This is a genomic window from Pseudomonas sp. B37(2017) (assembly GCF_002112885.1).
GTDB lineage: Bacteria > Pseudomonadota > Gammaproteobacteria > Pseudomonadales > Pseudomonadaceae > Aquipseudomonas > Aquipseudomonas paraglycinae.
Genome location: NZ_NEIX01000010.1, coordinates 173015 through 227658 on the forward strand (window position 1 = coordinate 173015; position 54644 = coordinate 227658).

At 60.1% G+C, this 54644-nt stretch carries 57 protein-coding genes and 1 tRNA gene (2 of these 58 running past the window's edge); 27 read left to right on the top strand and 31 right to left on the bottom strand.

What is annotated here, in order from left to right:
• Positions 1-730, bottom strand: partial view of a Tex family protein gene (locus tag CAF90_RS23005; RefSeq protein ID WP_085608615.1) — the 5' end (the start) only. It extends 1595 nt beyond the left edge of the window; the window shows 730 of its 2325 coding nt (coding positions 1-730); its start codon is at positions 728-730; the stop codon falls past the left edge of the window.
• A 360-nt stretch (positions 731-1090) separates the two neighbouring features.
• Between CAF90_RS23005 and ompR the strand changes: the two genes are divergently transcribed.
• Together ompR and CAF90_RS23015 are read left to right on the top strand one after the other, a co-directional pair.
• Positions 1091-1831 (top strand): two-component system response regulator OmpR, encoded by a 741-nt coding sequence (gene ompR, locus CAF90_RS23010; protein WP_007952694.1) that lies wholly within the window; start codon positions 1091-1093, stop codon positions 1829-1831.
• A 114-nt stretch (positions 1832-1945) separates the two neighbouring features.
• The gene (locus tag CAF90_RS23015) at positions 1946-3259 is read left to right on the top strand and encodes an ATP-binding protein (protein WP_007952691.1); all 1314 of its coding nucleotides are present in this window, start codon (positions 1946-1948) and stop codon (positions 3257-3259) included.
• Positions 3260-3294: 35 nt separating this feature from the next.
• On the opposite strand, the gene rimK is transcribed toward CAF90_RS23015, so the two are convergent.
• Genes rimK through CAF90_RS23030 form a run of 3 tightly spaced genes read right to left on the bottom strand, consistent with a single transcriptional unit; the run spans position 3295 to position 5472 of the window.
• A complete protein-coding gene (gene rimK, locus CAF90_RS23020) occupies positions 3295-4200 on the bottom strand; it encodes a 30S ribosomal protein S6--L-glutamate ligase (RefSeq protein WP_007952690.1) in 906 nt (301 codons plus the stop codon).
• A complete protein-coding gene (locus CAF90_RS23025; protein ID WP_170844915.1) occupies positions 4197-4643 on the bottom strand; it encodes an ATP-dependent zinc protease in 447 nt (148 codons plus the stop codon). Before CAF90_RS23025 ends, rimK begins: the two co-directional genes overlap by 4 nt.
• A 49-nt stretch (positions 4644-4692) precedes the next feature.
• Positions 4693-5472: an EAL domain-containing protein gene (locus CAF90_RS23030; RefSeq protein ID WP_007952688.1), complete on the bottom strand. Its 780-nt coding sequence runs from the start codon at positions 5470-5472 to the stop codon at positions 4693-4695.
• A gap of 116 nt (positions 5473-5588) precedes the next feature.
• Here CAF90_RS23030 and CAF90_RS23035 point away from each other — a divergent pair, with 116 nt between their 5' ends.
• Positions 5589-5996, top strand: a complete 408-nt coding sequence (locus CAF90_RS23035; protein ID WP_007952687.1) for an RNA-binding S4 domain-containing protein — start codon at positions 5589-5591, stop codon at positions 5994-5996.
• Between the two features lie 67 nt (positions 5997-6063).
• Here the strand turns inward: CAF90_RS23035 and CAF90_RS23040 are convergent, their stop codons facing one another.
• Positions 6064-6864, bottom strand: coding sequence for a phosphatase PAP2 family protein (locus tag CAF90_RS23040; protein ID WP_007952685.1), 801 nt, complete (start codon positions 6862-6864; stop codon positions 6064-6066).
• A 104-nt stretch (positions 6865-6968) separates the two neighbouring features.
• On the opposite strand from CAF90_RS23040, the gene hslO reads away from it, so the two are divergent.
• Together hslO and CAF90_RS23050 are read left to right on the top strand one after the other, a co-directional pair.
• Positions 6969-7871: an Hsp33 family molecular chaperone HslO gene (gene hslO, locus CAF90_RS23045; protein ID WP_085608616.1), complete on the top strand. Its 903-nt coding sequence runs from the start codon at positions 6969-6971 to the stop codon at positions 7869-7871.
• A gap of 181 nt (positions 7872-8052) precedes the next feature.
• Positions 8053-9594 carry a phosphoenolpyruvate carboxykinase gene (locus CAF90_RS23050; RefSeq protein ID WP_007952682.1) on the top strand — a complete coding sequence of 514 codons (1542 nt, stop codon included), beginning with the start codon at positions 8053-8055 and terminating at the stop codon, positions 9592-9594.
• A gap of 173 nt (positions 9595-9767) precedes the next feature.
• Here the strand turns inward: CAF90_RS23050 and CAF90_RS23055 are convergent, their stop codons facing one another.
• The 5 genes from CAF90_RS23055 to CAF90_RS23075 all read right to left on the bottom strand — a co-directional run bounded on the left by CAF90_RS23055 (position 9768) and on the right by CAF90_RS23075 (position 12799).
• Positions 9768-10040, bottom strand: a complete 273-nt coding sequence (locus CAF90_RS23055; protein ID WP_085608617.1) for a type II toxin-antitoxin system RelE/ParE family toxin — start codon at positions 10038-10040, stop codon at positions 9768-9770.
• A complete protein-coding gene (locus CAF90_RS23060) occupies positions 10040-10483 on the bottom strand; it encodes a hypothetical protein (RefSeq protein ID WP_039764743.1) in 444 nt (147 codons plus the stop codon). The genes CAF90_RS23055 and CAF90_RS23060 overlap by 1 nt, the downstream gene beginning before the upstream one ends.
• Before the next feature lie 157 nt (positions 10484-10640).
• Positions 10641-10940, bottom strand: coding sequence for a hypothetical protein (locus CAF90_RS23065; RefSeq protein ID WP_007952679.1), 300 nt, complete (start codon positions 10938-10940; stop codon positions 10641-10643).
• Between the two features lie 347 nt (positions 10941-11287).
• Entirely contained in the window at positions 11288-12415 is a 1128-nt protein-coding gene (locus CAF90_RS23070; RefSeq protein WP_085608618.1) for a hypothetical protein, read from the bottom strand.
• Between the two features lie 102 nt (positions 12416-12517).
• On the bottom strand, positions 12518-12799 hold the full coding sequence (locus CAF90_RS23075; protein ID WP_085608619.1) for a hypothetical protein: 282 nt from the start codon (positions 12797-12799) through the stop codon (positions 12518-12520).
• A 304-nt stretch (positions 12800-13103) separates the two neighbouring features.
• Between CAF90_RS23075 and CAF90_RS23080 the strand changes: the two genes are divergently transcribed.
• The 4 genes from CAF90_RS23080 to CAF90_RS23095 all read left to right on the top strand — a co-directional run bounded on the left by CAF90_RS23080 (position 13104) and on the right by CAF90_RS23095 (position 17485).
• A complete protein-coding gene (locus CAF90_RS23080) occupies positions 13104-13607 on the top strand; it encodes a polysaccharide deacetylase (protein ID WP_085608620.1) in 504 nt (167 codons plus the stop codon).
• A 153-nt stretch (positions 13608-13760) separates the two neighbouring features.
• Entirely contained in the window at positions 13761-15689 is a 1929-nt protein-coding gene (locus CAF90_RS23085) for an ATP-dependent DNA helicase RecQ (protein WP_085608621.1), read from the top strand.
• A gap of 109 nt (positions 15690-15798) precedes the next feature.
• Entirely contained in the window at positions 15799-17022 is a 1224-nt protein-coding gene (locus tag CAF90_RS23090; protein ID WP_085608622.1) for a 3-hydroxyacyl-CoA dehydrogenase, read from the top strand.
• Positions 17023-17053: 31 nt separating this feature from the next.
• Entirely contained in the window at positions 17054-17485 is a 432-nt protein-coding gene (locus CAF90_RS23095) for a thioesterase family protein (RefSeq protein WP_085608623.1), read from the top strand.
• A 55-nt stretch (positions 17486-17540) separates the two neighbouring features.
• Here the strand turns inward: CAF90_RS23095 and CAF90_RS23100 are convergent, their stop codons facing one another.
• The 4 genes from CAF90_RS23100 to CAF90_RS23115 all read right to left on the bottom strand — a co-directional run bounded on the left by CAF90_RS23100 (position 17541) and on the right by CAF90_RS23115 (position 22473).
• Positions 17541-18020, bottom strand: coding sequence for a YMGG-like glycine zipper-containing protein (locus CAF90_RS23100; RefSeq protein WP_085608624.1), 480 nt, complete (start codon positions 18018-18020; stop codon positions 17541-17543).
• A 288-nt stretch (positions 18021-18308) separates the two neighbouring features.
• Positions 18309-20657, bottom strand: coding sequence for an FdhF/YdeP family oxidoreductase (locus CAF90_RS23105; protein ID WP_085608625.1), 2349 nt, complete (start codon positions 20655-20657; stop codon positions 18309-18311).
• Positions 20654-21493, bottom strand: a complete 840-nt coding sequence (fdhD, locus tag CAF90_RS23110) for a formate dehydrogenase accessory sulfurtransferase FdhD (protein ID WP_085608626.1) — start codon at positions 21491-21493, stop codon at positions 20654-20656. Before fdhD ends, CAF90_RS23105 begins: the two co-directional genes overlap by 4 nt.
• A 92-nt stretch (positions 21494-21585) precedes the next feature.
• Entirely contained in the window at positions 21586-22473 is an 888-nt protein-coding gene (locus CAF90_RS23115) for a LysR family transcriptional regulator (protein ID WP_064382760.1), read from the bottom strand.
• 137 nt (positions 22474-22610) lie between these two features.
• Here CAF90_RS23115 and lysM point away from each other — a divergent pair, with 137 nt between their 5' ends.
• On the top strand, positions 22611-23051 hold the full coding sequence (gene lysM, locus CAF90_RS23120; protein ID WP_039764611.1) for a peptidoglycan-binding protein LysM: 441 nt from the start codon (positions 22611-22613) through the stop codon (positions 23049-23051).
• A gap of 93 nt (positions 23052-23144) precedes the next feature.
• Here the strand turns inward: lysM and yrfG are convergent, their stop codons facing one another.
• Positions 23145-23807: a GMP/IMP nucleotidase gene (gene yrfG, locus CAF90_RS23125; protein ID WP_085608627.1), complete on the bottom strand. Its 663-nt coding sequence runs from the start codon at positions 23805-23807 to the stop codon at positions 23145-23147.
• Between the two features lie 88 nt (positions 23808-23895).
• Here yrfG and nudE point away from each other — a divergent pair, with 88 nt between their 5' ends.
• Both nudE and cysQ read left to right on the top strand, forming a co-directional pair.
• Positions 23896-24462: an ADP compounds hydrolase NudE gene (gene nudE / locus CAF90_RS23130; RefSeq protein ID WP_007952641.1), complete on the top strand. Its 567-nt coding sequence runs from the start codon at positions 23896-23898 to the stop codon at positions 24460-24462.
• A gap of 5 nt (positions 24463-24467) precedes the next feature.
• A complete protein-coding gene (gene cysQ / locus CAF90_RS23135; protein ID WP_085608628.1) occupies positions 24468-25301 on the top strand; it encodes a 3'(2'),5'-bisphosphate nucleotidase CysQ in 834 nt (277 codons plus the stop codon).
• Positions 25302-25314: 13 nt separating this feature from the next.
• On the opposite strand, the gene CAF90_RS23140 is transcribed toward cysQ, so the two are convergent.
• The 4 genes from CAF90_RS23140 to rfbC all read right to left on the bottom strand — a co-directional run bounded on the left by CAF90_RS23140 (position 25315) and on the right by rfbC (position 29656).
• Positions 25315-25770, bottom strand: a complete 456-nt coding sequence (locus tag CAF90_RS23140) for a thioesterase domain-containing protein (protein WP_085608629.1) — start codon at positions 25768-25770, stop codon at positions 25315-25317.
• 40 nt (positions 25771-25810) lie between these two features.
• Positions 25811-27199 (bottom strand): sigma-54 dependent transcriptional regulator, encoded by a 1389-nt coding sequence (locus CAF90_RS23145; protein ID WP_085608630.1) that lies wholly within the window; start codon positions 27197-27199, stop codon positions 25811-25813.
• Positions 27196-29004, bottom strand: coding sequence for an ATP-binding protein (locus CAF90_RS23150; protein WP_085608660.1), 1809 nt, complete (start codon positions 29002-29004; stop codon positions 27196-27198). The genes CAF90_RS23145 and CAF90_RS23150 overlap by 4 nt, the downstream gene beginning before the upstream one ends.
• 106 nt (positions 29005-29110) lie before the next feature.
• Entirely contained in the window at positions 29111-29656 is a 546-nt protein-coding gene (rfbC, locus tag CAF90_RS23155; RefSeq protein ID WP_007952636.1) for a dTDP-4-dehydrorhamnose 3,5-epimerase, read from the bottom strand.
• Positions 29657-29835: 179 nt separating this feature from the next.
• On the opposite strand from rfbC, the gene CAF90_RS23160 reads away from it, so the two are divergent.
• From CAF90_RS23160 to CAF90_RS23170, 3 genes are all read left to right on the top strand, one after another.
• The gene (locus CAF90_RS23160; RefSeq protein ID WP_085608631.1) at positions 29836-32748 is read left to right on the top strand and encodes an aminotransferase; all 2913 of its coding nucleotides are present in this window, start codon (positions 29836-29838) and stop codon (positions 32746-32748) included.
• A 178-nt stretch (positions 32749-32926) separates the two neighbouring features.
• Complete coding sequence (gene aguA, locus CAF90_RS23165; protein ID WP_085608632.1) at positions 32927-34033, top strand: agmatine deiminase; 1107 nt, start codon at positions 32927-32929, stop codon at positions 34031-34033.
• A 245-nt stretch (positions 34034-34278) separates the two neighbouring features.
• Entirely contained in the window at positions 34279-34491 is a 213-nt protein-coding gene (locus CAF90_RS23170; protein WP_007952633.1) for a hypothetical protein, read from the top strand.
• 65 nt (positions 34492-34556) lie between these two features.
• Here the strand turns inward: CAF90_RS23170 and CAF90_RS23175 are convergent, their stop codons facing one another.
• Positions 34557-36644, bottom strand: a complete 2088-nt coding sequence (locus CAF90_RS23175; protein ID WP_085608633.1) for a TonB-dependent siderophore receptor — start codon at positions 36642-36644, stop codon at positions 34557-34559.
• 255 nt (positions 36645-36899) lie between these two features.
• Between CAF90_RS23175 and CAF90_RS23180 the strand changes: the two genes are divergently transcribed.
• The 6 genes from CAF90_RS23180 to CAF90_RS23205 all read left to right on the top strand — a co-directional run bounded on the left by CAF90_RS23180 (position 36900) and on the right by CAF90_RS23205 (position 41600).
• Positions 36900-37568 (top strand): DsbA family protein, encoded by a 669-nt coding sequence (locus CAF90_RS23180; RefSeq protein ID WP_007952625.1) that lies wholly within the window; start codon positions 36900-36902, stop codon positions 37566-37568.
• Between the two features lie 299 nt (positions 37569-37867).
• A complete protein-coding gene (locus tag CAF90_RS23185) occupies positions 37868-39154 on the top strand; it encodes an OprD family porin (RefSeq protein ID WP_085608634.1) in 1287 nt (428 codons plus the stop codon).
• 233 nt (positions 39155-39387) lie between these two features.
• Entirely contained in the window at positions 39388-40134 is a 747-nt protein-coding gene (locus CAF90_RS23190; protein ID WP_085608635.1) for a 2OG-Fe dioxygenase family protein, read from the top strand.
• A gap of 79 nt (positions 40135-40213) precedes the next feature.
• The gene (locus tag CAF90_RS23195) at positions 40214-40591 is read left to right on the top strand and encodes a GNAT family N-acetyltransferase (protein ID WP_007952618.1); all 378 of its coding nucleotides are present in this window, start codon (positions 40214-40216) and stop codon (positions 40589-40591) included.
• Positions 40588-41304, top strand: coding sequence for an AzlC family ABC transporter permease (locus CAF90_RS23200; RefSeq protein WP_085608636.1), 717 nt, complete (start codon positions 40588-40590; stop codon positions 41302-41304). Before CAF90_RS23195 ends, CAF90_RS23200 begins: the two co-directional genes overlap by 4 nt.
• Complete coding sequence (locus CAF90_RS23205) at positions 41283-41600, top strand: AzlD domain-containing protein (RefSeq protein ID WP_007952614.1); 318 nt, start codon at positions 41283-41285, stop codon at positions 41598-41600. The genes CAF90_RS23200 and CAF90_RS23205 overlap by 22 nt, the downstream gene beginning before the upstream one ends.
• Here the strand turns inward: CAF90_RS23205 and CAF90_RS23210 are convergent.
• The gene (locus tag CAF90_RS23210; protein ID WP_085608637.1) at positions 41517-42443 is read right to left on the bottom strand and encodes a LysR family transcriptional regulator; all 927 of its coding nucleotides are present in this window, start codon (positions 42441-42443) and stop codon (positions 41517-41519) included. The two genes, CAF90_RS23205 and CAF90_RS23210, sit on opposite strands and share 84 nt — an antisense overlap.
• A gap of 447 nt (positions 42444-42890) precedes the next feature.
• On the opposite strand from CAF90_RS23210, the gene CAF90_RS29600 reads away from it, so the two are divergent.
• The 5 genes from CAF90_RS29600 to CAF90_RS23235 all read left to right on the top strand — a co-directional run bounded on the left by CAF90_RS29600 (position 42891) and on the right by CAF90_RS23235 (position 45810).
• Positions 42891-43424, top strand: coding sequence for a PBECR2 nuclease fold domain-containing protein (locus tag CAF90_RS29600; protein WP_170929419.1), 534 nt, complete (start codon positions 42891-42893; stop codon positions 43422-43424).
• 348 nt (positions 43425-43772) lie between these two features.
• Positions 43773-43991 (top strand): 4-oxalocrotonate tautomerase family protein, encoded by a 219-nt coding sequence (locus CAF90_RS23220; protein WP_007952610.1) that lies wholly within the window; start codon positions 43773-43775, stop codon positions 43989-43991.
• Positions 43988-44632: a DsbA family oxidoreductase gene (locus tag CAF90_RS23225; protein ID WP_085608638.1), complete on the top strand. Its 645-nt coding sequence runs from the start codon at positions 43988-43990 to the stop codon at positions 44630-44632. Before CAF90_RS23220 ends, CAF90_RS23225 begins: the two co-directional genes overlap by 4 nt.
• A 33-nt stretch (positions 44633-44665) precedes the next feature.
• Positions 44666-45376 carry an SDR family NAD(P)-dependent oxidoreductase gene (locus CAF90_RS23230; protein WP_085608639.1) on the top strand — a complete coding sequence of 237 codons (711 nt, stop codon included), beginning with the start codon at positions 44666-44668 and terminating at the stop codon, positions 45374-45376.
• 203 nt (positions 45377-45579) lie between these two features.
• Positions 45580-45810, top strand: a complete 231-nt coding sequence (locus CAF90_RS23235) for a hypothetical protein (RefSeq protein ID WP_085608640.1) — start codon at positions 45580-45582, stop codon at positions 45808-45810.
• A 74-nt stretch (positions 45811-45884) separates the two neighbouring features.
• On the opposite strand, the gene CAF90_RS23240 is transcribed toward CAF90_RS23235, so the two are convergent.
• The 7 genes from CAF90_RS23240 to CAF90_RS23270 all read right to left on the bottom strand — a co-directional run bounded on the left by CAF90_RS23240 (position 45885) and on the right by CAF90_RS23270 (position 51409).
• Positions 45885-45960, bottom strand: a tRNA-Thr gene (locus tag CAF90_RS23240).
• Between the two features lie 76 nt (positions 45961-46036).
• Entirely contained in the window at positions 46037-46852 is an 816-nt protein-coding gene (locus tag CAF90_RS23245; RefSeq protein ID WP_085608641.1) for an FkbM family methyltransferase, read from the bottom strand.
• A gap of 344 nt (positions 46853-47196) precedes the next feature.
• Positions 47197-48432: a methyltransferase gene (locus CAF90_RS23250; protein ID WP_085608642.1), complete on the bottom strand. Its 1236-nt coding sequence runs from the start codon at positions 48430-48432 to the stop codon at positions 47197-47199.
• Positions 48413-49102 carry an ABC transporter permease gene (locus CAF90_RS23255; protein WP_007952568.1) on the bottom strand — a complete coding sequence of 230 codons (690 nt, stop codon included), beginning with the start codon at positions 49100-49102 and terminating at the stop codon, positions 48413-48415. The genes CAF90_RS23250 and CAF90_RS23255 overlap by 20 nt, the downstream gene beginning before the upstream one ends.
• Positions 49099-49794, bottom strand: a complete 696-nt coding sequence (locus CAF90_RS23260; RefSeq protein ID WP_085608643.1) for an ABC transporter permease — start codon at positions 49792-49794, stop codon at positions 49099-49101. The genes CAF90_RS23255 and CAF90_RS23260 overlap by 4 nt, the downstream gene beginning before the upstream one ends.
• Before the next feature lie 78 nt (positions 49795-49872).
• Entirely contained in the window at positions 49873-50622 is a 750-nt protein-coding gene (locus CAF90_RS23265; protein ID WP_039764659.1) for an ABC transporter substrate-binding protein, read from the bottom strand.
• 13 nt (positions 50623-50635) lie between these two features.
• Positions 50636-51409 (bottom strand): ABC transporter ATP-binding protein, encoded by a 774-nt coding sequence (locus tag CAF90_RS23270; protein WP_007897462.1) that lies wholly within the window; start codon positions 51407-51409, stop codon positions 50636-50638.
• A 552-nt stretch (positions 51410-51961) separates the two neighbouring features.
• Between CAF90_RS23270 and gabP the strand changes: the two genes are divergently transcribed.
• Positions 51962-53353: a GABA permease gene (gabP, locus tag CAF90_RS23275; RefSeq protein WP_085608644.1), complete on the top strand. Its 1392-nt coding sequence runs from the start codon at positions 51962-51964 to the stop codon at positions 53351-53353.
• 70 nt (positions 53354-53423) lie between these two features.
• On the opposite strand, the gene CAF90_RS23280 is transcribed toward gabP, so the two are convergent.
• The 3 genes in view from CAF90_RS23280 to CAF90_RS23290 are tightly spaced (at most 20 nt apart) and all read right to left on the bottom strand, a layout consistent with a single transcriptional unit that may run on beyond the window.
• Positions 53424-53876: a hypothetical protein gene (locus CAF90_RS23280; protein WP_085608645.1), complete on the bottom strand. Its 453-nt coding sequence runs from the start codon at positions 53874-53876 to the stop codon at positions 53424-53426.
• A 6-nt stretch (positions 53877-53882) separates the two neighbouring features.
• On the bottom strand, positions 53883-54296 hold the full coding sequence (locus tag CAF90_RS23285; RefSeq protein ID WP_007952560.1) for a hypothetical protein: 414 nt from the start codon (positions 54294-54296) through the stop codon (positions 53883-53885).
• Between the two features lie 20 nt (positions 54297-54316).
• Positions 54317-54644, bottom strand: partial view of an alpha/beta fold hydrolase gene (locus tag CAF90_RS23290; RefSeq protein WP_085608646.1) — the 3' portion only. Its footprint extends 644 nt past the window's final position; only the last 328 of its 972 coding nucleotides appear in the window; its start codon lies beyond the right edge, outside the window — the gene reads right to left on this strand; it ends in the stop codon at positions 54317-54319.

The following is a 54644-nucleotide window of genomic DNA, read 5'->3' on the forward strand; positions in this document are numbered from 1 at the left end:
GCAGTTCGTCGCCGACTTTCAGTGCAGAGCTGAGAATGCCTTCGTTGCGGCCACGGAAAATCGCCAGCGCGCGGTGCGACGGCATGCTTTTCAGCGGTTCGTCGTGTTCGAAGTAATCGCGGAATTTCGCGCCTTCTTCTTCCTTGCCGGCGATCACGCGGGCACTGAGGGTGGCTTCCTGTTTCAGGTAGGTGCGCAGTTTTTCCAGCAGGTTGGCGTCTTCGGCGAAGCGCTCCATGAGGATGTACTTGGCGCCTTCCAGCGCTGCCTTGGCGTCGGCCACGCCTTTTTCGGCGTCGACGAAGCGCGCGGCTTCGGCTTCCGGGGCCAGCGACGGGTCGTTGAACAGACCGTCGGCCAGTTCGCCGAGGCCGGCTTCCAGGGCGATCTGGCCCTTAGTGCGGCGCTTCTGCTTGTACGGCAGGTACAAGTCTTCGAGGCGGGTCTTGGTGTCGGCGAGTTTGATTTCGCGCTCCAGCTCAGGGGTGAGTTTGCCCTGCTCCTGGATGCTGGAAAGAATGCTGATGCGCCGTTCGTCGAGTTCTCGCAGGTAGCGCAGACGCTCTTCCAGATGACGCAATTGGGTGTCATCGAGGCTGCCGGTCACTTCTTTCCGGTAACGGGCGATGAAGGGAACGGTAGAGCCTTCATCGAGTAGCGCGACGGCCGCTTCGACCTGTTGTGGGCGTACGCCGAGTTCCTCGGCGATGCGGCTGTTGATGCTGTCCATAAAACCACCTGACAAATTGTGAAAGCAGGCTCGCAGGCGCGTAAATGAAGGCCCGGAGTCTGGTGGGGCGGCTTGATGCTGGCCGCTGCCTGGGTCAAAAGGCATCCCATTGACCCGTGAAATCGAACAATTACTGCGGCGCCCATGAAAATAAAGGACGGCCACCTGCGGTAACGATTCAGACGTTGCCTGACACAAAAGGCCGCGCATTATAACCAGCGTTCTGTCATTCGGGGGGGACGCAGTCTGTAGGCACAAGCCCCGGTTTTCTGGCAGTGAAGGAAAAATCTGCTAACAATGCACACGGTGCGTATAACGGCAGCTACGCCATAATGCGCGCCGAGCTAAAAGGAGCATCCAATGAGCAGCACTGCACAAACTGCTGAAGGCGAAAAAATTCTCATCGTTGACGACGATCCGGGGCTGAGCAGCCTGCTGGAACGCTTTTTCGTCAGCAAGGGCTACCGTGCCCGCGCCGTACCGAATACCGAGCAGATGGATCGTCTGCTGTCGCGTGAAGTGTTCAACCTGGTCGTCCTCGACCTGATGCTGCCGGGCGAAGACGGCCTGACCGCTTGCCGCCGCCTGCGTGGCGCGAACAATCAGATTCCGATCATCATGCTCACCGCCAAGGGCGACGAGCTGAGCCGTATCAAGGGCCTGGAACTGGGCGCCGACGATTACCTGGCCAAGCCATTCAACCCGGACGAGCTGATGGCTCGCGTCAAAGCCGTGCTGCGCCGTCAGGCCGCGCCGGTGCCGGGCGCGCCGGGCAGTGAAGAAGAAAACGTCACGTTCGGCGACTACGTGCTGTCCCTGGCCACCCGCGAACTCAAACGCGGCGACGAAGTGCACATGCTCACCACCGGTGAGTTTGCGGTGCTCAAGGCCCTGGTGATGAACGCCCGTCAGCCGCTGACCCGCGACAAGCTGATGAACCTGGCCCGTGGCCGCGAGTGGGATGCCCTGGAGCGTTCCATCGACGTGCAGATTTCCCGTCTGCGCCGGATGATCGAACCTGATCCGTCCAAGCCGCGCTACATCCAGACTGTCTGGGGTGTCGGCTACGTGTTCGTGCCGGATGGCAACTCCACCAAGTGATGGGTGATTTGTAGGAGCGGGTCTGCGGGAAACGGTCGGAAACGCCGTCCGCGCAGACTCGCAATCCGCAATATGCGAGCATTGCTCGCTCCTGCAAGTGTGTAGCGGTTATCCATGAAAACCCCCGTCTGGTTCCCCCAAAGTTTCTTCTCCCGCACCCTTTGGCTGGTGCTCATCGTCGTATTGTTTTCCAAGGCATTGACCCTGGTTTATCTGTTGATGAACGAGGACGTGCTGGTGGATCGCCAATACAGCCACGGCGTCGCCCTGACGCTGCGCGCCTACTGGGCCGCCGACGAAGAGAACCGCGCGAAAATCGCCGATGCCGCCACGCTGATCCGGGTGGTCGGCGCCGGTGTGCCGGAAGGCGAACAGCACTGGCCGTACAGTGAAATCTACCAGCGGCAGATGCAGGCGGAACTGGGTGCCGACACCGAAGTGCGCTTGCGCATGCATTCGCCGCCGGCCTTGTGGGTTCGTGCCCCGAGCCTCGGTGATGGCTGGTTGAAAGTGCCGTTGTACCCGCACCCGTTGCGTGGCCAGAAAATCTGGAACGTGCTCGGCTGGTTCCTGGCGATCGGCCTGCTGTCCACGGCGTCTGCGTGGATTTTCGTCAGCCAGCTTAACCAGCCACTGAAACGTCTGGTTTATGCCGCCCGGCAACTCGGCCAGGGCCGCAGCGTGCGCCTGCCGATCAGCGACACCCCCAGCGAAATGGCCGAGGTTTATCGTGCCTTCAACCAGATGGCCGAAGACGTCGAGCAGGCCGGTCGCGAGCGTGAGCTGATGCTCGCCGGGGTATCCCATGACTTGCGGACGCCGCTGACCCGTTTGCGGCTGTCACTGGAGTTGATGGGCGACCGCACCGACCTGACCGACGACATGGTGCGCGACATCGAAGACATGGACGCGATCCTCGACCAGTTCCTCGCCTTCATTCGCGATGGTCGGGACGAGTCGGTTGAGGAGGTGGACCTCAGCGATCTGGTGCGTGAAGTGGCGGCGCCCTATAACCAGACCGAAGAGAAAGTGCGCCTGCGCCTGGAACCGATCCAGCCGTTCCCGCTGCGTCGGGTGTCGATGAAGCGTCTGCTGAACAACCTGATTGGCAACGCGCTGAATCATGCCGGCGGCAGCGTGGACGTCGCAGCCTATGTGTCCGGTGACACCAGCGCGCCGTACGTGGTGCTGAGCGTGATGGACCGTGGGGCGGGGATCGACCCTTCCGAGCTTGAGGCGATCTTCAACCCGTTCACCCGTGGCGATCGGGCGCGGGGCGGGAAGGGCACCGGACTGGGACTGGCGATTGTGAAGCGGATTGCTTCGATGCACGGCGGCAATGTCGAACTGCGCAACCGCTCCGGTGGCGGGCTGGAAGCACGGGTCCGGTTGCCGCTGGGATTGATGCTGCCGCGAGACGCGGTTTAAGTTTCAGGCGGCCTTGCGGCCGCCTGATTCAAGGTTCAACCCTTGCCTTTTGTGCGGGTCATGTTCGGCCCGCCATTCTTCTCGAGATGCTCGATGATGATCCCCGCCACGTTCTTGCCCGTGGTGGTTTCGATGCCTTCCAGACCCGGTGACGAGTTCACTTCCATCACCAGCGGCCCGTGGTTGGAGCGCAGGATATCCACACCCGCCACCGACAGCCCCATGACCTTGGCCGCACGCAGCGCGGTCATGCGTTCTTCCGGGGTGATCTTGATCAGGCTGGCACTGCCGCCCCGGTGCAGGTTGGAGCGGAACTCGCCGGGCTTGGCCTGACGCTTCATCGCCGCGATCACCTTGTCGCCGACCACGAAGCAGCGGATGTCGGCGCCGCCGGCCTCCTTGATGTATTCCTGCACCATGATGTTCTGCTTCAGGCCCATGAAGGCCTCGATCACCGACTCCGCCGCCGTCGCGGTTTCGCACAGCACCACGCCGATGCCCTGTGTGCCTTCCAGCACCTTGATCACCAGCGGCGCGCCGTTGACCATGTCGATCAAGTCGGGAATATCGTCCGGCGAGTGGGCGAAGCCGGTCACCGGCAAACCGATGCCCCGGCGTGACAGTAACTGCAACGAACGCAGCTTGTCCCGCGAGCGGGCGATGGCTACCGATTCGTTGAGCGGAAACACGCCCATCATTTCAAACTGGCGCAACACTGCGCAGCCATAAAACGTCACCGACGCGCCGATCCGCGGGATCACTGCATCGAAACCCTCCAGCGGTTTGCCGCGGTAGTGGATCTGCGGCTTGTGGCTGGCAATGTTCATATAGGCGCGCAAGGTGTCGATCACCACCATTTCATGCCCGCGTTCGGTTCCGGCTTCGACCAGACGGCGGGTGGAATACAGACGCGGGTTCCGCGACAGCACAGCGATCTTCATGCAACACCTGTGGAGGAGGTAGATACCGGGAACACCGGCTTGTCTTGTACATATTTGATGCCCGGATTGACCACCAGCTGGCCGTCGATCAGGGCTTTGGAACCGAGCAACAGGCGATAGCGCATGGACTTGCGGCAGGCGAGGGTGAACTCGATCGGCCAAACCCGGTCACCCAGGGCCAGGGTGGTGCTGATCACGTAGCGCACCTGGGCCTGACCGTTCGAACTCTTGATGGTCTTGCGGGCGACCAGTGGCGCTTCGCATCGCCGATGGCGTAACTGCACGACGGTGCCCAGGTGCGCGGTGAAGCGCACCCACTTCTCGCCGTCACGTTCGAACGGCTCGATGTCGGTGGCATGCAGGCTGGAGGTGCTGGCGCCGGTGTCGATTTTTGCCCGAAGGCCAGCGACTCCCAGATCCGGAAGCGCCACCCACTCGCGCAGACCGATAACGGTCAAATGGTCAAATGTCTTCAATGGAAAAAACCAACGATTAACGCGTCCACGCTTCAGGGGACACCTGGGCTAACGCTTTGAATGCGGGTCTGGCGAACCAGTAACCCTGCATCAGAAATATTCCGCAGTCCGCCAGGAAATCCCGCTCCCCCGCACTCTCTATGCCTTCGGCGATGACTGTAACGTCCAACTCCGCACAGATTGTGACAATCCCCCGAACGATAGCCTGACGAACACGGTCACGGTCGATATCGCGGATCAGCGCCATATCGAGCTTGATCAAGTCCGGTTGGAAATCGGCCAGCAGATTGAGCCCCGAATAGCCGGCACCGAAATCGTCGATGGCCGTCTTGAAGCCGAATTCGCGGTATTCACGCAGAATATTGGTCAAATGGCGATAGTTATCTACGTGCTCGCTTTCCAGTGTTTCGAAAATCAGCCGGTCGATCGGGAAATTGTGTTTTCTGGCAGCCTCCAGGGTGCTGCGAATGCATAACTCTGGACGATAGACGGCGTTGGGCATGAAGTTGATCGACAAGTGTGTCTGCATATTAAGCTCGGCTGCGCCTTCGATGGCCCGAGTCCGGCAGAGCTGGTCGAAACGGTAGCGGTTATCTTCTGTAACCTGATCCAACACCGTTAAAGCGCCTTCACCGGCCGCCCCACGAACCAGTGCCTCATAGGCGTACACCGATTCGTCACGCAGATCCACGATGGGCTGATAAGCGAACGAAAAATCGAAGCCCAGCGGCTCGCTTTGCTGGCAGCCCAGGCACCCGGATTTGGGCGAGGTCAATGAAGACGGAAATTTGGTCACTCGATCACTCCATGCCGTTGAACCGGCGAAGATCACAGTTTATCTGGAGGGCCGGATTCTTGCGCCCGACAGAATCGGTAGTACAGTTCCGACTACTGGCTGAACGAGGAATTCATATGGCGCAAAAACAGGAAGAGGACGACAAGGTCCGTCTCGACAAGTGGCTGTGGGCCGCGCGTTTTTTCAAGACTCGCGCTTTGGCCAAGGCTGCCATCGAGAGCGGCAAGGTGCATTGTCGGGGAGAGCGCTGCAAGCCTGGCAAAGAGCCACGCATTGGCGATGAGTTCGAGATTCGCACCGGCTTCGATGAGAAGACCGTTGTGGTTCAGGCCCTGTCGATCGTGCGTCGCGGTGCACCTGAGGCGCAGACGCTGTATGCCGAGACCGAGGCGAGTATTGCCAAACGTGAAGCGGCTGCGGCGATGCGCAAGGCGGGCGCCTTGGGCGTGACCACCGACGGCAAACCGAGCAAGAAGCAGCGCCGGGATCTGTTTAAATTTCGTGGGAACAGTAGCGGCGAATAAAAAAACGCAGCCTGCCGGCCTGGGTTCAAGACCCGCCGGCGGCTGCGTTTTTTTCAGTCACCGTTGATTACTGCGCGGACACCACACTCATCCGCGAAACCATCGGCAGTTTGCCCAGCAGCCGGAAAACCGGCGCCGTGACCTTCAGCCAGAAATTCGCCGCGTGATAAGCAAACGGCGTGTAGTAACCCCAGCCCAGTGCCCACACCGCCAACAGCATGCCGCCGATGTAATCGTCCTGGCCCCAATGTGCACCAGCGACCAGGCGCGGCAACATGAACAGCAGTGCCAGGCCCCAGATCACCAGGAACTGGCCGACCGTGCGACTGAACACGCCCATGAACAGTGCCCAGATCAGCAGCACCGAAGCGTGGTCACCGGGGAAGCTCTGACTCGAGCGGTCCTTCAGTTCCCAGGTCTTCTCCAGGTGCGGGAAGTAATCGCTGATGTGCACTGCGCCTTCGAGCACCATCGACGGGCTGCTGTGCTGCCAGCCCATGTGATCGGCGAACTTGGAAAACAGCGCGCGGATCACCACCATCAGCAGCAGGATCGAAAAAAATCCGAAAAAGGCGCGACGCACGTCAATCGCCCTGAACACCCAGTCGCCCTTGATCAGCAGCGTCAGCAGAATCAGGCCGACGACGATGTCGAACGGTCGCAGACTTGCAATTGCCCAGATGTGGAGCCATATGGGGTTGCTGGCCAGCGGTGCATTGAGTGTGCGGAACAGCCACTCGTCGAAAATCACACACAGCATCTGACCCGTAGGCCATAACCAGAAAGCCAGTAGTGCCAATGGCACGATGTTGCACAGAACCAGCCGGCCGAGGTTCCACCTTGATTGGAACAAACCCGGATTGTTCATAAAATGCCTCCCGTGGCTGAACATCGGCATCAAAAAGGATGCCAGAAGCGCGGGATTTTCATTCTTTGTAACCATTTTGTCATCACATTCAGATACCCAGACCTATGACCGATTTCCTCGATACCGATTACACCCAACGCTTCATCTTCGATGACAGCGACACGCGCGGCGAACTGGTGTCGCTGGAGCGCAGCTATGCCGAAGTGCTCGCCAAGCACCCGTACCCGGAACCGGTTGCGCAATTGCTGGGCGAACTGATGGCGGCCGCGTCGTTGCTGGTGGGCACCCTGAAATTCGATGGCTTGTTGATTCTTCAGGCCCGCTCCGAAGGCCCGATCCCGCTGCTGATGATCGAATGCTCCAGCGAGCGAGAAATCCGTGGCCTGGCGCGCTATCACGCCGAGCAGATTCCGGCCGATGCGACCCTCGGCGACCTGATGCCGAACGGTGTCCTGGCCTTGACTGTCGACCCGATCGCCGGCCAGCGTTATCAGGGCATCGTCGACCTCGACGGCGAAACCCTGTCCGACTGCTTCACCAACTATTTCGTCATGTCCCAGCAGGTCGGCACTCGCTTCAAGCTGTGCGCCGATGGCCGTCGTGCCCGTGGTCTGTTGCTGCAGCAACTGCCGGCCGATCGCCTGAAAGACGAAGAAGAACGCGCCGCCAGCTGGCAGCACATCACCGCGCTGGGCAACACCCTGACCGCTGATGAACTGTTGAGCCTGGACAACGAAACGGTTCTGCATCGCCTCTACCATGAAGAGCAGGTTCGTCTGTTCGATGTGCAGAAACTGCGCTTCCACTGCAGCTGCTCCCGCGAGCGTTCGGGCAATGCCCTGGTCAGCCTGGGTCTGGAAGATGCGCAGGCACTCGTGGCCGAGCAAGGTGGAAAAGTCGAGATCGATTGCCAGTTCTGCAACCAGCGCTACCTGTTCGATGCGGCAGATATCGCTCAATTGTTCGCTGGCGCGGGCGTCGAGACGCCGTCAGATACCCGGCACTAAAACGGTTCAGCGCAGGTAAATTCACTGCTCAACGACGGAATAACGCCGTTACGACGGGAGGGCCCTACTCTTTTTGGGCTTTTCTGGCATAATCCGGCCCACTTTTTTCGCGGTAGTAGTGCACGACTTTCTACTACAAAACGTTTGGAGCACACTCGGCCACTGGCCGACGGGGAACCTCATGACGCAAGCCAATAACGCCGTGTACACCGATCTGAGTGTTGATGATCTGGTAAAAGAAGCCCTGAACCGCGGTGAAGGCGAGCTTGCCGATACCGGCGCTCTGGTTGTTCGCACCGGTCACCGCACCGGCCGTTCGCCAGTCGACCGTTTCATCGTTGAAGAGCCTTCCACCCAGGCTGCAATCGCCTGGGGCCCGATCAACCGCAAGTTCCCGGCCGACAAGTTCGACGCGCTGTGGGCTCGTGTTGAAGCATTCAACAACGCGCAAGAGCATTTCGTTTCCCACGTGCATGTAGGCGCGGCCGAAGATCACTACCTGGCCGTGAAGATGACCACCCAGACTGCCTGGCAGAACCTGTTCGGTCGTTGCCTGTTCATCAACCCGGCTCAGTACAACCCGGCCGGTCGCGAAGAGTGGCAAGTGCTGAACGTCGCCAACTTCGAGTGCGTGCCTGAGCGTGACGGCACCAACTCCGACGGTTGCGTGATCATCAACTTCGCCCAGAAGAAAGTGCTGATCGCCGGCATGCGTTACGCCGGTGAAATGAAGAAAGCCATGTTCTCCGTGCAGAACTTCCTGCTGCCGGCCGCTGACGTACTGCCAATGCACTGCGCTGCCAACATCGGCGAAGAAGGCGACGTAACCCTGTTCTTCGGTCTGTCGGGCACCGGCAAGACCACCCTGTCCGCCGACGAAAGCCGTTACCTGATCGGTGACGACGAACACGGCTGGGGCGAAGGCGTTGTCTTCAACATCGAAGGCGGCTGCTACGCCAAGTGCATCGACTTGTCCGAGAAGAACGAGCCGGTCATCTGGAAAGCCATCAAGCACGGCGCGGTGCTGGAAAACGTCGTGATCGACGACGCCAAGCACGCCGACTACGCCGATGTCAGCCTGACCCAGAACAGCCGCGCGGCCTACCCGCTGGAGCACGTTGCCAAGCGTTCCGAGAAGAACCTGGGCGGCGAGCCAAACGCTGTGATCTTCCTGACCTGCGACCTGACCGGCGTCCTGCCGCCAGTGTCGATCCTCAACGAAGAACAAGCGGCCTACCACTTCCTGTCCGGCTACACCGCTCTGGTGGGCTCGACTGAAATGGGTTCGGGCAGCGGCATCAAGTCGACCTTCTCCACCTGCTTCGGCGCACCGTTCTTCCCGCGTCCGGCCGGCGAATACGCTGAGCTGCTGATCAAACGCATCCGCGGCTTCGGCTCCAAGGTCTACCTGGTCAACACCGGCTGGACCGGCGGCGGCTACGGCGTCGGCAAACGCTTCAACATCCCGACCACCCGCGCGGTGATCGCAGCGATCCAGAGCGGCGCGCTGATCGGTGCAGCCACCGAGCACCTGGACACCATCAACCTGGACGTGCCACTGGCCGTACCGGGCGTCGAAACCAACCTGCTCAACCCACGCAACACCTGGGCTGACAAGGCTGCGTACGACGAAGCTGCCAAAGCACTGGCCGGTCTGTTCATCGAGAACTTCAAGAAGTTCGAAGTGAGCGACGCGATCAAGGCTGCCGGGCCTAAGTTGTAAGACTTAGTTCTGGTAAATGAAAAAGCCGCCTCTTGAGGGCGGCTTTTTTGTGGGTGACGGGTTGGATTTCATTGTCAGATCAACTGCCATTATTCCCGCACAATCCGCGTTAAACAGCCAGAATAATGCTACTTAAGGAGCCGCGAATCCCCTGAGCATTTTCTCTCCAGCCATCATGGCCATTGCCGTCTGGTATGCAGCACTCGTAGTACTTCCACAACGTCAACTTTGATTGCGTAGATGATGACGTAGTTTGGAGTGACGACGATTTCGCGGGTACCTTCCGCGATACCTTTTCGGTACAGGGCTGGGTGCTGGCGAGCGCTTTCTCCTTTCAGTTCGAAGGCCTCATCGAGTTCAATCGCTGCAACGGGATTTTCCTGGCTGATACGCTCCATGATGTTGTCTCGGTCATCCAGCGCTTCTTGGCGCCAGACCAACCTCATCAACGTGCTCGCTGACGCAGGGCATCCCGTTTGGCGGCAAATATCCTGCGAGCGTCTTCATCGCTGACGCTGGGTCTTGGGTCATCAATGCTGATTTGTACCTGTTGCTTGACCCATTCTTCATACGCAGCTGCTTCATGAGCTTGTTTCATCGCTTCGGCGCGATCAGGGCGAGCATAGGTTTTTATCTGTAGGGGGTCGTAACTGGAGGCGTCCACATCGAAGTGATTGATGCCCACTCCTTGCAGGTAGGTCACCAGTGTTTCAAGCCGCTTGAACAGACGTACCTGGCCACTGCGTTGTGCGGTCAGTGAGTATTCTTTGCTTCCTTGCTGAATCTGAATCGACCAGCCACCGGGTTTGGCGACGATATGTGCGCTACTGATCGAACCGTTCTCAAACAGCCGCGTGAGAGTGCTGTGATCAATGGTTTCAGTGGTCATGAAGGCAAGCCCTTGGTTGAACAATGGCTCCCATCGTACGCAATCAATAATAGTTTGCAAAATTCTGATCCTTAAGTTTCGCGCCGGAGATGTCAGCGTCAGTGTTCGAGATAGGGGCAGGCAGTTCTAGCTGTGAACACGCCTGCCGAGGAATTCGTCAGGCCGGCGCTTTCCAGTTGAGCATTCGTTGCTGGGCGACCTGGAGCAGGTCATAGCCGTCTTTGGTGAGAAGGTAGAGCGCGTGGGTGATGTGCGGGATGTCTTCTACGTCGGCGTGTTTGAAGCAGAGGCAGTAGAGGGTTTGCAGCAGGTCGCTTGAGGCGCGCAGGCGCTGGACGGCGCATTCGAGGATGTCTTGCGGGTTGGCTTCGGTGTCGATGACGAGGGGCTTGGTATCGGTGAGGTTGGAGTCGAGTGGGCGGTAGCGATCGGAGTGGAGCTCGTTCCATGATTTCATTTTTTAGATCCTCAATTGCTTCGAATGAAGCCACCACATCGTGACCAAGCGACTGGAGGCGACTGTGTTCGGGTTGGTCAACCGGTGAGGATCATGCACATACCCGGCACGCTCGAAAGCGTCCCAAACACAGCCACCATAACGCTGCTGGCAATTGAGTGCCGGCAGCATACAGCGGACGCGAATGCATGATCCATTCGGGTGACCAAGCCCGAGTCGCTGAATTGGCAGCGACAGTCACAACTATAGGTTTCAGCCCACTGGCGCCGATAGAAGACAAGGCGCCGCTGCGTGTAGGAACGGGATGCAGATTCGGGCAGTCCGTTCCTACAGATCAATCACGGTTTTCAACGAATCGCCCGATACCCCTCAACATCCAGCACACTCGTGGTCAGCCCGGTCGCCGGGCTGTAGATCGTGCCTTTCACCGTCGAAAACGGAACGCCTTTGCTGCCCAACGAAACGTAGCGCTCGCCTTGATCCAGCTCGGTGAACCAGGTGTAGGAACACTTTTCCATGGCCTTGTACTTCGCTGCCGAGTTGACGATGGTGGCGGCATGGTTGCGCAGGTCGGCGTCGGTGAGGTTGAGGTTTTTGTCGAGTACGGTGCCCCAGCGTTTCAGGCAGACCTCGGCAAAGTGGCGGACGATGAGGCCGGGTTCGGCCAGCACTTTTGGACCACTGTTGCCGTCGGCGGAGGCGTTGCCGACCAGGGTGGCGTGACGGCCGGGCATGGGGAAGATGCTGGTCTTGGTGCCGGTCGCGGTTTGCGGGATGACGCAACTGAAGCCCTTGGAGCGCTCATCCCGTGCATAGAAACCCACATATTCTTTTACGTTGGCGTTGAGCTTTACCCGTTGTTCCTGAAAGTTGCCAATACCTGGTACCGGGTCGATGGCAAAGATATTCACTGGGATGTTTTTCAGTGCACTGTCGTTGAACATGGCATTGGCCAGCATATGGCAACTGATGCCGCCGCGGCTCCAGCCCACCAGATTGACTTTTGTTGGAATAACACCGTCCTTGCGAAAGGTTTTAATAATCTGTTCCTGTAACTTCTGTTGCGTGACGCTGCGATCGCCATAGTTATATTTACGCCACAGCCAGGAACCTTCGACTTTTACATCTTCAATCGGGATGCCAGCGGCTTTGAGGCGGTTGTATTCCGCTTCGGTCAGTTGCTCGCGCTGCCAGTCGCACTTGCCTTTGATGATGTTCATCGCGTGCAGGACGTTTTCCTCCCAGCCCTTGCCGAACAAGGTCCCGCTGAGGCCGTAGTCCTTGGATTGGGTGAACAGTTCATCGGCTTGCAGGTTGCTGGTGCCGGGGCCATCGACCACGATCCATTCGGCGAACTCGCGACCGACGTGATGAGAGGCAAGTGTGGAAACCAATTCACCGTCCCAATAGTTTTCGTGGGCGTTATCAAACTTTGTCGAACCTGTACCGCAAAAGAAAATAGTCAGCGTAGTCATGTTGTTGCTCTTGATTGATGTAAGAGCAAACAGGCTAGTTCCAATCTTTGTTGTAATGGAAGTGATGGGTTGTTGCGAACTTTGTAAGTTGGTCAGCTGGCTTTAACTATTTATTTGCTGTCTGGCAACTTCCAGCAAGTCACAGCCGTCCTGCGTCAACAAATAAAGCGCATTGACGATGTTGGGGATATCTTTCACATCGGCCTGTTTGAAACACAAACAGTAAAGAGTTTCCAGCAGATCACTGGCGGCACGCAGGCGTTGATCGGCGGCATTGAGCAGGTCACCCGGTGCAGCTGCGGTGTCGATGACCATTACCGGGTTGTCGCCGTTGCAGGTCTTGAGAGGGCGAAAACGAGTATTCAGCGGTGTGAACATGTTCATGGTTGAGGCGTGTCCTTTACGAAGTCGCTTCGGCGGGCCGACACAGTGTTTTCAGTCGCGCCGGCCACTATAGAAGGGCGCCGTCGAGTGGGACAAGACAGCCACAATGGACAGAATTCGTAGGGGTTTTTCCGGGGTACGGGCATTTGCCCTACGCGTTTTTGCGGCTTTTTCACAGCCAAACCCTGATGGGCGAAATTTCCTACGTGTTTGTCGGGCGATTCCCGTTAAACATCTGTATGGTGCGCGCCAGAATCCGTGGGGTGTTTCCAAACGTCCGACACAGACTTAAAGGGAATTAGGTATGCAGTGGCTACGAATGGCCTCGATCGTTTTGCTATGGGCGGGTGGTTGTCGTTTGGCGTTGGCCTCCGAGGCGGGCAATGGACTGGTGCTCACCCAAGTGGAGCGCACCGAATGGCCGGACGCACTCACGACCCAGGCCAGCATCGACACGGCGTCCCGCGCCGAAGTGCTGATGTTCGGCAAGGCACTGCTGGCCAGCGAAGGCCTGGATGAGTCCGGGCTGAAACAACGTCTGGGCGTGCCGCATGTGCAGCTCAAGTCGATCCGCCAAGTGCGTGACGGCCTATGGGATCGTTTGCTCACCACCTATCGCAACGCCAGCCAGAACTGCGACGAGCAAGCGTTCTGTCCTCGGGTGCGCAGTGTCGCCGACCTGCGTCAGTTGGCGGCGGCATTCACCGGTGATATCAGCCCGGCCCATGCACTGTGGGCCAGCAAAAGCCAGGGCGTGCATGAGCAGCTGTTGAACGAGCAATTGCGAGTGGCGGTGTTGCAGCCGTAGTCCCGCTGTCACGGCCCCGCCGTCACGACGTTGGCCAAAGGCTGGAGGTCGTCGGGTATCATCCCGTATCGATTTGACCCCCGACCTTTTCTCGACTCGCTGCGATCGCCCGCTAGGCTGTTGGCATCACAGCGGTCAACGGAGTGACAGCGAATGCACAACACCCTGGAACAGGTTTTCGGTTATCCACAGTTTCGACCCGGCCAGGAGACCGCAATCAGCGCCGTTCTCGCCGGGCGCTCGGCCGCCGCGATATTTCCCACCGGCTCCGGCAAGTCCCTTTGTTACCAGGTACCGGCACTCCTGCTGCCACACCTGACGCTGGTGGTCTCGCCGCTGCTGGCGTTGATGCAGGATCAGCTCGAGTTTTTGCGACGACACGGGATTTCGGCAGGCAGCATCGATTCGGCGCAGAGCCGCGAAGACGCCAACGATGTGATGGCTCGCGCCCGTTCGGGCGAACTGAAGATCCTGATGATTTCCGTGGAGCGCTTGAAGAACGAGCGCTTTCGCAACTTTTTGCAGCAGGTGCCGATCTCGCTGCTGGTGGTGGACGAGGCGCACTGCATCTCCGAATGGGGCCACAACTTCCGCCCCGACTACCTCAAGCTGCCGGACTACCAGCGCCAGTTCAACATCCCGCAGACCCTGCTGCTTACCGCCACGGCAACGCCGAAGGTCATCGCCGACATGCAGGCGAAATTCGCCATCGCGGCAGAAGATGTGGTGACCACCGGTTTCTATCGACCCAACCTCAATCTGCTGGTCGAGCCGGTGCGTGGGCAGGACAAGCGCCGACGGCTGGTGGAGTGGATGAGCGAGCGCGCGGGCCAGCCGAGTATTGTCTACGTCACCCTGCAGAAAACCGCCGAGCAGATTGCCGAACATCTTGAGCGCAATGGCATTCAGGCCGAGGCTTATCACGCCGGTTTACCCCATGAGCAACGGGACGCGATCCAGAAGCGCTTCATGGGCGGGCAGTCCAATTGCATCGTCGCCACCATCGCCTTCGGCATGGGCATCGACAAGAGCGACATCCGCAACGTGGTGCATTTCGACCTGCCCAAATCCATCGAAAACTACAGCCAGGAAATCGGCCGCGCCGGGCGTGACGGGCAGCCGTCCGACTGCCTGGTGCTGGCCAACCGCGACAGCCTCAATGTGCTGGAAAACTTCGTGTATGGCGACACGCCGGAACAGGACGGTATTCGTCACGTGCTCGACGAATTGCAGGCCGCCGCACCCGAAGGCCAATGGGAATTTCTGCTCGGGCCGCTGGCGGACCAGAGCAACATCCGTTCGTTGCCTTTGAAGACGTTACTGGTGCAACTGGAGCTGCGAGGACTGATTGCCCCGCGCTACGCGTACTACGCCGAATACCGTTTCAAATACCTGCTGGAGCCCGAGGCGTTGCTTGAGCGTTTCGAAGGTGAACGGAGGGATTTCGTCGCCGCGATCATCCAGACCTCAAGCCGCGCACGCACCTGGGCTACGGTGAATTTCGAGGCGATGTACGAGCAGTATTCCGCCGAGCGCAATCGGGTGGTGAAGGCGCTGGATTACTTTCAGGAAAAGGGCTGGGTCGAGCTTGAGAGCAAGCAAATGACCGAGGTCTACAACGTCCTGCGCGGCGATTTCGACAGCCAGACCCTGAGCGCTGAACTGCATGAGTATTTCACCCGCCATGAGCAAACCGAAGTGGCGCGGATTCACGCCATGCTCGAGCTGTTCACCACCGAGCGATGCCTCGGATATCGGCTGGCCGAATATTTTGGCGATCACAATGCGCCGCAGCAGTGCGGACATTGCTCGGTGTGTCACGGGCACGTCGCCCGGTTGCCGGCGCCTCCGGAACTGCCGGCGCTTGTGGATAAAAATTTTGCGGCGTTGTGCGGCGATTTTATCCACAGGCATCAGCAGCACGCTGGCAGTGCTCCGTCGGCGGAGCGATTGACCCGATTCCTGTGCGGAATCAGCGTGCCGTTGTTTACCAAGCTCAAGGCCCGGGCCATTTCCGGGTTTGCGGCGCTGGAGGAATATCCTTACGCCGAGGTTCGGGCCTGGGCTCAGACACATCTTTGAGGTCTCGAATCCATCTGCTGAATGTCGATCATCACGGCAATGAACTTCAAAAATGCCCGGTGGCTGACTATGGTGATGGCTGTCTTCGGATCGCCAACAAGAGAACAACATGAGCCAGACATCCTTCGCTATTCAGCAGGCCGCCGTGATCGGCGCCGGCACCATGGGCCGCGGCATCGTCATGTGCCTGGCCAACGCCGGCGTGTCAGTGCAGTGGGTCGATAACAATCCACAAATGCTCGAACAGGCGCTGGCCACGGTGGCCGATATCTACGCGCACAACGTGCGACAGGGACGGATCGACCAGGCCGAGGCCGATGCGCGGATTGCCCGTATCAGTGCGGCGCCAGACTATGTGGCGATTCGCAACGTCGACCTGGTGATCGAAGCGGTGTACGAAAACCTCGAACTCAAGCAGAAGATCTTCCGCGAGCTCGATGGCGTGCTGAAGCCCGAGGCGCTGCTGGCGAGCAATACCTCGGCGCTGGACATCGACGCCATTGCCGCCGCGACACGACGCCCGACTCAAGTGCTGGGCCTGCATTTCTTCAGCCCGGCGCACATCATGAAATTGCTGGAAATCGTCCGTGGCGCGCAGACCTCACCGGCAGTGCTTGAAGCGGCGCTTGAGCTGGGCAAACGCATGGGCAAGGTCAGTGTGGTGTCGGGCAACTGCCACGGTTTTATCGGCAACCGCATGCTGCATCCGTATGTGCTTGAAGCACGCAAGATGTTGCTCGAAGGGGCGTACCCGCACCAGGTCGATGCGGCATTGCAGAGCTTCGGTTTCGCCATGGGGCCGTTTCGCATGTACGACGTGGTCGGCATCGATCTCGAGTGGCGTGCCCGCGAGCTGGCCGGCAAGGGGCAGGACGCGCCCGAGGTTCAGGTGGATAACCGCTTGTGCGAACAGGGTCGCTTCGGTCAGAAGTCCGGTAATGGCTATTACCATTACGAGCCGGGCAGCCGTCAGGCCGAGCATGATCCCGAGGTCGATGCGCTGGTGTTGAGCGTCAGCGAAGGGTTGGGATTTCATCGGCGGGATATCGGCTCGGAGGAGATCCTTGAGCGGTGCTTGCTGGCGTTGGTCAATGAAGGCGCGAAGATCCTGCAGGAAGGGATTGCCGAGTCGGCGCATGACATCGATCAGGTCTACCTGAATGGCTATGGCTTCCCGGCGGAGCGGGGCGGACCGATGGCCTGGGCGGATGATCAGGGGCTGGCCGACATTCACAAGCGATTGCTGGCGCTGGAAACCCGGCAGGGCGACCACTGGCGGCCGGCGCCATTGATCGGCGAGCTGGCGGCGCGAGGCAAGGGTTTTTACCTTTAGACTGGGCAGATCACTCCAGGAATCGACACTGATGTCCAACCCGATGCCGCAACGCAGCGATTACCCGCACTTCCAGCCGATCACCACGCGCTGGCATGACAACGACGCCTACGGCCACGTCAACAACGTCACCTATTACAGCTTCTTCGACACGGCGGTGAACACGTACCTGATCCAGGTCGGAGGGCTGGATATCCATGACGGCGAGGTGGTGGGGTTTGTGGTGAGTTCGTCCTGCGACTATTTCGCGTCGATCGCTTTTCCGGATCGAATCGAGATTGGTCTGCGGGTCGGCAAGCTGGGCAACAGTTCGGTGCAATACGAACTGGCGGTGTTCAAGGAGGGAGAACAGGAAGCCTGTGCCGCCGGACGTTTCGTGCATGTATTCGTCGACCGGGCATCCAATCAGCCGGTGTCGATTCCGGCCCCATTGCGCGATGCGCTGGAACGCCTGACGGTGTGACAGGCAAAAAAAATCGCAGCCCGGGGGAGCTGCGATTTTTCTTCAAGCCTTCGCCTCAGCGGTGGCGATAGTACTTGTGATGCTTGCGATGGCCGTAGGCATGACCGCGACCACGGTGGTCGTCACGGTAGTAGCGACGGTCACGACCACGGTCGTAATGACGATCGTCGTCATCGCTCTTGTTGCCCATGTAGTTGCCCAGCGCGCCACCCGCGCCGCCGCCGGCTGCTGCGCCGATCAGGCTGCCGGTGGTGCCGCCCATGCTGCGGCCGACCACGTTGCCGCCGGCTGCGCCCAGCGCACCGCCGATGGCTGCTTCGCCACGGCTGCGCTTGTCGGCGCCGACCGCACTACCACCCGCGCCGCCCAAGGCTGCGCCAATGGTTGAACCTGTACTGCCGCCTAGCGATTGACCGACGACCGAGCCAAGAACCCCGCCCAATGCGCCGCCCACACCTGCTTCGGTGGTGCCTCCGGCAGAAGCGAAGCCACTGACCAGGCCAAGGGACAACAAGAGAATCGAGGAGAACTTCATAGAGGAGCCTCAAAGGGATGACGGCGCGATCCTGAGGCTCTGGAATGGGCGTGACAATCGAAATCCGACGAATAACACGACTTGTATACAATTCTGCAAGTTACTGATTTTTGGACGGAACTTAACGGTTTTTCGCCGGTCTTTAGCTACTTCGGACAGGCCGCTTTGATCACAAAGCGGCCTTTTTTGTGGGCGTTTGAAAAGTGTCTGCGCGTTCTATCGAGTCTGATTTTCGGACGCAGAGCGTCCTTGGCTGCGCTCCCACGCAGAACGTGGGAGCGATCAGGATCAGGCCGACTTGGCCATGATCAGCCCCGTTTCACTCGCCGCTTCCAGCCGGATAGCAATAAACTTCGACGTCGGCGTATGGCTGCCATCGCCGGTGCTTTCCAGCGGCACCAACGGGTTCACCTCAGGGTAATAAGCCGCCGCCTGCCCCGCCGGAATATCGAACGCCAGCAGCGTGAAGCCCTTCACCCGACGCTCGCGGCCGTCGTCCCACAGCGACACGATGTCAGCCTTTTGCCCCGGCTTGAAGCCCAGACGAATGATGTCCGCCTCGTTGGCGAACAGCACATCACGTTGCCCCTTCACGCCGCGATAACGATCGTCGAGACCATAAATCGTGGTGTTGTACTGATCGTGGGAACGCATCGATTGCAGGATCAGGTCCGGCAGTTGGCCGGTAGCGCGAGTGCGCTCGTGGATCAGGTCCTTGGGCAGCATGTTCGGCTTGAAGTTGGCCCGGCCGGAAGTGGTATTCCATTTGCGCGCGCCGGCGCTGTTGCCGAGGTAGAAACCGCCCGGGTTCTTGACCTTCTCGTTGAAATCCTTGAAGCCCGGAATGGTGTCGGCGATCAGCTCGCGGATGCGCCGGTAGTCGGCCACCAGCCAGTTCCAGTCCACCGGTTTGCTGCCCAGGGTCGCGGCGGCGATGCCGGCAATGATCGACGGCTCCGAGCGCATCTGGTTCGACAGTGGCTGCAACTGACCGTTGGACGCGTGCACCATGCTGAACGAGTCTTCCACGGTGACGGCTTGCGGGCCTTCGGTCTGGATGTCGATGTCGGTACGGCCCAGGCACGGCAGGATCAACGCATCCTTGCCGTGAGCCAGGTGGCTGCGGTTGAGCTTGGTGCTGATCTGCACGGTCAGGTCGCAGTTGCTCAGGGCCTGGAAGGTACGCGGGCTGTCCGGTGTGGCTTGGGCGAAGTTGCCGCCCAGCCCGATGAACACCTTGGCGCGACCTTCTGCCATCGCGTGAATCGCTTCGACCACGTTGTGCCCGTTGTGACGCGGCACCTTGAACTGGAAGCGACGCTCCAGGGAATCGAGGAACGCCACCGGCGGACGCTCGTTGATGCCCATGGTGCGGTCGCCCTGCACGTTACTGTGGCCACGCACCGGGCACAGACCGGCGCCGGGTTTGCCGATGTTGCCGCGCAGCAGCATCAGGTTGGCGATTTCCTGGATGGTCGGCACCGAGTGACGGTGCTGGGTGATGCCCATCGCCCAGCACATGATCACGTTCTTGCCTTTGGCGTACATGCGCGCCGCTTGCTCGATTTCCACCAGGGTCAGGCCGGACTGCGCGACGATCTGCTCCCACGGCGTGTCATCGACGACGCCGAGGTATTCCAGCACGTTGACGCTGTGTTCATTGAGGAAGTCGTGATCGAACACCGCCGGCGCGCCAGCCTTCTGCGCATCGCGTTCCCATTGCAGCAGGAACTTGGCCATGCCGCGCAGCACCGCCATGTCGCCGCCCAGTGCCGGGCGGAAATACGCGGTGTTGGTCGGCTTGTCGCCGTTGGTGAGCATTTCGATCGGGTGCTGTGGATGCTGGAAGCGTTCCAGGCCGCGTTCTTTCAGGGGATTGATGCACACCACCTGAGCGCCGCGTTTCACCGCTTCACGCAGGGGTTCGAGCATGCGCGGGTGGTTGGTGCCGGGGTTCTGGCCCCAGACGAAAATCGCATCGGCATGTTCGAAGTCGTCGAAGGTCACGGTGCCTTTGCCGACGCCGACACTCTGCGCCAGGGCCACGCCGCTGGCCTCGTGGCACATGTTCGAGCAGTCGGGGAAGTTGTTGGTGCCGAAGGCGCGCACGAACAGTTGATACAGGTACGCCGCTTCGTTGCTGGCGCGGCCCGAGGTGTAGAACTCGGCCTGATCCGGGCTCGACAGCGCTTGCAGGTGTTTGCCGATCAGCGCGTAGGCATCGTCCCAGCTGATCGGCTTGTAGCGATCGGTTTCGGCGTCATACACGACCGGCTCGGTCAGACGGCCCTGATACTCGAGCCAGTAATCGCTCTGTTCCAGCAACGCGGTGACGCTGTGCTTGGCGAAAAATTTGCCATCGACTCGACGCTTGGTCGCTTCCCAGTTCACCGCCTTGGCGCCGTTCTCGCAGAACTTGACCATGCCGCTTTCCGGCGAGTCGCCCCAGGCGCAGCCCGGGCAGTCGAAGCCGCCGTTCTGGTTGGTCTTGAGCATCATGCGCAGGTTTTTCAGCGCGTTGTCGCTGGTCAACCAGGCCTGGGCCACGCTGATCAGGGCGCCCCAGCCACCGGCCGGGCCCTTGTAAGGCTTGTAGCGCGGAACGGGTTTCTGGTCGGCTTGATGATGTTGGCTCACGGGTGTTTCTCCATTTCTGGGCTATACACCCGCGGCGCGTTCTTCTGCGGCAGGTGGATGAGATTGAGGTTGTGGCGTCGGGCCCATTGCACGGCGAGGCCGGTGGGCGCGGACAGGCTGACCAGGGTCTGAATCCCGGCCCGCAGGACTTTCTGGATCAATTCGAGGCTGCAACGGCTGGTGACAATCGCCAGGCCGCCGGCTGTGGATATCTTTTGTCGGATCAGGCCGCCGATCAGCTTGTCGAGGGCGTTGTGCCGGCCGATGTCTTCACGGCCCAGCAGCAATTCACCACTGGCGTTCATGAACACCGCGGCATGCACCGCGCCGCAGTGCTGGCCCAGCGGCTGGAACGCGCCGATGCGCTGACGCAAACCTTCGAGCCATTCGATGGGCGGTAAAGGTGCGCCGGGCAAAACCTTCAAATCAGGCAGCGCCTGCTCCACCGCTTCCACGCCGCACAACCCGCAACCGCTGGTGCCGGCCAGTTGCCGACGCTGTTGCTTGAGGTTCCAGAAGGCGCGGTTGGCGATGGTCACTTGTGCGTATTGCGCCGAGCCCGAGCCGGTCAATTGCAGGTCGTAGATGTCCGATGCGTCTTCGATGATGCCGCTGCCGAGGCTGAAACCGACGATGAAGTCTTCAAGGTCGGTCGGCGTCACCAGCATCACGGCCTGACTGATGCCGTTGTAGGCAATCGCCAACGCGACTTCTTCGGCCAGCGCGGTGCTGGCCGATTCCGCGAGGGGGAGATCGCTGTAGCTGTAGGTCTGACTGGCGGCTGGCGCGGGCGTTTCGAGAGCAGGCGCCGCGCAGGCCGGGCGCTTGGCGTTCATGGCATCACCGACGGATTGATCAACGTTAAGACTAGGCGCGGCAAGTTGTCGCGTCTAATCGCTAGTGTCGATCCTTCGATAGATGCCGTCGATCAAGCGTCCGTGGGTGATTTCTGATAAAGCGCGAAACACGCCTCGGCCAGCGCCGATCGTGGTGCCCCGCGACGCATGATCAGCCCCAGTCGGGCAAGGGTCTGGGCGTTTTCGATGGGTTGCAGGCGCAGGTTATCCGTGAGGTTTTCCAGACCGCCGTCCAGCGGCATCACCGCGCAGCACAGCCCGCCGTGCACAGCTTGCAACAATTGGTGGACGGCGTCGGTTTGCAGCAAAGGTTGCGGCGTCAGGCCACGACTGTGGAAGTTATGGTCGATGGACTGGCGAAAGTGCATGCCGCTGGTGAGCATGCCCAGGGGCAGTTCGATCAGTGATTCCCAGCTCAGCGGTGCTTCGCCAAAGCTGAAGAACCGCTGGTCGTAGAGCAGGCCCATCTGCGTCTCACTGAAGGCCAGGGATTCAAACCGCTCGCCGTCGAGGCGATCCAGATAAGACACGCCAATGTCGATGCGATTGTTCGCCAGTTGCTCCAGAACCTGTTCCGAGCTCAGCGAGGACAGTTCGAAGCGCAGGTTCGGGTGTTGCGCGTGCAGGCGCTGCATCAAAGGCAGCGCATCGAAACTCGACAACGGCACCACGCCCAGCCGCAGGGTGCCGATCAGATTGCCGCGACAGGCCGCCGCTTCCGCCTGCAAGCCGTCATAAGCCGCCAGCACCGTGCGCGCCCAGGCCAGTACCCGTTCGCCCGGCGCGGTGAACCCTTCGAAGCGCTGGCCACGGTTGACCAGCGGCAGGTCGAGTTCTTCTTCGAGGCTGCGCAGGCGCATCGACAAGGTCGGCTGGGTGATGTGGCAGCGGGCGGCGGCCTGGCCGAAGTGGCGGGTTTCGTCGAGGGCGATGAGGAATTTCAGCTGCTTGATGTCCATCTTCGCTCCGGGGCGCTGGCAAGGGTGGGCGATTCTACCGCTTGCGCGAGGGCAGGGTCATTGGTCGGGCCGGAACCGGGTTTGTCCGGGGTGGTCTAGGCTTGGGCGTCTGGAACTTAAATCAAGGAGTGTGCGCTATGAGTCTTTTGAGCTTTGTGAAAGAGGCCGGTGAGAAGTTGCTAGATCTGTTGACCCCTGGCAACGCCAATGCCAGCGAGCAATTGAAGGAGCACATCAGCAAGGTCGGGTTGGGTAACCCGAATGTCCAGGCGACCGTGGACGGTGACAAGGTGACGGTCACCGGTGAAGTGGCGAGCCAGGAAGAGAAAGAGAAGATTCTTCTGGCAGTGGGCAACATTGCCGGTGTCGGCAGCGTCGATGACCAGATCACCGTGACCGGGCCGGTTGTGGCGGCGGCGCGTTTTGTGGTCGTGAAGAAGGGCGACACCCTCAGCGCGATTTCCCTGGCGGTGTACGGCAACGCCAACCAGTACAACAAAATTTTCGAGGCCAACAAGCCGCTGCTGTCACACCCGGACAAGATTTATCCGGGGCAGACGCTGCGTATTCCTGAATAACCGCAGATATCGCTATCGCGAGCAGGCTCGCTCCCACATTTGAATGCATTTCAGTTGTGGTAGCGAGCCTGCTCGCGATGAGGACGATGCGGTCTACAGGCCCGCAATCAAATCCCGATAATCCTCGACCGCCGCAAACTCCCCGGTGTCCTTCGGCCCTTTGCGGCTGTCCGGCTCCTTCACGGCCAACAGATGCGCCACGCCGAAATTCCGCGCACTGCGCAGGATCGGCAAGGTGTCGTCGATGAACAGGCTGCGTGCCGGGTCAAAACCGATGTCGGCCTGCAAGGCGTCCCAGAATTGCGGGTTCTCCTTGGGGAAACCGTAATCGTGGGAGCTGATCATCCGTTCGAAGTACGGTGCCAGTTCGATTCGTTCCAGTTTCAGCGACAGTGAATCGCGGTGCGCGTTGGTGATCATCACCACGCGTTTGCCGGCTCGTTTGATCGCTTCCAGAAAGGTGTCGGCGTCCGGGCGCAGGGCGATCAGGTGGGCGGTTTCCAGTTTCAGCTCACGCACCGACAGCTTCAGTTCCGCGCTCCAGAAGTCCAGGCAGTACCACTGCAATTGACCGGCATGGCGCTCGAACAGTGGCTGCAATTCCATTTCCGCCATGGCCCGGCTCACGCCATGCAGTTCGGCGTAGCGCTGCGGCAGGTGTTCCAGCCAGAAGTGGTTGTCGAAGTGCAGATCCAGCAACGTGCCGTCCATATCGAGCAGAACGGTATCGATGTCGGACCACGGTAATGAAGGCATGGCAACGTCTCGAACGGTAGAAAGATATCCGACGCAAACAATCGGAAAAGCCGCGTTATAGTAGCGCGTTCACGCCAAGGAGCTTTGCATGCGCCAGAAACCCACCGTACTTGCCCGCGAGATCGTCGCCACCAGCCGGCTGTTCTGCGTCGAAGAGCTGAAGCTGCGTTTCTCCAACGGCGTGGAACGCACCTACGAGCGGCTGGTCGGCAAGGGCGCCGGCTATGGCGCGGTCATGATCGTGGCGATGCTCGATGCCGAGCACGCGGTGCTGGTCGAGGAATACTGCGGTGGCACCGACGAATATGAACTGTCGTTGCCCAAAGGCCTGATCGAACCCGGCGAAGATGTGCTGGCTGCCGCCGAACGCGAGCTCAAGGAAGAAGCCGGTTATGGCGCGCGACAACTGGAGCATCTGACCGAGCTGTCGTTGTCCCCCGGTTACATGAGCCAGAAGATACAGGTGGTGCTGGCCACCGATTTGTACGAAGAACGCCTCGAAGGCGATGAGCCCGAGCCGATGCGTGTGGACAAGGTCAACCTGCGGGAGCTGTCGACGCTGGCGCAAAATCCGAATTTCAGTGAGGGACGCGCCCTGGCGGCGTTGTACCTGACCCGCGACCTGCTGACCCAGCGCGGATTTTTCCAGTCATGAGTGAGATGCCGATGAGTTTTCCCCATCCGTTGATGGCGCCGGTGGTCGAGCTGGCATTACGGGCCGGTGAGGCGATCCTGCCGTTCTGGCGTGCCGATGTGGCCGTCACCGCCAAGTCCGATGATTCGCCGGTGACGGCGGCGGACATGGCCGCGCATCACGTGATCGTGGCCGGCCTGACAGCGCTGGATCCGAGCATTCCGGTGCTGTCCGAAGAGGACGCCAATATCCCGCAAAGCGTGCGCGCGGGCTGGCAGCGCTGGTGGCTGGTGGATCCGCTGGATGGCACCAAGGAGTTCATCAGCGGCAGCGAAGAATTCACCGTCAACATCGCGCTGATCGAGAATGGCCGGGTGGTGTTCGGTGTGGTGTCGATGCCGACCAACGGGCGGTTCTACGTCGGCGGCGCGAGACTCGGTGCCTGGCGCGGCGATACGGGCGGTACGCCGGTGGCGATTCAGGTTCGTGATGTGCCCGGTCCTGGCGAAGCCTTCACCGTGGTTGCCAGCCGCCGTCATTCGAGCCCGGAGCAGGAGCGCTTGTTGACCGGATTGAGTGCCAGCCTTGGCGAGTTGCAGCTGGCCAACATCGGCAGTTCGCTGAAGTTCTGTCTGCTGGCCGAAGGTGCTGCCGATTGCTACCCGCGTCTGGCGCCGACTTCGCAGTGGGACACGGCAGCGGCGCAGGGCGTTCTGGAAGGGGCGGGTGGCGAGGTGCTGGACCTGAGTGGCGAAGCGTTCTGTTATCCACCACGAGAGTCGTTGTTGAACGGTTTCTTCCTGGCGTTGCCGGCGAAAGCCGCATGGCGGGCGAAGCTGCTCGAACTCGCCCGCTCGTAAGCGCTTTCTGTCTTCAGCGGTGCAGGACGTACTGCCCGCTGAACGTCACCGCATCTTCATCGCTTCCTGTATTGACGACCCGCGTATGCAGCGTCAGTCGCGCCCGTCCGTAGCGTTGATACATCGCCAGAAACTTCTTCCACACCACAGTGCTCGGTGACGGGCAGATCGCAATGGCATCGCCGGTGACCGGCAGTGGATAACTGATCTGTCCTTCCTGAATCACGATGTGCCCGTCCTCGATACCTTCCTCTTTCAAACGCAAATGCAGCCAGCCCCAACCCGCCAGCACCGCGCCGCAATACAGGCTGCCGCCGAACATGGTGCTCTTGTGATTGACGTTGGCGTCCAGCGGCAGGTGCAGGCGTAGTTGCTGTTCCTGCCAGTCGAGCACCTTGAGGCCCATGTCCCGGGTCAGCGGGATGTCGTGGTGAAGAACGGATTCCAGATAACGACTGTCGTGCTTCATGCCCGGACCTCTTGCGGCAGAAAAGTGAATTGAGCGTGCTTCATTCGGATTCGTCGGAATGGCCGCCGCTGCCAGCGAAATTCAGCCCGTGCTTGCGCAGTTTGTCGTGCAGGGTCTTGCGCGGAATGCCCAGGGCTTCGGCGAGACTGCGCACGGAACCGTGAGAGCGGGCCAGTTCGGCGGCGATCAGGGATTTCTCGAAGTTTTCCACTTGCTCGCTGAGCCCACCTGCGGTGATTTCGACGGTGGTGCCGGGGCTGCCATCGGGCAGCGTGTTGTCCAGTGCCAGTTCCAGGCCGAGGGCAAAGCGCTCCGCCGCGTTCTGCAATTCCCGCACGTTGCCCGGCCATGAATGCCGCAGCAGCAACGCCCGTTGCGCCGGTTGCAGTTCATGCGGTGGCAGACCATGGCGCGCGCTGGCTTCATCGGCGTAATGCTGGAACAGCATCAACGCGTCTTCGCCCCGTTCACGCAGTGGCGGAATGCGCAGCGGCGCCACGTTGAGGCGGTAATACAAGTCCGCCCGGAAACGTCCCTGATCGGCGGCCTGACGCAGGTCTTCCTTGGTGGCGGCAATGACGCGGATGTCCAGCGGGATCAACTGATTGCCGCCCAGGCGTTCGACCACGCGCTCCTGCAGCATGCGCAGCAGTTTGACCTGCACATCCATGCTCATGCTTTCGATTTCGTCGAGGAACAGCGTGCCGCCATTGGCGAATTCGAACTTGCCGATCCGGCGCTTTTGCGCGCCGGTGAAAGCGCCGGGCTCATGGCCGAACAATTCGCTTTCGACCACCGACTCGGCCAGCGCTCCGGCGTTGATCGCCACGAACGGGCCGTTACGCCGGCTCGACAGATCGTGCAGGGCGCGGGCGACGACTTCCTTGCCGGCGCCGGTTTCGCCGAGGATCAGCACGTCGGCTTTGGTCGCCGCCAGTGCGCCGATCTGCTCGCGCAGGCGTGACATCGGCGCGGACTGGCCGACCAACCGCGCGCTCAGTTCGTTGCGATCACTCAGGGCCATGCGCAGGCTGCGGTTGTCCAGCACCAGGCGCCGCAGAGCCAGGGCGCGGCGCACGCTGTCGAGCAGGGCGTCGCTGGCGAAGGGTTTTTCCAGAAAGTCATAAGCACCGGCGCGCATGGCCTGCACGGCCAGTGGCACGTCGCCGTGGCCGGTGATCAGCAGCACCGGCAGTTCCGGATCCTGGGCGTGCAGTTCGCTCAGCAGTTCCAGGCCATCCATGCCGGGCATGCGGATGTCGCTGACCACCACGCCCGGCCAGTCGCGCTCGAGTTGCGCGGCCAGGCCCTTGGCTTCGGACAGTGGAAGAATTTTCAGGCCGGCCAGATCCAGGGTCTGGCCGAGAGCCTGCCGCAGGTGCGGGTCGTCGTCGATCAGCACCACCTGAATGCGGTTGTCGATGGTCATGCGCTTCGATCCTCGGACGGTTGCAGGCTGACCCCGGGCGCGCCGGCGCGCAGCCGCAGGGTGATCAAGGCGCCACCTTGCTTGTGGTTGGCGAACGACAGTTCACCACCGAAGGCGCGCATCAGGGTTTCGCAAATGGCCAACCCCAGACCGAGACCCTGAGTGCGGGTCTTGGTCGTGTAAAACGGTTCGCTGGCGCGGCCCAGGGCTTCCATGCAGAAACCCGGGCCATTGTCGCGAATGTACAGGTTGACGCCTTCGTCGGTGGATTCGGCACTCAGCCACAATTTGCGCGGCGGGCCTTTTTCCGTCAGGGCGTCGAGGGCGTTGGCCAGCAGGTTACCCAACACCTGACGCAGACGGGTTTCCCCGGCCTCGACCCACAGGGTGGCGGCGGGCAGGTCACGGATCAGCTCGACATCCATGCTGCGGCGACGTTTGGCCAGCAAGGCGAGCGCGTCGTCCAGCGCCGGTTGCAGGGCGACGCTTTCCGGGGCGTGGCGGTCGCGGCGGGCGAAGGCGCGCAGGTGGGCGATGATCGAGGCCATGCGCCCGGTCAGCTCGCTGATCAGCTTGAGGTTACCGCGGGCATCTTCGGTGCGTTCGTGGTCGAGCAGCACTTCGGCGTTCTCGGCGTAGCTGCGGATCGCCGCCAGCGGCTGGTTAAGTTCGTGGCTGATGCTCGCCGACATTGTCCCCAGCGCCGACAGTTTGCCGGCCTGCACCAGATCGTCCTGGGCGCGCACCAGTTCCTGCTGGGCCTGTTCGCGTTCAAGCACTTCCTGTTTCAGGCGGCGGTTGAGGCCTTCGAGATCGCTGGTGCGTTCGGCGACCCGCCCCTCAAGCTCCCGTCGGGCCTTGGCTTCGAATGCGATCCGTTCCAGATAATGACGACGACGCTGCATCATCAGGCCCAGCAATAGCATCACCACCAGCAAGGTGGCGCCGCCGATCGCCACCACCGTGCGCACCGGTCGGTCGATCAACGTGCGCGGGGCCAGAATGCTGACGCTCCAGCCGGTTTCCGCGATGTCCTGGGTCTGCGGCAGCCACGCGGTCGGGCTCAGATTCAGCGGGCGTGGCTCGCGGGTCGGGTAGGGCTGGATTGCGGTGATCGCCGCACGCTCGGCATCACTCAGAGTGCGGGTCGCGCGAAAGCGCCATTCCGGGCGCGAGGTGAGGATGACGACACCGTTGTGGTCGGTCACCAGCAGTTGTTCCGGGGTTTTGCCCCACAGGCTTTCGGTGTGGTCGAGGTCAACCTTGATCACCAGCACCCCGATGATTTTCTCGCCATTGCGCACGGCAGCGGCGAAGAAGTAGCCGCGCTTGGCGGAGGTGGTGCCCAGACCGAAGAAGCGCCCGAGGCGGCCGGCCATGGCCTCGCTGAAGTACGGCCGGAAAGAGAAATTGCGCCCGACGAAACTGTCGTGCTTGTCCCAGTTCGATGCCGCGAGCGTCTGGCCGCTGGTGTCCATCAGGTACATGACTTCGGCGCCGGTCTGCGCCGCGATGTTCTTCAACAGGCGGTTGGCGTTGCCCTGGGTCACGCCGTCATCCGGCGCCCCGAGCACCGCGCGCAGGGCCGGGAGGTCGCCGAGGATTTGCGGCAGCACTTCATAGCGATGCAGCGTGCCCAGCAGGTTGGCGACGTAGAGGTCGAGGGTCTGGCGGTTCTGGCCGGCCAGTTCGCTGCGGTAATAGCGCTCGGCCAGATGTTCCAGCGGCCACAGCAGCGGTGCCAGGCACAGAGCCAGCAGGGCAAGACTGCGCCAGCGGGGGCGGCGGGGAAGGGTCGGAGTCATGAGCATCGAGCGCCTGTGGGTACAGGCGCATTATGCCTAGGCTTGCCGGCGCAGTCTGCGCACCCGTGGTCGGGTGTGCAGCGGCGCTGAAAATTCACACAGGACTTCAGGAAAAGACGTCGGCGTCCTTGAAGAAGGCGGCTGCCTGATCCTTGGCCGACAGTTTTGGCGCTTCGTCCAGCTGCCAGTCGATAGCCAGATCCGGGTCATCCCAGCGAATGCTGCGCTCGGCCGACGGGGTGTAGTAGTCAGTAGTCTTGTAGAGGAATTCGGCGAACTCGCTCAGCACCACGAAACCGTGGGCGAAACCTTCCGGTACCCACAGTTGGCGATGGTTGTCGGCGGACAGACGCACGGCCACCCACTTGCCGAAATGCGGCGAGCTGCGACGGATATCCACGGCGACATCGAGGACTTCGCCGACGGTGACGCGGACCAGTTTGCCCTGGGTGTTTTCCAACTGGTAATGCAGCCCACGCAGAACGCCTTTCTGCGAGCGCGAATGGTTGTCCTGCACAAACTGCGTGTCGAGGCCGGTCGCGTCCTGAAACGCCTTGGCATTGAAGCTTTCGTAAAAGAACCCGCGCTCATCACCAAACACCTTGGGTTCGATGATCAGGACACCAGGCAGGTCAGTGGGGATTACATTCATGGGGATATTCCAGTGGCAGGTTTGAATGGCCGACATTCTTGCGCAAAGTGCGGGAGGGTGCGAGGGGGGCATGCAAATCCACCTGCCTCGCAGGGCGTCGGGGGACGGATGGTCGGGGGTTGCTAATCGCCCGTAGCAATGGCGATATAGGCGCCTAATAAAATTTCAGGGGTCGTTCCATGTCGTTCGCCACGTTGATTCATCGCGCCAGTTTGCCCAGCCCTCAGGTTTCGCTGGAGCAGGCCCGGCATCTGCTGGCGCAGCATTACGGCTTGAACGGCACGTTGCAGGCGCTGGGCAGCCAACAGGACCTCAACTATCGCGTGGACAGCGAGCGTGGGCGCTTCGTGCTGAAGATCTGTCGGGGCGACTATTCGCTGGTCGAACTGCAAGCCCAGCATGCTGGCCTGAAATATCTGGCTGAACACTGCGATGTCCACGTTCCCCGGGTCATCCCGGCCAATGACGGCCAAGACCTGCTGACCCTGGACGTCGGTGGAGAATCGGTGCATGTGCGACTGCTCGATTACATTGAGGGCCAGCCACTGACGGCTCTCGATCATCTTGGCCATGAGGTTGTTGCCGGGTTCGGCCGGCTCTGCGGCGAAATGGATCTGGCCCTGGCCGGGTTCGACCATCCGGGGCTCGAGCGCACATTGCAGTGGGACGCGCGCCACGCCAGCGCACTGATCGAGCACCTGCTGCCGGTGATCGAAGACGAGCGCCAGCGTGCGCTGATCGCCGAGGCTGCCGAACAGGCCAGGCTTCGTTTGCAGCCGCTGCTGGAAAAGCTGCCGGTGCAGGCGATCCACATGGACATCACCGATGACAACGTGGTCTGGCAGCGTGACGTCCGGCGGCACTGGCAATTGCAGGGCGTTATCGATTTCGGCGATCTGGTGCGCACCTGGCGCATCACCGATCTGTCGGTCACCTGCGCCGCGCTGCTGCATCACGCCGCCGGCGATCCGTTCGTGATTCTGCCGGCCGTGCAGGCTTATCACGCGGTCAATCCGCTGCAACACGAAGAACTGCTGGCGCTGTGGCCGCTGATCGTGGCACGGGCGGCGGTGCTGGTGCTCAGTGGCGAGCAACAGGTCAGCATCGACCCGGGCAATACCTACAGCCGCGATAACCTGACCCACGAGTGGGAGATCTTCCGGGTCGCCACTTCGGTGCCGCTGGCATTGATGGAGGCGGCGATTCTCACGGCGGTCGGCCAGACATTGCCAGCCATCGACAGTGAAGGTTTTGCGCCGTTGCTGCCCGATCTGGTCGGGCGCGAATTCGCGTTGATCGATCTGGGGGTGTTGAGCGCGCACTTCGAGGCGGGCAACTGGGAGCAACCTGGCATCGATCAGCGCCTGTTGAGTGAAGCCGCGGCCATCCACGGTCTGGCGGCCAGTCGATACGGGCAATACCGGTTGTCGCGCACCCGGCCGGACAGTGCCGAGGAACCAGAGACGTTCCCGCTGCACGTTGAATTGCACGTACCGCTAGGCTCGACGGTGGAAGCGCCGTTTGCTGGCGTACTTCACCTGTCGGCCGACGGCGCGCTGCGACTCGACGGCCCGCAACTGAGCCTGCGTTTGTGGGGCGTGAAACCTTCGTTGCACGGCGGCGCAGCGCTGGTCAAAGGCCAGGTGATGGGTTCGGTGGACGGTCCGTTGATCGTGCAATTGATTCGCGGCGCACAGCTTGAAGCGCCGCTGTTCTGCACGCCGACCCGCGCGGCTGCTTGGCAAGCACTTTCCCCATCACCGGCCGCGCTGCTGGGCCTGGCCTGCGACGCCGAACCCGAGCTGGACGCGGCAACCCTGCTGGCGCGCCGCGACGCCAGTTTCGCCCGCACCCAGAAGCATTATTACGTCGACCCGCCGCGCATAGAGCGCGGCTGGCGCAATCACCTGATCGACATGCAGGGCCGCTCCTATCTCGACATGCTCAACAACGTCGCGGTGCTCGGCCACGGTCATCCGCGCATGGCGGCGGTGGCGAGCCGGCAGTGGTCGCTGCTCAACACCAACTCGCGATTTAACTATGCGGCGGTCGCCGAGTTTTCCGAGCGCTTGCTGAAGCTGGCGCCGGAGGGCATGGATCGGGTGTTCCTGGTCAACAGCGGCAGCGAGGCCAATGACCTGGCGATTCGCCTGGCGTGGGCCGCCAGCGGTGGCCGCGACATGATCAGCGTGCTGGAGGCCTATCACGGCTGGACGGTCGGCGCGGACGCGGTCTCGACCTCGATTGCCGATAACCCGCAGGCCCTGAGCAGTCGCCCGGACTGGGTGCATGCGGTCACCGCTCCAAACACCTATCGCGGCGAATTTCGCGGCCCGGATTCGGCGCCGGATTACGTGCGCAGCGTCGAACATCATCTGGCGAAGATTGATGAGCAGAAACGCCAACTGGCCGGGTTCATCTGCGAGCCGGTCTACGGCAACGCGGGCGGGATCTCGCTGCCGCCGGGTTACCTGAAAAAAGTCTATGAACTGGTGCGCGCCCGGGGCGGCGTGTGCATCGCCGATGAGGTGCAGGTCGGTTACGGGCGCATGGGCCACTTCTTCTGGGGTTTCGAAGAGCAGGGCGTGGTGCCGGACATCATCACCATGGCCAAAGGCATGGGCAACGGCCAGCCGCTGGGTGCTGTGATCACCCGCCGGGAAATCGCCGAGGCGCTGGAAGCCGAGGGTTATTTCTTCTCGTCCGCCGGCGGCAGTCCCGTGAGCTGCCAGATCGGCATGGCGGTGCTCGACGTCATGGAAGAAGAAAAACTCTGGGAAAACGCCCAAGTGGTCGGCGCTCACTTCAAGACCCGGCTGGAGGCGTTGATCGATCAATATCCGTTGGTCGGCGCGGTGCACGGTTCCGGGTTCTATCTGGGGGTCGAGCTGATCCGCAATCGGGAAACCCTGGAACCGGCGACCGAGGAAACCACGCTGTTGTGTGATCGTCTGCGGGCGCTGGGGATTTTCATGCAGCCAACCGGCGATTACCTGAACGTCCTGAAGATCAAGCCGCCGATGGTCACCTCGCGTCAGAGCGTGGATTTCTTTGTCGACATGCTGGCGAAGGTGCTTGAAGAAGGGCTTTGAAACGATCCGCAACCTTCAAATACCGATTTGTATCGGTATTTGAAGGGGCTAATTCAGATTGTTTTTTATTATTGGCTTCTAAAGCCGATATTTATCGTTTATAAAGTCGCCATAGTCCGTCGTCCATCCCTGTACGGCGTGTTGAAAACCCTCGACGGTTCCCTGGAGTCTGATCGACATGACCACATTGAAAAGCACACCACGCGCCGATGGCTTCTACATGCCGGCCGAATGGGCACCGCAAACCCAGACCTGGATGATCTGGCCGGAACGTCCGGACAACTGGCGTCTGGGCGGCAAGCCAGCTCAGGCTGCCCATGCCGCTGTGGCCAAGGCCATCGCGCGTTTCGAACCGGTGACCGTGGCGGTGTCCGCCGGCCAGTACGAAAACGCTCGCGCTCGCCTCGACGTGCCGAATATCCGTGTGGTCGAGATGTCCAGCGATGACGCCTGGGTTCGCGACAGCGGCCCGACTTTCGTGATCAACAACAGCGGCGAAGTGCGCGGTGTGAACTGGGACTTCAACGCCTGGGGCGGCTTTGACGGCGGCCTGTATTCGCCGTGGAACCGCGATTCCCAGGTCGGCGGCAAGATCCTCGAAATCGAGCGCAGCTCGCGTTATCGCACCGAAGGTTTCGTGCTCGAAGGCGGCTCGATTCATGTCGACGGCGAAGGCACCCTGATCACCACCGAAGAATGCCTGCTCAACCGCAATCGCAACCCGCATTTGGGCCGCGAAGAAATCGAAGCGGTGCTCAGCGAAAACCTGTCGGTGGACAAGATCATCTGGCTGCCGGATGGCCTGTTCAACGACGAAACCGACGGCCATGTGGATAACTTCTGCTGCTACGTGCGTCCGGGCGAAGTGTTGCTGGCGTGGACCGACGATCCGCAGGATCCGAACTACCCGCGCTGCCAGGCCGCGATGAAAGTGCTGGAAAGCAGCACCGACGCCAAGGGCCGCCCGTTCACGGTGCACAAGATGCCGATTCCGGGGCCGCTGTTCGCCACTGAAGAAGAGTGCGCGGGCGTGGATCCGGTGGATGGCACTCAGGAACGTAACCCTAGCGTGCGTCTGGCCGGTTCCTACGTGAACTTCCTGATCGTCAACGGCGGCATCATCGCGCCAAGCTTCGACGATCCGATGGACGCGCCGGCCCGGGAGATCCTGCAGAACCTGTTCCCGCAACACGAAGTGGTGATGGTGCCGGGCCGCGAACTGTTACTGGGCGGTGGCAATATTCACTGCCTTACCCAACAGCAACCCGCACCGCACAAAGAGTGAGTGCGGATGTAACAGCTTGAGTTGATTGAAAAAACGACCGGGCAGTCATTTGTTGCCCACGGTTGAAGAGAAACCCGCAGCCCGTCAGGACTGCGGGTTTCTTTATGTCCGCCGGTCGACAATTTCATGACGTTGGCATAGGTCTTGTATCGCTCATGGCGCACTAGGGAGGGGGGAGAACTTCAACAGTTCTGTCATAAACCTTGGATAACGTAGCCGCTCATGAACGGGGAGAGAGCGCTGAAATGAACGCCGAAGTGAACGTAATCAGCGAGCGGACGTTGCATCCCATGGCTGTAAATAGTGAGTCGCTCCAGATTGTCGCGCACTGGTTGAAGTCCAATGGAACGCGTCAGATCAGGGAACCTGATCCGCGCCGGATGATGATCGAGCGTTACCCCGCTGGCCTGTTCAGCGAGGCCGAACTGGAAGCACTTTGGGATGTGATGGAAGGATAAGAAGAACAAACAAGGATTGTAAAAAGCGCTGCCGGGATGGCAGCGCTTTTTTTATGGGCGCGATATCAGAAGCTGTAGGTGCCGGTAACCACCAGGCTGCGCGGTGCGCCCGGCTGGATCTGGAACGCGCTGGTGGCCGACGAGTAATACTCGCGGTCGGTGATGTTGTTCAGGGCGCCACGCAGGTCCCAGTCCTTGTGGCGGTAGCCGACCAGTGCGTCCCAGCGACCGTAGCCCGGCAGCACGGTGGTGTTGGCGTTGTCGGCATAACGCTGACCGACCAGGGTCAGGCCGGTTTCGGCGTACCAGCCCATTTCCGGTTTCCAGGTCAGGAACAGGCTGCCGTTGCGCTTGGCCACGTTGTTCACGCGTTTACCTTCCAGGCCGTTGTTGTCCTTCTCGATAGTTGCGTCCTGCACACCGACGCCGCCGCGCACGTACCAGTTGCCGACGATCTTGCCGGTACCGGTCAGCTCGATCCCGCGCGAGCGTTGCAGACCGCTGAGCACGGTCAGGGTCGGGTCGTTCGGATCGGTGGTGCGACGGTTGTAGAGTTCCAGCTCATAGACGGCGAGGGTGGTGCTCAGGCGATCGTCGAGCCAGTCGCTCTTCACGCCGATTTCTTTCTGCTTGGTCAGCTCCGGGCTCAGGTCATTGGTGTTGCCGGCCGCGCCCGGGGTGATGCCGATCAGACCGCCGCCGACCGGCGAGAAAGTCTTGGTCCACGAGGCGTAGAACGAGTGGTTCTGCAGCGGCGTCCAGACCACGCCGAAACGCGGGCTGGTGCTATGGCTGTCACGGTCTTCGGAGATGTTGCGCAGCTTGTTGGTCGACTCGATATCGAAGGTGTCGTAGCGCAGACCGGCGAGCAATTGCCATTGATCGTTGAGGCGCAGTTGATCCTGAACGTAGACCGCGCGGCTTTCGACTTCGGTGTGGCTGCTGCTCGACACCTGCATGCGCCCGGTGTGGCGCAGGTCGCGGTTGGGGGTGTACAGATCCAGCGATGGCACCGGTTGAGTACCACGGCCGGTGGCGGCGTTGTACAGCGTCGGGTCGCGGCGCTGGCTGCCGGTTTCGAGGCCGGTCAGCAGGCGATGCTCGAGGCCGAAGGTTTCGAAACCGCCTTCCAGCTCAACGTTGTTGAACACGTTGCGGGTGGTCAGATCCTGTTGCCAGTGCTGCCGGGTGACCTTCTTGGTCGTCGGGGTGTAACCGGTGAGGTAGGTGTTGTCGAAATCGCTGTCGAGCTTGAACACGCCGAGCGTGTGGCGCAGCTGCCAGTTATCGTTGATTTCATAGCTCAGCTTCGAGCGCAGGGACTGGGTTTTGTCGTCGATGAAATCGTGATCGTTGCCGTAGGTCGTGTCCCGGCCGACATCTGCCGGACGTCCACCGACCCCGGGAATACCGCGATCCGGTGTGCGGTTGTAGCGGCTGTATTCGTATTGCACCAGCCAGTTCAGGTCAGGCGTGAGCTGCCAGCTCATCGACGGTGCGAACAGCTGGCGATTGCCGCTGACGCCGTCGCGGAAGCTGTTCTCGTCCATGTTGCCCATGTTCAGGCGCAGGCTGATGTTGTCGCTCGGGTCGGTGCTGAGGTCAGCGTACAGGCTGCGCAGATCTTCGCTGCCACCCTGGGCCTCGATGGTCGAGCGGCGACCGAATTCGGGAGCCTTGCTCACGCGGTTGACGATCCCGCCCTGGCTACCACGGCCATACAACACAGCGGCCGGGCCTTTGAGCACTTCGACGCGTTCGATGTTGTGCAGGTCGCGCTTGTACTGGCTGTCGTCGCGGATGCCGTCCAGATAGAAGTCATTGCTGGCATCGAAGCCACGGATGCGCAGGCTGTCGAAGCGCGTGTCGCCGCCGCTGCTGACGTTGGGCATGCCGCTCAAGGCGTCGCCCAAGTCATTGGTGCCGTAGTTGGCGAAGTTGGCGGTCTTGACCGAGTCGATTGCCTGGGGCACGTAACGCACGGGTGTTGAAGTACGGGTCGCGGTATTGCTGACCTTCACACGCGGGTCGTCGGCCTGGGTTTCGGCACTGATCGAGGTGGCGGGCAGTTCGGTCGCGGAGTAAGCAAAACCGGAAGACAAAAAGGCAGAAAGCCCAAGCGTGACGGGCGTGAGACGGAACGGGGCAGGCATTGAAAAGCGCATCCGAAAGGGTGGAAGAATTCGAGCGCGCGAATGGTAATGCTTTGCATTTACTTCCGTTAATTATTCCTGAAAGGTTCCGTGGTTTGATTGTGTCAATTTATTTCAGATTTGTATCGGAGCGGACAACGAGTGCATTTGATCGATTGCCGAAACAGACTGAAAGCCATTCCGGCGTTTTTCCGCAACGACCGAGGGACTAATGTGCCGACATCATTTTTCCCACCTTCAGACCGGAGCTTTCCGATGACTCTTCATTACATCTACGACCCGCTGTGCGGCTGGTGCTATGGCGCCAAACCACTGGTGCAAGCCGCACAGCAAGTGCTGCCGGTGATCGCCCACGCAGGCGGCATGATGACCGGTGCCAACCGCCAGAACGTTTCACCGCAACTGCGCAATTACGTAATGCCGCATGATCGGCGCATTGCCGAATACACCGGTCAGCCATTCGGCGACGCCTACTTCGAAGGATTGTTGCGCGATCATTCGGCGGTGTTTGATTCGGCACCACCGATTGCTGCTGTGATGGCAGCGGAAAAAATCGACGGTCGTGGCCTGGAACTACTTGGCCGTTTGCAGACTGCGCACTATGTCGAAGGGCGGCGAATCGCCGACGAAAGTGTGCTGTTGGAATGTGCGGTGGAGTTGGGCTACAACGCCGATATTTTCTTGAACACCGTGCAGTCCGTCGACACCGAACAACATATAAAGAACAGCCGCGCCCTGTTGGCAAAAGTTGGTGGGCAGGGTTTTCCAACTTTTGCACTGGAACAGGACGGTCAGTTCACACTGGTTGATATCGGGCCGTGGCTGGGCAAGTCCGAAGCCTTCGCTCAATGGCTGAGCGAGTCGTTTACACCCGCACCAGGGACTGAAACCCTGCAGGTCTGTGGCCTCGATGGTTGCGCGTAATCCCGCATCAAAATCCCTGACTGCGAGCAATTCCGTGCACGAAGCCATCGCAAAATTTACTTTTTTTAGACGTTTTTCGCCTATTTAAAGACGATTCTTGAAATTGACACATTGTTGAGGGCGCGGCTACGATTCGGCCCAACGCCTGTGGCTAACCGCCATGACTCAAAATTAGGAGCAGGCCCGCCATGACATTGTCTTGAGCGGGTCTTTTTGTTTCGGGGTGAATAAAAGAGTGCAATAAGCGCCGTTTCAGCCGTTCGACACAGCGCGTTTCAACCCGTAATAAGGAAAACAAAATGTTGAACAAGCGAATCAGTCTGATCGCACTGGGGATGTTGAGTGCCACTTCGGCCATGGCTAACGACCAGGCCGAGTCCAAGGGTTTTGTTGAAGACAGCAGCCTCAAAGTGCTGCTGCGCAATGCCTACATCAATCGTGACTACAAAGACGGTAACGACGATAAAGCCGAGTGGGGCCAAGCGGCTATCGGTACGTTCTCGTCCGGTTTCACCCAAGGCACCGTCGGTGTAGGTGTGGACGCGTTCGGTCTGTACGCGCTGCGTCTGGACGGCGGCAAGGGCCGCAGCGGCGCTGGCGGTATCGACTTCTTCAAACAGGGTGACAGCGGCAACGCGGCTGACGACCTGTCCAAGGGCGGCGCAGCGGTCAAATTCCGTCTGTCCAACACCGTACTGACCTACGGCGACCAGATGCCGGCCCTGCCGGTGCTGAACTACGACAACTCGCGTCTGCTGCCGGAAAGCTACACCGGTACCTTGATCACTTCCAAAGAGATCAAAGGCCTGGAACTGAATGCCGGTCGTTTCACCGCTGAATCGCGTAAAAGCGCTGAAGGCCGTGACAGCGGTGGTCTGAAGTCGATCAACGTGTTGGGCGGTAGCTACCAGTTCACCGAACAGTTCAAGGCAGCGCTGTACGCTTCCGACGTCGAAGACGTGCTGAAGAAGCAATACGTGAACGCCAACTACGTGTTCCCGATCGACAAGGATCAGTCCCTGACCCTGGACTTCAACGGCTACCGCACCAAGCTGGACAACTCCTACGTCCGCGAAAACGGTGTGACCGGCGACGACAACAAGATCTGGAGCCTGGCAGCGACCTTCGCCACCGGCCCGCACTCGTTCACCGTGGCGCACCAGCGCTCCACCGGCGACAGCAACCTGGGTTACGCCTACGGCGGTTACCAGAAAGGTCAGGGTCGCGTGGGTGACGGTGGCAACACCATCTACCTGGCCAACTCCTACTGGTCCGACTTCAACGCTGAAGACGAGCGCAGCTGGCAGTTGGGCTACGGCCTGGACTTCAGCGCATTCGGTGTACCGGGTCTGAGCTACAACTTCGCGTACGTGCGTGGTGACAACATCACCACGTCCACCAGCGAAGGCGGCACCGAGCGCGAGATCTTCAACCAGTTCAAGTACGTCGTGCAAAGTGGCCCGGCCAAAGACTTGAGCATCAAGCTGCGTAGCTCGATCCTGCGTGTTTCGCAGAAATCCAGCGAATACAACGTCAGCGGCAACGAACTGCGTGTGTTCGTGGACTACCCGATCAACATCTTCTGATGATCGGTTGAACCCGCGAAACGCGACAGAAAAACCCCGACTTGTTCGGGGTTTTTTTTTGACGCTTTTTGAAAAAACAGCATAAAAACCCGTGTTTTTGTCATTTGAAATGCACTTTCAAGCCGTTTCAAATCGCGTTTCAAACAGGGCTTTAAATGCCTGAAATTCTTTCTCATGGACGCAAATTCTCCACCTAATAGATTAGGCCGCTCAATGCAGCGGAGAATTTGGTAATGATCGTTTTAACCAGAGAAGTGGGCGAATCGCTACGGCGCGACAAGTACGCCAATGTGCAGGGTGCTGACTTCAATCTCTACGGTCATTTCGCCGACTTCGTCAGACTGACCAAAAGTTGGGAAAACATGGAGCCTGACAGTTACTACGGTCAGGCCGAAGCCGGCATGCGTTACCGTCGTTACAGCGACTTTGAGTACAACCCCAAGACTCGCGAACTGAAGCAACTGGAACATCGCGCGTACGTGCAATCCAAGGCCAACAACAGCTATGTGGGCGGCGTGGTACGGCACTTCCAGGACTTCTCGGACGAAGTCATCAGCTCGCCGGTGATGCGCAGCCTGATCGACACCGATTTCGAAGTGTACAAAAGCGTGTTGCCGGAAGAGCTGCACGATGAAATCTGGCAGTGCCAGATCCATCAGATCCGCATCGAGATCAAACCCGGCAAACAACTGGAAATCACCCCGGAAGGGATTCACTGCGACGGTTATCCGTTCAGCGGCGTGCACTTCTGGGGCCGCAACAATGTCGAGGGTGCCGAGAGTCGTTTGTACGACATCCACGAGCATCAACTGGCCTCGACCACCTACCAGGAAATCCTCGACACCACCTACTTCCTCGACCGCGACATGCGCCACTACGTGACACCGGCGCGCAACACCCATACCCATGCCATGGCGTACCGGCAGATCCTGGCAATTTCTTTCTCGCGGCCCGGGACCGCTTTCGACATTGTTCGCTAATCAGATTGCCCAAATCGACGGCGTCGAATGCTCGACGCCGGTGGTGCTGCGGCGCGCGACGGCCAAGGACGCGCAGCGCATGGAGCGTTTCTTCCGCCAGTTCGACGAAGTGTCGTTCTGCGAATGGCAGGACGCCAAATGCCTGCGCGGCGTGCTGATCCAGAAAACCACCACGGCGTATCTGGCCTTCGATGTTGAAGGCGAAATCGTCGGCGCGGTGCTGGGCGGCATGCTGGGCAGTCGCGGCACGATCAATCATCTGGCGGTCAGCCTGCGCTATCGCAGCCAGGGCGTCGGCCAGCGGTTGGTGGAAGCGGCGTCGGCTGACATGAAACGGGTCGGTGTGCTGCGGATGTTTCTGTTCGTCGACGATGCTAACCTCGCGGGCAAGCGTTTCTGGACGGCCCAGGGTTTTTGCGAACCTCACGGCGAGCGAACATTTGAGAGGGATCTATGAATGAAACATCCGGCAGTGCGCCGCTGATGGTCGACCGTCAGCCGTCGCGCACCTTTGCCGAAGCCAGCCCGGTGGTGGCCGGTTACTTCACCGTGTCGTTCGTGTTCGGGCTGATGGCGGTCAACGCGGGGCTGCCGCTGTGGCTGCCGGTGGCCATGTGTCTGTTCGTGTATGCCGGGGCTTCGCAATTTGCGGCGCTGGCGCTGATCAGCAGCGGGGCGTCGCTGACCACCATTGTGCTGACCACGTTTCTGATCAACGCGCGGCACATGCTGATGTCGGTCTACATGGCGAAGGCCCTGCGGGCGCTGGGTCTGAGCCGCATGGAGCGCTGGTGTTACGCCGGCGGGCTGACCGACGAATCGTTCGCCTTCCACAGCGTCAAACTGGGCACTGGTGCGCCGGTGAACATTCGATATCTGATCGGCTTCAACCTGTTCTGCCACACCTCTTGGGTGATCGGCGGATTGCTCGGCGCTCTGTGCGCGCAGTACGCGTCGCACCTGATCAAATACCAGCTCGATTACGCGCTGACCGCGATGATGCTCTACGTGCTGGTCTCGCTGTGCAACACCCGCAACAAACTCATCGCCGCTCTGGCCGCAGTCGTCTGCATGGGCGCACTGAGTCTGGTGGGCAGCTCGCCATTCAACGTTTTCATCGCCACGTTTGTGGGCTGCGGAGTGGGTGTATGCCTGACCAAACGTTCCTGATTCTGGTGGTCGCGCTGATGATGGCCGTGACCTTCCTGCCACGGGCCTTGCCGCTGCAGGTCAACACCGAGCACTGGCCGCCCTTCGTCGCCCGGGCGCTGGAGTACCTGCCGGTGGCGATCGTCGCTGCGATCAGCCTGACACCCTTGTTGATCAAGGATCAGCACATACAGCTCGATCGCCCGGAATTCTATGCAGCGATTCCGACGCTGTTATGTGCGTATTTCAGCAAAAACCTCTTTCTCAGTGTGGCGGTTGGGACGGCTGCGTACATTGCGCTCGGCTCGTTCATGTAGCGGCAGATCGACCACGTCGTTCAACGCCTGGCCGGACAGATCCGGGTTGTTCACCGCCAGGCGCACTTCGAGGAAATCCTCGAACCCGGGGAAAATCGTCAGGCCGTTCTTCTGCGCGGCCTCGCGGGAGACCATGCCGACGGCGTCCATCTGGGTGATGAGCGACAGGGTCAGCGTTTCGCTGCAGGAGTAGATCGTCCGCTGACTGTTCTCGTGATTGCCCAGCCCGGCGTCGAGAAAACGCAAAAAGCTGTGGGAATACGGACAATCTTCTGCGGGACGCACCTGAAACTTGTTGCCAAGCAACGTCAGCGGATCGTTCTCCTGACCGCAGTGCGCGCCGACCACCTGCACCTGCACTTCCGGCAGGACAATGCTCGGAAGACCCGGACGCTGCGGGCCGATCAGCACCGCAAGGTCGAAGTCTTCGTTCTTCAGCTTGCTGAGGTTTTCCATCGACTCGGCGTAGCTGAATTCCATCTGGTAATCAGGAAACACCTCGATCAGGCGTCCGATCATTCGCCGGTTGAAGTCCGGCGCCAGCGTGGTGTTCAACGCCACTTTCAACGTGCGCTGTCCCGGCACCTTCAACGCTTCGACTTTCTCTTCCATCTGCCGCGTGGCAATCAGCACTCTGTCCATATAGGGCGTCAGCTCGGTGCCTTGCGGCGTCAGCGTCAGCCCCTTGTTGGATCGTCTAAACAAGCGGAAACCGAACTGCTCTTCGACCTTGTTCAACTGTGCGGCCAGGGCCTGCACAGTCAGGCACGAATGCTCGGCTGCGGCCGACAACGAGCCGGTCTGCACGATGCGCATGAGGTTGCGTAAGGTTCTGCTATCCATGGGTAATGCCCTCTGAAGTGGGCTGGGTATTGTTGTGTACGTGACGGCCTGAACGGCGCCATTTGCCGGCTATATTCCTGTACCTGAGCATAGTTGTCGCGCAATTAGTAGCGAATTGATGTCCCCGCCGATGGCTGGAGGCTGACACAGGATCGGGGTTTTTGGTGACGTGGGGGTGATTGGGGTCAAAAAAAGTGCCCGACTCTTAGGAGTCGGGCACTTTTTTTGTGCGGTTGGATTACAGCGGCTGGGACAAATTCGTACAGCCATCTCGCGCTGTTCAGCGTTGATGCCGGAAGCCTCCTATTGAAAGACAAGAACGGGCTGATTTATTACCGCAGCACAAGTGGCTGAAATATCAGGCAGTTACTTTCGGGACTTTTTCAGTCCGAGGCCATTGGATATCCAGGCAATGCCGGCATCCGCGAAGCTAGCGAGAAGATGCCAATGAGTGTGCCTGGGAGCAGGGCGTTACCTGAACAAAAGAACTGGAAGGATCTTGGTTTACCGGACATTCGGGACATTGATCTGGGGTTGCTGACTTCTGCGATCAGAGAATGTCCGGGTGCCGAGAGTCTGGAGGCTGCATGGGAGCAAGTTGCCAAAGGCTTCGGACTTCATGACGGCCTCAATTCAACAGTGATTGAGACACCCATTTGCCCTGTTCTGGTGAGGCGCGAGCACTTGTTGCACATTGTGGAAAAACGCCCGAATGCTCGGGAGCGCTTCACAGACTTCGCGCAAGACACCCTGAAAAAGCCGTTAGAGATCTGGAAGATCTCCTACGATGACGACTCTTTCCGACTGACATACATCGGTGTCTACAACACGAAATACCAGATGCTGGTCGTGATCCATATCGATCACGGCAACGTACTCTGGAACTTCATGAATTGTGACAAAAAGGGACTGAACAAGCATCGGCATGGAGAGCTGCTGTTCCAACGTTACCGATGGCCCAAACAAAAAGGGCAGCCTTAGCAGGCTGCCCTTCACGAAAAAGTTACTTGATATTGTGCTCCCTCAAGCAGGGGAGAAGAGGTCTCACCCGAACGCTGATTTTCAGGTCATCAACGGGGTTCCTAACGCCGACTATCGCCACCTGATGGCAGTCGGTTTCGCGCTCTTGGGGCCGATTCTCGGCCACTGAATCTGATGTGTCAACCTACGGCTTCAATGGGTAAGCGGTAGCGACATAGGCGTATCAATTCATTACACCGCATCACAAATGAAGTACCCCACCCCTACTTTTTCCCCTCCCGGCACGCGCCTACATTGAGCTCCAACACCTGACCATCATCCCGAGGGCAGGTCACTGGAGTCGTCGTCATGCCATTTGTCAGCGTACGCATCACCCGCGACGGTGTTACCCGCGAGCAGAAAGCTCAGGTGATCGCCGAAATCACTGAAACCCTGGAACGCGTCCTCAACAAGCGCCCGGACCTGACCCACATCGTGATCGAAGAAGTCGACACCGATAACTGGGGCTACGCCGGCATCACTACCACTGAGTACCGCCGACAGCTGGCGGAACGGGGTCAGTCATGACCCCGACCGTGACCATCGATTTCGTCTCCGACGTGGTGTGCCCCTGGTGCGCACTCGGGGCGACAGCGCTGGAGCAGGCGATCGGCAATCTGGCCGGCGAGATTTCGGTGGAGCTGACCTACAAGCCCTTCGAACTCAACCCGGACATGCCCGCCGAAGGCGAACCGGCCGTGCAGCACCTGATGCGCAAATACGGCCGCACCGCCGAAGACGTCGCCGCCGGCAAGAAGATGCAGATCGAACGCGGCAAAGCCATCGGTTTCGAGTTCGACCTGGAGAAACGCACGCACTTTCACAACACCTTCGACGCTCATCGATTGCTGATGTGGGCGGCGCAGGAAGGGCGGCAGGTCGCGCTGAAAAAGATCCTGCTGCGCGCTTACTTCCGCGACGGCGACAACCCCAACGATCACCCGACGCTGATCCGTCTGGCAACCGAAGCGGGACTGGATGCGGCAAGGGCCCGCAAGGTGCTGGCCAACGACGAATTCGCCAGCGAAGTGCGGCAACTGCAGGCGTTTTACCGGCAGCACGGGATCAACTCGGTGCCCGCGCTGATCCTAAACGGCAAGCACCTGGTGTCCGGTTCGCAATCGGTCGAGTACTACGAACAAATGCTGAAACAACTGGCTACCGCCTGATTCAACACCTACTTATTGATTGAGGATTTCATCATGAGCAATTCGAAAAAAACCGTCGTTATCACCGGTGCTTCCCAAGGTCTGGGCGAAGGCATGGTCAAGGCCTTCCGTGAACTGGGCTACAACATCGTCGCCACCTCGCGCTCGATCAAACCGTCGAACGATCCGCAGATCCTGACCATCGCCGGCGACATCGGCGACCCCGCCACCGCACAGCGCGTCATCAGCGAAGGCGTGGCCCGCTTCGGCCGCATCGACACCTTGGTCAACAACGCCGGCATCTTCGTCGCCAAACCGTTCACCGCCTACACACCGGAAGACTACGCCGCCGTGCTGTCAGTCAACCTCAACGGTTTCTTCTACATCACCCAACTGGCCATCGCCGAGATGGAAAAACAAGGCAAGGGCCACGTGGTCAACATCACCACCAGCCTGGTCGACCACGCCATCGACGGCGTGCCCTCGGTCCTCGCTTCGCTGACCAAGGGCGGCCTCAACGCCGCCACCAAATCCTTGGCCATCGAATACGCTAAACGCGGAATCCGGGTGAACGCGGTATCGCCGGGCATCATCAAGACACCGATGCATGGCGAGGAAACCCACGCGGCACTGGGCGCTCTGCATCCGGTTGGGCACATGGGCGAAATCGACGATATCGCGCAGGCGGTGGTGTATCTCGATAACGCGAACTTTGTGACTGGCGAGATTCTGCATGTAGATGGCGGGCAGAGTGCTGGGCACTGATTGATGCGGTAACACAAAGCCCTTGCAGAGATGCGAGGGCTTTTTTGTGGGCGACGGTTTATGAATTTTCATCGACCAGCGCCTTGCGAAGCTCCCGCGAGTTCAAGGGGAAAATCAGCGAGCCTAAGCCTAAGGACATGTTGAGAGTCGTCTATTTTGATTAGAAACAGTTACTCGCGATCGTACGGTCGGGGAAGGATGTTATGGAGCAGTATAAGAACCTGGCTGGAGATTCGGGCGTGATTGCTTATGAACTAGGGCGGGGATCAATCACGATTCAATTCGCAGAGGGTGCTTACAGAAATTATCTTTATGATTCGCACAAGCCCGGCGCAGTGATTGTGGCAGAGCTAATGCGTTTGGCTGTGGCAGGGCGAGGTTTAAACAGTTACATCAACCGTTACGTGAAGAAGAATTACGCCGGCAGATCGTAAGCGTTTAAACGCGGGCATTCATAATCCCCAGAAACAACAAAGCCCCTGCATTTCTGCAGGGGCTTCGTTTTGTATGGTGCCGGCACCAGGAATCGAACCCGGGACCTACTGATTACAAGTCAGTTGCTCTACCATCTGAGCTATACCGGCGTGTGGGCGACGATTATAGCGACTCGGGTGCTTCTGTAAACCCCTGAATTCAGACTATTTTTGCGCCCTCTGCGAATCACGCCCGGCGCAGGACGTTGCGCAGTTTTTGTACAGTGCGCCAGGCGCGGCTGTTTTGCATGGCGCGCAGTTCGGCTTCGGCTTGTTCGGCGCGTTGCAGGGCGGTTTCCAGTGCAGGGTTTACCGGGTGGGCGAGGTTGTGGCCTTTGCACAGCTGGAAGTTGTCGAGGTTGCACGGTGGCAGGTCGAACGCGGGTTTGAGATTGATGTGTTCGTTGGCCAGGAAGAAGCTGTTGAGGCCGTCGAACAGGACGTTGGTGTAGCCGGCGTCGGTCACCAGGTGTTCCCAGGTGTGGTCGCGCTCCCATGGGGTTTCGATGAGGATGATCCAGGGGCGGAAGCGGCTGAAGTCCATGCCGCGCAGGACGGTTTCTTCGTGGCCTTCGACGTCGATTTTCAGGAAGTGGATCGGCCGCTCAGCGGCGTGTTCTTCGCAGATCGAGGTCAGTGTGCGTGCGTTGACGGTGAGGCTTTGCACGTCCATGCCGAGGTTTTTGCGTTCTTGCGCAACGACCGGGTCAGCGGTGGACAGCCCGGTGTCGGGAATGCCGTAGAAAGTCAGTTCGCCCGGCTGGTCGCTGGCCACGCATTGCAGCGTGGTGTCGCGGGGGCGATGCTGGCGGAGTGCGTCGTAGTAGTTCTGCATCGGTTCGACGTTAATACCTTGCCAGCCGCGATCATAAAAGGCTTTGGTGACCGAATCGTGGATCGGGTCATTGGCGCCGACATCGATATAAAAGCCGTTTTCAAAATACTGCAGGGCGCGCCAAAGGCGAACGTCCTCGAAATTCTGTGCGTAAGAAATGAACGTCACGGTCGCTTCCTGTCGGTCAGATTTTTCTTGTTCGGGCGCGCGCTACCTGCACGGCGTAGGTCTGTATAGCAAGGGCGGATGGCAGGCGCAATTGCCCGTTGCCGGCGTCCGCGATTCGGCGGTTATGTCCTTTTGGTCGAGGGCTTATGCACAACAGGCTCTGAAGAGGGCGGGCTTAGGCAGGTTTTTGTGGACGGGTTCTCATTTGAGTCGCAAATCCCTGTTTTGCCGGTTTTTTATTTATGTGAACAAAAAATGACCAGTGCTGTTAATGGCCTGAAACAGCCGTGGATATTGGATCCACGATAAATCCATCAACAGAGTTATCCACAGGTCGTGAAAGATTAAACGCGTTCGGCCAGCAGCAGGAAATTGCGCGGTGTGAGCGGCGCCTCGCAGAAGGTGCCGAGACGTACGACGTATCCTTGTTCGGTGAGGAAAAGTGCCCGGTCAAGATTCAGCCAAAGCTCCAGCGGGCGTCGGAACAGTCCGCGGAGCAGTTCCAGGTTGCGAACTTCGGCCAATCGCTGCCAACCGGCGGCTTCCAGTGCTAGCCAATCTGGCGAGCCGATTGTGGATAACTCTTTCAGCGCTGCCAGGTCGCGGCAGTAATCAGCAAACGGTTTCTCCAGCCAGGCGCTGGGCAGAGAAGGCGTGGGCAGGTATTCGTCGACGCCGCGCACTTGCCGTTGCAACAGATCAAAGGCCAGTCGCCTGGCCATGGAGGTGTCACGCTGACGTCGGACGCGGGCACCGGCGGTGACGGTTTCGCTCATTGGCAGTGAAAGATCTTCCAGCGAGAGCTGTAAGTCTGATCGCGAACCTGCGGAGGACAACGCCTGATATTCAGTGCGACTGATCCGGTTATAGCAGCACGGTGAAACAGCCAATTGCCGGCAACCGGCGGCACTAGCCAGATACATCAGCCGCACATGCAGATCACCGCAAGCATGCAGGGCGACAGGCGTGTGTTCTGCATTCAGCAATAAAGCGGTGTTCGCCGCGAGCACATTCTGCTCCACATGCAGCGCATGCAGGTGATGCCGCTGACTCAGCGCCTGACCGCTGGCAACCAGCGCCGGGTCATATTCCAGGCAGGTGAGTTGCTGATCAGCACCGAGCAGACGCCGCCCCAAATGACCTTTGCCCGAACACCAATCCAGCCAGTGTCTCGGTTGCGCGGCAAACGACAAGCGGCTGGCGAAGGCTTCGATCTGCTGCCATTTGCGCCCCGGCACATCGACATTAAGACGATGCCCGGCGGCTTCCAGCGAATGTGCAGGCAGTTCACCCACCGCACTCAACTCAAGCGACAACGCCGCCAATGAAGCAAACGGCTTCGGCGCATTCAAGAGTTCGGCAGGCTGGTTATGGGCGTTTTCCGCATCTTCCAGCGACCGCCCGCGTAGCCACGAGGCCAGTTCCGGGTAGGACGCTTCCCAAGGCAGTTGCAGATGAGTGAACGGGCGGGGCTTCCACAACGCCTGATGGGCTGTGAGAAATGAATCCAGTGCCGTGAAACGGGCGAGCAGGGCCTCGCCCGTCAGCACGCCGGAAGAATCAGCGCCCTTGGCACGCATCGACGCGCAGCCAGCGTTCCAGCAGTTTGAAACCGCGAACCAGCACGTAAGCCATCACCAGATAGAACACGCCAGCCGCGAAGAAGATCTCCACCGGCAAGTAAGTGCGGGCGATGATCGTGCGCGCCATCCCGGTCAGTTCCAGCAAGGTCACGGTGCTGGCCAGGGCACTGGCCTTGAGCATCAGGATCACTTCGTTGCTATAGGCCGGCAGGCCGATGCGCGCGGCACGCGGCAGGATGATGTAGAACAGCGCTTTCGGGCGGGACATGCCCAGCGCCCGCGCAGCTTCGATCTCACCCGGCGGAATCGCCTGGATGGCGCCGCGCAGGATCTCGGCGATATACGCCGCCGTGTGCAGGGTCATGGTCGCGGTGGCACACCAGAACGGATCGCGCAGGTACGGCCACATCGAGCTGTTACGCACCGCATCGAACTGCGCCAGGCCGTAATAGACCAGGAACAGCTGAACCAGCAACGGCGTGCCACGGAAAAAGAAGATGTAGGCGTAGGGCAAAGCGCGCACATACCACAGCTTCGAAGAGCGGGCGATGCCCAGTGGAATCGCCAGCAGCAAACCGGCGATCACGGCGATGGCCACCAGTTCCAGGGTCAGCGTCGCGCCCTGAGCCAGTTTCGGCAGCCACTTGATGATGACTTCCCAATTCATTGAGCGCTCCTCGCGAAGCCGCGTGCGGCGCGTTTTTCCAGCAGGTGCATGCCGATCATCGCCAGCACGGTCAGGCACAGGTACATGAGCGCCGCCACCATATAGAAGGTGAATGGCTGCTTGGACACGGTCACGCCGATTTGCGCGTGGCGCATGATTTCTTCCAGGCCGATGACCGACACCAGCGCGGTGTCTTTCATCAGGATCATGAACAGGTTGCCCAGGCCGGGCAGGGCGATGCGCCACATCTGCGGCATGATCAGTCTGGTGAAGATCCGCCATTTCGACAGGCCCAGGGCCACGCCGGCCTCACGATGGCCTTTGGGAATGGCGAGGATCGCGCCACGAAACACTTCCGTGGCGTAGGCGCCGAAGCACAGGCCCAGCGCGATGACGCCGGCGGCGAAGGCGCTGAGTTCCAGTTCGGGATTGCCGAGGAGCTCACCGAGCGCGCGCATCGCGTTGACCGTACCGAAGTAGATCAACAGCACCCAGAGCAATTCCGGGACGCCACGCACCAGGGTCGAATAGGTTCCGCCAAGCCATTGCAACGGCTTGTACGGGGAAGTCTTGGCCAAGGCGCCGAGCAGACCGAGCACCAGCCCCAGGCACAGGGCCGAGAGTGCCAGTTTGACGGTCATCAGCGCGCCGGCGAAAAGCGCCGGGCCGAATCCGTAGAGGTCGATAATCATGGATTTCTTTTCAAATCGCGGCAGGCAAGGCCGGGGATCGGCGCCGTCATGTAACGGCGCCGATCCGGCAGGTCAGGATCAGTAGATGCTGAACGGGAAGTACTTGTCGTTGATCTTCTTGTAGGTGCCGTCGGCAACGATTTCCTTCAGCGCGGCGTTCAGCTTCTCGCGGATCGGGTCGCCTTTACGTACAGCGATACCGATCTTGTCGCTTTCTTCCACCGGGTCGCCCTTGAATTCGTAGGCTTTGCCGGCGTCGCTTTTCAGCCACTCGTAGTTGACGTATTTGTCGGCGAGGATGCCGTCCAGACGACCGGAAGTCAGGTCGAGGTAGGCGTTTTCCTGGGTGTCGTACAGCTTGACGGTGATGTCGTCACCGAAGTTGTCTTCCAGGAAGGTGCCGGCCAGGGTCGCACGCTGGGCGCCGATCACTTTGCCTTTCAGCGCAGCCTTGTCGGTTTTGAAGTCGACGTTTTTCGGCGCGATGAATTGCAGCTTGTTGGAGTAGTACGGGTCGGTGAAGTCCACCGCTTGCTTGCGCTCGTCGGTGATCGACATCGAGGAGATCAGGAAGTCGAACTTCTTGGCGTTCAGGGCCGGGATGATGCCGTCCCAGTCCGAGGTAACCACGGAGCATTCAACTTTCATCTTGGCGCACAGGGCGTCGCCGATGTCTTTGTCGAAGCCGACGACGTTGCCGCTGGCGTCTTTATTGTTGAACGGCGGGTAAGCCGCTTCGATGCCCATCTTCAGGGTCTCGGCCATGGCACCGGCGCTGAACGCGAGGGTGACGGCGGCGGCCAGGAAGACCTTTTTGTAGTTCTGCATGCGGGTAGCTCCGTTAGCGGTTGCTGGACATGAATTGTTTGCAGCGCGCCGAAAGCGGGTTTTCGAACACCTGCTGTGGCGATCCTTGCTCTTCTACCAGGCCCTGGTGGAGGAACACCACTTCGCTGGAGACCTGGCGGGCGAAGCCCATTTCATGGGTCACGAGCAGCATGGTGCGGCCTTCTTCGGCCAATGCGCGGATGACATTAAGTACTTCCTGGACCATTTCCGGGTCAAGGGCGGAGGTGGGCTCGTCGAACAGGATCACCTTGGGCTGCATCGCCAGCGTGCGGGCGATCGCCGCGCGCTGTTGCTGACCGCCGGACAGTTGCGCCGGGTACGCGTGGCGCTTGTCGGCGATGCCGACCTTGGCCAGCAGCGCTTCGGCGACTTCAATGGCTTCGGCCTTGCTCTGGCCGAGCACGCGGCGCGGGGCTTCGATGATGTTGTCGAGCACGCTCATGTGCGGCCACAGATTAAAGTTTTGAAACACAAAACCAATCTCGGAGCGCAGGCGATTGATCTGCTTGCCGTCGGCGGCAACCAGTTCGCCATTCTTGGCGGCCTTGAGCTTGAGTTCTTCCCCGGCGACCAGGATCTGGCCTTGATGCGGGTTTTCCAACAGGTTGATGCAACGCAGGAACGTGGACTTGCCGGAACCGGAGGAACCCAGGATCGAGATCACATCGCCGTCGCGGGCGGTCAGCGAGATGCCTTTGAGCACCTCAAGCTGTCCGTAGCGTTTGTGCAAGTTGCGGATTTCAAGCGCGGGCGTGGCCTCAGCCATGTGCGTTCCTCATATATGTTGCGCTCCTGCTGTTGGTTGGCCTTCCTGGCGAGGCGGCCAAGCTAGCATAGCGTTTCAATGGCAGCCAACAGCGCTACGAGCGGTAAACGGATGGCGTGTGGCAGGTTGTCGCATCGGCGCAGCAGACTGTCGCCCCATCAACAACCGAACGGGTGTTTGAACGTGGATTCCCGTGGGTGTCGCGTAAAAAAAGGCGCGATGTTGCCAGCTTTGGCGGGGTGTTGGAAGCGCTAACCGGCCGAACGTTCCTCATTCGCCCTTTTATTGTGCATCCCGTACTTTTTCAGTGTGTTTCTGGTGCGCTGATTCGTCTAGAAAGTGGGTCGCAGGGTAACGCTTTGGCGAAAGGCCAGTATTCTCAAGGACTTGCGATGACTGTCCGGTCGCGCTGAAAACCGCAGGCCAGAAGAGTTTGAAACATTTTGGCGCAATTATTGCGTGCAGAATCTGGAACGCCCCGTTGGTTTCTTTTTACGAGAAGGAAAACCAGACGGGCCGGACTGAATCGCTTTCCTCGCAAAGGTAGTTTCAATGAGCAGTACCCAAAGCTCCAATGGCCTCGAACAGGGGCTCAAACCGCGTCATGTGACCATGCTGTCGATCGCCGGGGTGATCGGTGCAGGTCTGTTCGTAGGCTCCGGCCACGCCATCGCCGCTGCCGGTCCCGCTGTTCTGCTGGCTTACGCCGCTGCTGGCGCGCTGGTTGTGCTGGTGATGCGCATGCTCGGCGAAATGGCTGTTGCCTCGCCTGACACTGGCTCGTTCTCGACTTACGCCGACCGCGCTATCGGTCACTGGGCCGGTTTCACCATCGGCTGGCTGTACTGGTGGTTCTGGGTTTTGGTGATTCCGCTGGAGGCCAACGCCGCTGCAACCATCCTGCACGCGTGGTTCCCGGGTGTGGATATCTGGGCCTTCGCGCTGATCATCACCATGCTGCTGACGGTGACCAACCTGTTCAGCGTGAAAAACTACGGTGAGTTCGAATTCTGGTTCGCCCTGCTCAAAGTCGTGGCGATCATCGGTTTCATCATCCTCGGCGTCGCAGCCATTTTCGGCTTCCTGCCGGACAGCCAGGTCAGCGGCGTTTCGCACATCTTCGACACCCAGGGCTTCCTGCCGAACGGCATGGGCGCGGTGCTGGGCGCGATCCTGACCACCATGTTCTCCTTCATGGGTACCGAGATCGTGACCATCGCGGCCGCGGAATCGAAGAACCCGGGCAAGCAGATTTCCAAGGCCACCAACTCGGTGATCTGGCGGATCGGTTTGTTCTACCTCGTATCGATCTTCATCGTTGTGGCCCTGGTGCCATGGAACGACCCGGTTCTGGCCAGCGTCGGTTCCTACCAGACCGTGCTTGAGCGCATGGGCATCCCGAACGCCAAGATGATCGTCGACATCGTGGTTCTGGTTGCTGTGACCAGCTGCCTGAACTCGGCGCTGTACACTTCTTCGCGCATGCTTTTCTCCCTCGGCAAGCGTGGCGATGCACCGGCCATGGCGACCCGCACCAACAAGAGCGGCACCCCTTACTGGGCGGTGATGCTGTCCACCGGTGCGGCGTTCCTGTGCACCTTCGCCAACTACGTGGCTCCGGCTGCAGTGTTCGAATTCCTGCTGGCCAGCTCCGGCGCCATCGCGCTGCTGGTGTACCTGGTGATCGCGATTTCGCAACTGCGCATGCGTAAACAGCGCATGGCCCGCGGCGAGAAAATCGTCTTCAGCATGTGGCTGTTCCCGGGCCTGACCTACGCGGTGATCGTATTCATCGTGGCGGCCCTGACCATCATGCTGTTTCAGGACGCCCACCGCGTGGAAATCCTCGCGACCGGCCTGCTCAGCCTGCTGGTGGTCGCTGCCGGCCTGCTGGTGGCTCGCCGCCGCAATCTGGAAAAACGTGGCGCCGCGGTTCTGAACTGATCCGCAACGCGTAACGCAAAACGGCCGCTGTCAGTGATGACAAGCGGCCGTTTTTGTTACTGCGAGCGGTTTATTCGCTCTTCTCTTCCTGCGCTTCCACCGACTGACCGTAGGTGTCCAGCGCAATCCCGAAATCGCTGATGAACTCCGGTTCGCTCAGCCAGGCCTGGGCGGTCTCGCGATCCATGCCGTCGGCCCACATGCGGTAGTCGATCAGCATGTCGGCGGCCAGGTGAGTGGCGGCCATGCCTTCGTTCTCGGCGTTTTCCATGTCCAGCAGTTCAGGGTGATCGACGATGATGAACGCCAGCTCGCGGAGCAGCGTCAGCAGCATTTCGTTGCGGCTGACGGCTTCGGCGTCGCGCATCTTGCTGAACATCGCCAGGGTGTATTCCGGGATCGGCTCGGCGAGGTGGCCGAGGTCATCGTCCTGCGCCAGAGGTTTGCGACCGACCATGCGGATCTGCTTGGCTTTGGCCTTGGCGCGTTTGGCGCGTTTCTGTTGCTTGTTCAGGGATGCCATGGGAACTCAGTTTTTCTGTTGGGTTTGTGCGGCGATTGCGTCGGACGCGGCCACATAGTCTTTCTGGAAATCCGGCGATTCGATCCACGCCAGAGCGCCAGCCTCGTCGGTCTCGGTGGACCATTGGCGGTACTCGATCAGCGCGGCGAGGATGAAATCCATCGCGCCTTCTTCGCCTTCCTGCTCGTACACCAGCTCCAGCAGTGGGTCTTCGAGGAACGCGGTGCACAGGGCCTGCTGGCTGATCTTCTCGGCGTCGATCATTTTCTTGAACAGTTCGGTCAGGTCCACCGACTCGAAGTCGATGCGGTCGTCGTTCGGGTCCAGCTCGACTGGCGCTTCCGCACGTTTGGTGCGGTTCTGCTTGGCCTTGGTCTTGGCCCGGGCGGCGCGTTTTTGCTGCTTGTTGGCGGAAGCCATGGTGTGTGTTCCGTGGTGCGTTAAAGGGCTTGGCTGCGTGGGATTTTGCGCCCCGGTGTGTCGGAGGCTAGTTCGCCGGTCTGCAGCCAGGTCAGAGCGATGGGCCATAGTGTGGCTTGGTATGCGCTGCGAAAAAAGGCGAAATGTCCGACTTGCTGCTCACCGATGTCCTGCGGCTCGATTCGCAGGTGGGTCTTTTGCGCGTTGTGGAAGTAAGCGAGCAGGCGTTCGATGGCGGGAATCGTGCCGTAGGGATCGTCGCTGATGCTGATTGCCAGGGCTTTGGCCCGGACGTTGGCGAAGGGCAAGTCCGCCATCGCTCTGCCGCTCGGGCGCCGCTCATAACGC

Bases quoted from the DNA above. Each gene is read 5' to 3' on its own strand.
- ompR (WP_007952694.1), top strand. From the start codon at position 1,091: ATGAGCAGCACTGCACAAACTGCTGAAGGCGAAAAAATTCTCATCGTT.
- CAF90_RS23015 (WP_007952691.1), top strand. From the start codon at position 1,946: ATGAAAACCCCCGTCTGGTTCCCCCAAAGTTTCTTCTCCCGCACCCTT.
- rimK (WP_007952690.1), bottom strand. From the start codon at position 4,200: ATGAAGATCGCTGTGCTGTCGCGGAACCCGCGTCTGTATTCCACCCGC.
- CAF90_RS23035 (WP_007952687.1), top strand. From the start codon at position 5,589: ATGGCGCAAAAACAGGAAGAGGACGACAAGGTCCGTCTCGACAAGTGG.
- CAF90_RS23040 (WP_007952685.1), bottom strand. From the start codon at position 6,864: ATGAACAATCCGGGTTTGTTCCAATCAAGGTGGAACCTCGGCCGGCTG.
- hslO (WP_085608616.1), top strand. From the start codon at position 6,969: ATGACCGATTTCCTCGATACCGATTACACCCAACGCTTCATCTTCGAT.
- CAF90_RS23050 (WP_007952682.1), top strand. From the start codon at position 8,053: ATGACGCAAGCCAATAACGCCGTGTACACCGATCTGAGTGTTGATGAT.
- CAF90_RS23055 (WP_085608617.1), bottom strand. From the start codon at position 10,040: ATGAGGTTGGTCTGGCGCCAAGAAGCGCTGGATGACCGAGACAACATC.
- CAF90_RS23060 (WP_039764743.1), bottom strand. From the start codon at position 10,483: ATGACCACTGAAACCATTGATCACAGCACTCTCACGCGGCTGTTTGAG.
- CAF90_RS23065 (WP_007952679.1), bottom strand. From the start codon at position 10,940: ATGAAATCATGGAACGAGCTCCACTCCGATCGCTACCGCCCACTCGAC.
- CAF90_RS23070 (WP_085608618.1), bottom strand. From the start codon at position 12,415: ATGACTACGCTGACTATTTTCTTTTGCGGTACAGGTTCGACAAAGTTT.
- CAF90_RS23075 (WP_085608619.1), bottom strand. From the start codon at position 12,799: ATGAACATGTTCACACCGCTGAATACTCGTTTTCGCCCTCTCAAGACC.
- CAF90_RS23080 (WP_085608620.1), top strand. From the start codon at position 13,104: ATGCAGTGGCTACGAATGGCCTCGATCGTTTTGCTATGGGCGGGTGGT.
- CAF90_RS23085 (WP_085608621.1), top strand. From the start codon at position 13,761: ATGCACAACACCCTGGAACAGGTTTTCGGTTATCCACAGTTTCGACCC.
- CAF90_RS23090 (WP_085608622.1), top strand. From the start codon at position 15,799: ATGAGCCAGACATCCTTCGCTATTCAGCAGGCCGCCGTGATCGGCGCC.
- CAF90_RS23095 (WP_085608623.1), top strand. From the start codon at position 17,054: ATGTCCAACCCGATGCCGCAACGCAGCGATTACCCGCACTTCCAGCCG.
- CAF90_RS23100 (WP_085608624.1), bottom strand. From the start codon at position 18,020: ATGAAGTTCTCCTCGATTCTCTTGTTGTCCCTTGGCCTGGTCAGTGGC.
- fdhD (WP_085608626.1), bottom strand. From the start codon at position 21,493: ATGAACGCCAAGCGCCCGGCCTGCGCGGCGCCTGCTCTCGAAACGCCC.
- CAF90_RS23115 (WP_064382760.1), bottom strand. From the start codon at position 22,473: ATGGACATCAAGCAGCTGAAATTCCTCATCGCCCTCGACGAAACCCGC.
- lysM (WP_039764611.1), top strand. From the start codon at position 22,611: ATGAGTCTTTTGAGCTTTGTGAAAGAGGCCGGTGAGAAGTTGCTAGAT.
- yrfG (WP_085608627.1), bottom strand. From the start codon at position 23,807: ATGCCTTCATTACCGTGGTCCGACATCGATACCGTTCTGCTCGATATG.
- nudE (WP_007952641.1), top strand. From the start codon at position 23,896: ATGCGCCAGAAACCCACCGTACTTGCCCGCGAGATCGTCGCCACCAGC.
- cysQ (WP_085608628.1), top strand. From the start codon at position 24,468: ATGCCGATGAGTTTTCCCCATCCGTTGATGGCGCCGGTGGTCGAGCTG.
- CAF90_RS23140 (WP_085608629.1), bottom strand. From the start codon at position 25,770: ATGAAGCACGACAGTCGTTATCTGGAATCCGTTCTTCACCACGACATC.
- CAF90_RS23145 (WP_085608630.1), bottom strand. From the start codon at position 27,199: ATGACCATCGACAACCGCATTCAGGTGGTGCTGATCGACGACGACCCG.
- CAF90_RS23150 (WP_085608660.1), bottom strand. From the start codon at position 29,004: ATGACTCCGACCCTTCCCCGCCGCCCCCGCTGGCGCAGTCTTGCCCTG.
- rfbC (WP_007952636.1), bottom strand. From the start codon at position 29,656: ATGAATGTAATCCCCACTGACCTGCCTGGTGTCCTGATCATCGAACCC.
- CAF90_RS23160 (WP_085608631.1), top strand. From the start codon at position 29,836: ATGTCGTTCGCCACGTTGATTCATCGCGCCAGTTTGCCCAGCCCTCAG.
- aguA (WP_085608632.1), top strand. From the start codon at position 32,927: ATGACCACATTGAAAAGCACACCACGCGCCGATGGCTTCTACATGCCG.
- CAF90_RS23170 (WP_007952633.1), top strand. From the start codon at position 34,279: ATGAACGCCGAAGTGAACGTAATCAGCGAGCGGACGTTGCATCCCATG.
- CAF90_RS23175 (WP_085608633.1), bottom strand. From the start codon at position 36,644: ATGCCTGCCCCGTTCCGTCTCACGCCCGTCACGCTTGGGCTTTCTGCC.
- CAF90_RS23180 (WP_007952625.1), top strand. From the start codon at position 36,900: ATGACTCTTCATTACATCTACGACCCGCTGTGCGGCTGGTGCTATGGC.
- CAF90_RS23185 (WP_085608634.1), top strand. From the start codon at position 37,868: ATGTTGAACAAGCGAATCAGTCTGATCGCACTGGGGATGTTGAGTGCC.
- CAF90_RS23190 (WP_085608635.1), top strand. From the start codon at position 39,388: ATGATCGTTTTAACCAGAGAAGTGGGCGAATCGCTACGGCGCGACAAG.
- CAF90_RS23195 (WP_007952618.1), top strand. From the start codon at position 40,214: ATGGAGCGTTTCTTCCGCCAGTTCGACGAAGTGTCGTTCTGCGAATGG.
- CAF90_RS23200 (WP_085608636.1), top strand. From the start codon at position 40,588: ATGAATGAAACATCCGGCAGTGCGCCGCTGATGGTCGACCGTCAGCCG.
- CAF90_RS23205 (WP_007952614.1), top strand. From the start codon at position 41,283: ATGCCTGACCAAACGTTCCTGATTCTGGTGGTCGCGCTGATGATGGCC.
- CAF90_RS23210 (WP_085608637.1), bottom strand. From the start codon at position 42,443: ATGGATAGCAGAACCTTACGCAACCTCATGCGCATCGTGCAGACCGGC.
- CAF90_RS29600 (WP_170929419.1), top strand. From the start codon at position 42,891: ATGAGTGTGCCTGGGAGCAGGGCGTTACCTGAACAAAAGAACTGGAAG.
- CAF90_RS23220 (WP_007952610.1), top strand. From the start codon at position 43,773: ATGCCATTTGTCAGCGTACGCATCACCCGCGACGGTGTTACCCGCGAG.
- CAF90_RS23225 (WP_085608638.1), top strand. From the start codon at position 43,988: ATGACCCCGACCGTGACCATCGATTTCGTCTCCGACGTGGTGTGCCCC.
- CAF90_RS23230 (WP_085608639.1), top strand. From the start codon at position 44,666: ATGAGCAATTCGAAAAAAACCGTCGTTATCACCGGTGCTTCCCAAGGT.
- CAF90_RS23235 (WP_085608640.1), top strand. From the start codon at position 45,580: ATGGAGCAGTATAAGAACCTGGCTGGAGATTCGGGCGTGATTGCTTAT.
- CAF90_RS23250 (WP_085608642.1), bottom strand. From the start codon at position 48,432: ATGCGTGCCAAGGGCGCTGATTCTTCCGGCGTGCTGACGGGCGAGGCC.
- CAF90_RS23255 (WP_007952568.1), bottom strand. From the start codon at position 49,102: ATGAATTGGGAAGTCATCATCAAGTGGCTGCCGAAACTGGCTCAGGGC.
- CAF90_RS23260 (WP_085608643.1), bottom strand. From the start codon at position 49,794: ATGATTATCGACCTCTACGGATTCGGCCCGGCGCTTTTCGCCGGCGCG.
- CAF90_RS23265 (WP_039764659.1), bottom strand. From the start codon at position 50,622: ATGCAGAACTACAAAAAGGTCTTCCTGGCCGCCGCCGTCACCCTCGCG.
- CAF90_RS23270 (WP_007897462.1), bottom strand. From the start codon at position 51,409: ATGGCTGAGGCCACGCCCGCGCTTGAAATCCGCAACTTGCACAAACGC.
- gabP (WP_085608644.1), top strand. From the start codon at position 51,962: ATGAGCAGTACCCAAAGCTCCAATGGCCTCGAACAGGGGCTCAAACCG.
- CAF90_RS23280 (WP_085608645.1), bottom strand. From the start codon at position 53,876: ATGGCATCCCTGAACAAGCAACAGAAACGCGCCAAACGCGCCAAGGCC.
- CAF90_RS23285 (WP_007952560.1), bottom strand. From the start codon at position 54,296: ATGGCTTCCGCCAACAAGCAGCAAAAACGCGCCGCCCGGGCCAAGACC.